This is a genomic window from Pseudomonas sp. GL-R-19, from assembly GCF_019956375.1.
Lineage (GTDB): Bacteria > Pseudomonadota > Gammaproteobacteria > Pseudomonadales > Pseudomonadaceae > Aquipseudomonas.
In genome coordinates, this window is the sequence record NZ_JAHBDJ010000013.1 from 1 (window position 1) to 55,954 (window position 55,954).

At 59.6% G+C, this 55,954-nt stretch carries 53 protein-coding genes, 2 pseudogenes and 1 riboswitch (1 of these 56 cut by a window edge); of the genes and pseudogenes, 41 read left to right on the forward strand and 14 right to left on the reverse strand.

The genetic code is table 11. The annotated features are described in order from the left end of the window. Nucleotides 1–267: 267 nt before the first annotated feature. Entirely contained in the window at nt 268–1,557 is a 1,290-nt protein-coding gene (gene gltA, locus KGA83_RS08320; protein ID WP_007977501.1) for a citrate synthase, read from the reverse strand. Nucleotides 1,558–1,920: 363 nt separating this feature from the next. Here gltA and sdhC point away from each other — a divergent pair, with 363 nt between their 5' ends. From sdhC to KGA83_RS08380, 12 genes and pseudogenes are all read left to right on the forward strand, one after another. Beyond that, nucleotides 1,921–2,295 (forward strand): succinate dehydrogenase, cytochrome b556 subunit, encoded by a 375-nt coding sequence (gene sdhC / locus KGA83_RS08325; RefSeq protein WP_033052382.1) that lies wholly within the window; start codon nt 1,921–1,923, stop codon nt 2,293–2,295. Beyond that, nucleotides 2,289–2,657 carry a succinate dehydrogenase, hydrophobic membrane anchor protein gene (sdhD, locus tag KGA83_RS08330; protein ID WP_095139417.1) on the forward strand — a complete coding sequence of 123 codons (369 nt, stop codon included), beginning with the start codon at nt 2,289–2,291 and terminating at the stop codon, nt 2,655–2,657. Before sdhC ends, sdhD begins: the two co-directional genes overlap by 7 nt. 3 nt (nt 2,658–2,660) lie before the next feature. Next, a complete protein-coding gene (sdhA, locus tag KGA83_RS08335) occupies nt 2,661–4,433 on the forward strand; it encodes a succinate dehydrogenase flavoprotein subunit (RefSeq protein WP_223529435.1) in 1,773 nt (590 codons plus the stop codon). 11 nt (nt 4,434–4,444) lie between these two features. Further along, nucleotides 4,445–5,149 (forward strand): succinate dehydrogenase iron-sulfur subunit, encoded by a 705-nt coding sequence (locus KGA83_RS08340; RefSeq protein WP_003223007.1) that lies wholly within the window; start codon nt 4,445–4,447, stop codon nt 5,147–5,149. A 261-nt stretch (nt 5,150–5,410) separates the two neighbouring features. Then, nucleotides 5,411–8,242: a 2-oxoglutarate dehydrogenase E1 component gene (locus tag KGA83_RS08345; RefSeq protein ID WP_108219936.1), complete on the forward strand. Its 2,832-nt coding sequence runs from the start codon at nt 5,411–5,413 to the stop codon at nt 8,240–8,242. Nucleotides 8,243–8,284: 42 nt separating this feature from the next. Further along, nucleotides 8,285–9,499 carry a 2-oxoglutarate dehydrogenase complex dihydrolipoyllysine-residue succinyltransferase gene (odhB, locus tag KGA83_RS08350; protein ID WP_108219937.1) on the forward strand — a complete coding sequence of 405 codons (1,215 nt, stop codon included), beginning with the start codon at nt 8,285–8,287 and terminating at the stop codon, nt 9,497–9,499. A gap of 110 nt (nt 9,500–9,609) precedes the next feature. After that, entirely contained in the window at nt 9,610–11,046 is a 1,437-nt protein-coding gene (lpdA, locus tag KGA83_RS08355; RefSeq protein WP_108219938.1) for a dihydrolipoyl dehydrogenase, read from the forward strand. A 196-nt stretch (nt 11,047–11,242) separates the two neighbouring features. Next, nucleotides 11,243–12,409 (forward strand): ADP-forming succinate--CoA ligase subunit beta, encoded by a 1,167-nt coding sequence (gene sucC / locus KGA83_RS08360; RefSeq protein ID WP_007919879.1) that lies wholly within the window; start codon nt 11,243–11,245, stop codon nt 12,407–12,409. Then, nucleotides 12,409–13,290 carry a succinate--CoA ligase subunit alpha gene (gene sucD / locus KGA83_RS08365; protein ID WP_003223019.1) on the forward strand — a complete coding sequence of 294 codons (882 nt, stop codon included), beginning with the start codon at nt 12,409–12,411 and terminating at the stop codon, nt 13,288–13,290. Before sucC ends, sucD begins: the two co-directional genes overlap by 1 nt. A gap of 374 nt (nt 13,291–13,664) precedes the next feature. Further along, nucleotides 13,665–14,978 (forward strand): branched-chain amino acid transport system II carrier protein, encoded by a 1,314-nt coding sequence (gene brnQ / locus KGA83_RS08370; protein WP_108219051.1) that lies wholly within the window; start codon nt 13,665–13,667, stop codon nt 14,976–14,978. Nucleotides 14,979–15,247: 269 nt separating this feature from the next. After that, on the forward strand, nt 15,248–15,985 hold the full coding sequence (locus KGA83_RS08375) for a DUF599 domain-containing protein (RefSeq protein ID WP_108219050.1): 738 nt from the start codon (nt 15,248–15,250) through the stop codon (nt 15,983–15,985). Nucleotides 15,986–16,003: 18 nt separating this feature from the next. Then, a pseudogene (locus tag KGA83_RS08380) lies at nt 16,004–16,120 on the forward strand (MAPEG family protein); the annotation flags it as partial. Nucleotides 16,121–16,187: 67 nt separating this feature from the next. Here the strand turns inward: KGA83_RS08380 and KGA83_RS08385 are convergent. Continuing rightward, the gene (locus KGA83_RS08385; protein ID WP_108219049.1) at nt 16,188–16,451 is read right to left on the reverse strand and encodes a hypothetical protein; all 264 of its coding nucleotides are present in this window, start codon (nt 16,449–16,451) and stop codon (nt 16,188–16,190) included. A gap of 158 nt (nt 16,452–16,609) precedes the next feature. Between KGA83_RS08385 and KGA83_RS08390 the strand changes: the two genes are divergently transcribed. From KGA83_RS08390 to KGA83_RS08405, 4 genes are all read left to right on the forward strand, one after another. Then, a complete protein-coding gene (locus tag KGA83_RS08390) occupies nt 16,610–17,086 on the forward strand; it encodes a PaaI family thioesterase (protein ID WP_223529437.1) in 477 nt (158 codons plus the stop codon). After that, entirely contained in the window at nt 17,083–17,535 is a 453-nt protein-coding gene (locus KGA83_RS08395; protein ID WP_223529438.1) for a PaaI family thioesterase, read from the forward strand. Before KGA83_RS08390 ends, KGA83_RS08395 begins: the two co-directional genes overlap by 4 nt. An 81-nt stretch (nt 17,536–17,616) precedes the next feature. After that, nucleotides 17,617–19,521 carry a molecular chaperone HtpG gene (gene htpG, locus KGA83_RS08400; protein ID WP_223529439.1) on the forward strand — a complete coding sequence of 635 codons (1,905 nt, stop codon included), beginning with the start codon at nt 17,617–17,619 and terminating at the stop codon, nt 19,519–19,521. Nucleotides 19,522–19,587: 66 nt separating this feature from the next. After that, a complete protein-coding gene (locus KGA83_RS08405; protein ID WP_223529440.1) occupies nt 19,588–20,316 on the forward strand; it encodes a dienelactone hydrolase family protein in 729 nt (242 codons plus the stop codon). A 133-nt stretch (nt 20,317–20,449) separates the two neighbouring features. Here KGA83_RS08405 and KGA83_RS08410 read toward each other — a convergent pair whose 3' ends face one another. The 5 genes from KGA83_RS08410 to purM form a co-directional block, all read right to left on the reverse strand. Continuing rightward, nucleotides 20,450–21,310, reverse strand: a complete 861-nt coding sequence (locus tag KGA83_RS08410) for a pirin family protein (RefSeq protein WP_218431252.1) — start codon at nt 21,308–21,310, stop codon at nt 20,450–20,452. Between the two features lie 62 nt (nt 21,311–21,372). After that, nucleotides 21,373–21,789: an OsmC family protein gene (locus KGA83_RS08415; RefSeq protein ID WP_223529441.1), complete on the reverse strand. Its 417-nt coding sequence runs from the start codon at nt 21,787–21,789 to the stop codon at nt 21,373–21,375. Nucleotides 21,790–22,004: 215 nt separating this feature from the next. Beyond that, a complete protein-coding gene (locus tag KGA83_RS08420; RefSeq protein WP_223529443.1) occupies nt 22,005–22,718 on the reverse strand; it encodes a DUF3108 domain-containing protein in 714 nt (237 codons plus the stop codon). A gap of 8 nt (nt 22,719–22,726) precedes the next feature. After that, nucleotides 22,727–23,377 (reverse strand): phosphoribosylglycinamide formyltransferase, encoded by a 651-nt coding sequence (gene purN / locus KGA83_RS08425; RefSeq protein WP_108219041.1) that lies wholly within the window; start codon nt 23,375–23,377, stop codon nt 22,727–22,729. Further along, the gene (purM, locus tag KGA83_RS08430; protein ID WP_108219040.1) at nt 23,377–24,435 is read right to left on the reverse strand and encodes a phosphoribosylformylglycinamidine cyclo-ligase; all 1,059 of its coding nucleotides are present in this window, start codon (nt 24,433–24,435) and stop codon (nt 23,377–23,379) included. The genes purN and purM overlap by 1 nt, the downstream gene beginning before the upstream one ends. A 386-nt stretch (nt 24,436–24,821) precedes the next feature. On the opposite strand from purM, the gene KGA83_RS08435 reads away from it, so the two are divergent. The 7 genes from KGA83_RS08435 (at nt 24,822) to KGA83_RS08465 (ending at nt 30,990) form a co-directional block, all read left to right on the forward strand. Continuing rightward, nucleotides 24,822–25,874, forward strand: coding sequence for a DUF2066 domain-containing protein (locus KGA83_RS08435; RefSeq protein WP_223529445.1), 1,053 nt, complete (start codon nt 24,822–24,824; stop codon nt 25,872–25,874). Nucleotides 25,875–25,910: 36 nt separating this feature from the next. Then, on the forward strand, nt 25,911–26,984 hold the full coding sequence (locus KGA83_RS08440; protein ID WP_223529447.1) for an AI-2E family transporter: 1,074 nt from the start codon (nt 25,911–25,913) through the stop codon (nt 26,982–26,984). 230 nt (nt 26,985–27,214) lie between these two features. Continuing rightward, nucleotides 27,215–27,919 (forward strand): DnaA regulatory inactivator Hda, encoded by a 705-nt coding sequence (gene hda / locus KGA83_RS08445; protein WP_007898944.1) that lies wholly within the window; start codon nt 27,215–27,217, stop codon nt 27,917–27,919. 224 nt (nt 27,920–28,143) lie between these two features. Next, nucleotides 28,144–28,776 carry a C40 family peptidase gene (locus KGA83_RS08450; RefSeq protein WP_108219037.1) on the forward strand — a complete coding sequence of 211 codons (633 nt, stop codon included), beginning with the start codon at nt 28,144–28,146 and terminating at the stop codon, nt 28,774–28,776. 165 nt (nt 28,777–28,941) lie between these two features. After that, on the forward strand, nt 28,942–29,478 hold the full coding sequence (locus KGA83_RS08455; RefSeq protein ID WP_108219036.1) for a C40 family peptidase: 537 nt from the start codon (nt 28,942–28,944) through the stop codon (nt 29,476–29,478). A gap of 18 nt (nt 29,479–29,496) precedes the next feature. Beyond that, nucleotides 29,497–30,159 (forward strand): class I SAM-dependent methyltransferase, encoded by a 663-nt coding sequence (locus KGA83_RS08460; RefSeq protein ID WP_108219035.1) that lies wholly within the window; start codon nt 29,497–29,499, stop codon nt 30,157–30,159. A gap of 210 nt (nt 30,160–30,369) precedes the next feature. Beyond that, nucleotides 30,370–30,990: a DUF1120 domain-containing protein gene (locus tag KGA83_RS08465; RefSeq protein WP_108219034.1), complete on the forward strand. Its 621-nt coding sequence runs from the start codon at nt 30,370–30,372 to the stop codon at nt 30,988–30,990. A 116-nt stretch (nt 30,991–31,106) separates the two neighbouring features. On the opposite strand, the pseudogene KGA83_RS08470 reads toward KGA83_RS08465, so the two are convergent. After that, nucleotides 31,107–31,208, reverse strand: a pseudogene (locus tag KGA83_RS08470) (hypothetical protein); the annotation flags it as partial. Between the two features lie 146 nt (nt 31,209–31,354). Next, nucleotides 31,355–31,939, reverse strand: coding sequence for a hypothetical protein (locus KGA83_RS08475; RefSeq protein WP_223529448.1), 585 nt, complete (start codon nt 31,937–31,939; stop codon nt 31,355–31,357). A gap of 153 nt (nt 31,940–32,092) precedes the next feature. Then, a riboswitch (cobalamin riboswitch) is annotated at nt 32,093–32,336 on the forward strand. 81 nt (nt 32,337–32,417) lie between these two features. On the opposite strand from KGA83_RS08475, the gene cobO reads away from it, so the two are divergent. From cobO to KGA83_RS08540, 14 genes are all read left to right on the forward strand, one after another. Beyond that, on the forward strand, nt 32,418–33,029 hold the full coding sequence (gene cobO, locus KGA83_RS08480) for a cob(I)yrinic acid a,c-diamide adenosyltransferase (RefSeq protein WP_108219032.1): 612 nt from the start codon (nt 32,418–32,420) through the stop codon (nt 33,027–33,029). Then, nucleotides 33,026–34,423: a cobyrinate a,c-diamide synthase gene (locus tag KGA83_RS08485; protein ID WP_223529449.1), complete on the forward strand. Its 1,398-nt coding sequence runs from the start codon at nt 33,026–33,028 to the stop codon at nt 34,421–34,423. Before cobO ends, KGA83_RS08485 begins: the two co-directional genes overlap by 4 nt. Next, entirely contained in the window at nt 34,420–35,070 is a 651-nt protein-coding gene (bluB, locus tag KGA83_RS08490) for a 5,6-dimethylbenzimidazole synthase (RefSeq protein WP_108219030.1), read from the forward strand. Before KGA83_RS08485 ends, bluB begins: the two co-directional genes overlap by 4 nt. Next, a complete protein-coding gene (cbiB, locus tag KGA83_RS08495; RefSeq protein ID WP_108219029.1) occupies nt 35,067–35,975 on the forward strand; it encodes an adenosylcobinamide-phosphate synthase CbiB in 909 nt (302 codons plus the stop codon). The genes bluB and cbiB overlap by 4 nt, the downstream gene beginning before the upstream one ends. Continuing rightward, nucleotides 35,968–36,960 carry a threonine-phosphate decarboxylase CobD gene (gene cobD / locus KGA83_RS08500; protein WP_223529450.1) on the forward strand — a complete coding sequence of 331 codons (993 nt, stop codon included), beginning with the start codon at nt 35,968–35,970 and terminating at the stop codon, nt 36,958–36,960. Before cbiB ends, cobD begins: the two co-directional genes overlap by 8 nt. After that, nucleotides 36,957–38,408 (forward strand): cobyric acid synthase, encoded by a 1,452-nt coding sequence (locus KGA83_RS08505; RefSeq protein WP_223529452.1) that lies wholly within the window; start codon nt 36,957–36,959, stop codon nt 38,406–38,408. Before cobD ends, KGA83_RS08505 begins: the two co-directional genes overlap by 4 nt. A gap of 121 nt (nt 38,409–38,529) precedes the next feature. Further along, nucleotides 38,530–39,051: a bifunctional adenosylcobinamide kinase/adenosylcobinamide-phosphate guanylyltransferase gene (gene cobU, locus KGA83_RS08510; protein WP_108219026.1), complete on the forward strand. Its 522-nt coding sequence runs from the start codon at nt 38,530–38,532 to the stop codon at nt 39,049–39,051. Continuing rightward, the gene (cobT, locus tag KGA83_RS08515; RefSeq protein ID WP_108219025.1) at nt 39,048–40,103 is read left to right on the forward strand and encodes a nicotinate-nucleotide--dimethylbenzimidazole phosphoribosyltransferase; all 1,056 of its coding nucleotides are present in this window, start codon (nt 39,048–39,050) and stop codon (nt 40,101–40,103) included. Before cobU ends, cobT begins: the two co-directional genes overlap by 4 nt. Beyond that, entirely contained in the window at nt 40,100–40,675 is a 576-nt protein-coding gene (gene cobC, locus KGA83_RS08520; RefSeq protein ID WP_108219024.1) for an alpha-ribazole phosphatase family protein, read from the forward strand. Before cobT ends, cobC begins: the two co-directional genes overlap by 4 nt. Nucleotides 40,676–40,677: 2 nt before the next feature. After that, nucleotides 40,678–41,409: an adenosylcobinamide-GDP ribazoletransferase gene (locus KGA83_RS08525; protein WP_223529453.1), complete on the forward strand. Its 732-nt coding sequence runs from the start codon at nt 40,678–40,680 to the stop codon at nt 41,407–41,409. A gap of 203 nt (nt 41,410–41,612) precedes the next feature. Further along, entirely contained in the window at nt 41,613–42,017 is a 405-nt protein-coding gene (locus KGA83_RS08530; RefSeq protein ID WP_108219022.1) for a MarR family winged helix-turn-helix transcriptional regulator, read from the forward strand. A 52-nt stretch (nt 42,018–42,069) separates the two neighbouring features. Next, entirely contained in the window at nt 42,070–43,278 is a 1,209-nt protein-coding gene (locus KGA83_RS08535) for an MFS transporter (protein WP_108219021.1), read from the forward strand. Beyond that, entirely contained in the window at nt 43,275–43,397 is a 123-nt protein-coding gene (locus KGA83_RS29815) for a hypothetical protein (protein ID WP_256594990.1), read from the forward strand. The genes KGA83_RS08535 and KGA83_RS29815 overlap by 4 nt, the downstream gene beginning before the upstream one ends. Nucleotides 43,398–43,452: 55 nt before the next feature. Continuing rightward, nucleotides 43,453–44,025: a glutathione peroxidase gene (locus KGA83_RS08540; protein WP_108219020.1), complete on the forward strand. Its 573-nt coding sequence runs from the start codon at nt 43,453–43,455 to the stop codon at nt 44,023–44,025. Nucleotides 44,026–44,192: 167 nt separating this feature from the next. Here the strand turns inward: KGA83_RS08540 and KGA83_RS08545 are convergent, their stop codons facing one another. The 3 genes from KGA83_RS08545 to KGA83_RS08555 all read right to left on the reverse strand — a co-directional run bounded on the left by KGA83_RS08545 (nt 44,193) and on the right by KGA83_RS08555 (nt 46,594). Further along, the gene (locus tag KGA83_RS08545; protein WP_108219019.1) at nt 44,193–45,464 is read right to left on the reverse strand and encodes an OmpP1/FadL family transporter; all 1,272 of its coding nucleotides are present in this window, start codon (nt 45,462–45,464) and stop codon (nt 44,193–44,195) included. Nucleotides 45,465–45,610: 146 nt separating this feature from the next. Beyond that, nucleotides 45,611–46,093 (reverse strand): hypothetical protein, encoded by a 483-nt coding sequence (locus KGA83_RS08550; protein WP_223529454.1) that lies wholly within the window; start codon nt 46,091–46,093, stop codon nt 45,611–45,613. Nucleotides 46,094–46,369: 276 nt separating this feature from the next. Continuing rightward, nucleotides 46,370–46,594, reverse strand: coding sequence for a hypothetical protein (locus KGA83_RS08555; RefSeq protein WP_007898912.1), 225 nt, complete (start codon nt 46,592–46,594; stop codon nt 46,370–46,372). 1,004 nt (nt 46,595–47,598) lie between these two features. Between KGA83_RS08555 and KGA83_RS08560 the strand changes: the two genes are divergently transcribed. Both KGA83_RS08560 and rmuC read left to right on the forward strand, forming a co-directional pair. Beyond that, nucleotides 47,599–47,922, forward strand: a complete 324-nt coding sequence (locus tag KGA83_RS08560; protein ID WP_108219018.1) for a hypothetical protein — start codon at nt 47,599–47,601, stop codon at nt 47,920–47,922. Between the two features lie 174 nt (nt 47,923–48,096). Beyond that, nucleotides 48,097–49,461 carry a DNA recombination protein RmuC gene (gene rmuC, locus KGA83_RS08565; protein ID WP_177413297.1) on the forward strand — a complete coding sequence of 455 codons (1,365 nt, stop codon included), beginning with the start codon at nt 48,097–48,099 and terminating at the stop codon, nt 49,459–49,461. A gap of 133 nt (nt 49,462–49,594) precedes the next feature. Here rmuC and KGA83_RS08570 read toward each other — a convergent pair whose 3' ends face one another. Together KGA83_RS08570 and KGA83_RS08575 are read right to left on the reverse strand one after the other, a co-directional pair. Next, entirely contained in the window at nt 49,595–53,065 is a 3,471-nt protein-coding gene (locus KGA83_RS08570) for a PAS domain-containing hybrid sensor histidine kinase/response regulator (RefSeq protein ID WP_223529455.1), read from the reverse strand. A 231-nt stretch (nt 53,066–53,296) separates the two neighbouring features. Continuing rightward, entirely contained in the window at nt 53,297–53,833 is a 537-nt protein-coding gene (locus KGA83_RS08575) for a TetR/AcrR family transcriptional regulator (protein WP_223529457.1), read from the reverse strand. Between the two features lie 148 nt (nt 53,834–53,981). Here KGA83_RS08575 and KGA83_RS08580 point away from each other — a divergent pair, with 148 nt between their 5' ends. Further along, a complete protein-coding gene (locus tag KGA83_RS08580; protein WP_223529458.1) occupies nt 53,982–55,172 on the forward strand; it encodes an MFS transporter in 1,191 nt (396 codons plus the stop codon). Between the two features lie 156 nt (nt 55,173–55,328). Further along, on the forward strand, nt 55,329–55,954 hold the 5' portion of the coding sequence (locus tag KGA83_RS08585; protein ID WP_223529459.1) for a TDT family transporter. The gene runs 526 nt beyond the window's last position; only the first 626 of its 1,152 coding nucleotides appear in the window; its start codon is at nt 55,329–55,331; its stop codon lies beyond the right edge, outside the window.

Consider the following 55,954-nt stretch of genomic DNA (forward strand, 5'->3'; position numbering starts at 1 on the left):
GTCATGACACTGGCCGGTGTCTTTTTTTCAAACCGCGCTAGAACTTCTGTCCACATCGTTTTCGTCACCCTGACTGGTTTTTAGGGGATTCTAAACGAAGACCTTGAAAGGGCTGGCCGTAAGGGCGGAACCAATAGCGGCCGTAACCGCAGAAACGGATATGTACACCATCAAAAAAACCGCACAAACAAAAACGGCCTCCTGCTCTTTATATAAGAAGCAGAGGCCGTTCCCGGTACAACTCAACACGCTACAGCAAGACAACTCTTACTTGCGGTCTTCCAGCTTGGTGATGTCACGCGACTCGTAGCCGGTGTACAGCTGGCGCGGACGGCCGATCTTGTACGGGCTGGAGAGCATTTCTTTCCAGTGGGAGATCCAGCCGACGGTCCGCGCCAGGGCGAAGATCACGGTGAACATGCTGGTTGGAATGCCGATAGCCTTTAGGATGATCCCCGAGTAGAAGTCGACGTTCGGGTACAGCGAGCGTTCGATGAAGTACGGGTCGGTCAGGGCGATCTCTTCCAGGCGCATGGCCAGTTCGAGTTGCGGATCGTTCTGGATGCCCAGTTCCTTCAACACTTCGTCGCAGGTCTGCTTCATGACGGTGGCGCGTGGGTCGCGGTTTTTGTAAACGCGGTGACCGAAGCCCATCAGTTTGAACGGATCGTTCTTGTCCTTGGCCTTGGCGATGAACTTGTCGATGTTCGAAACATCGCCGATTTCATCGAGCATGGTCAGTACGGCTTCGTTTGCACCGCCGTGGGCAGGGCCCCACAGCGCAGCGATGCCGGCGGCGATACAGGCGAACGGGTTGGCACCCGAAGAGCCCGCCAGGCGTACGGTGGAAGTCGACGCGTTCTGCTCGTGGTCGGCGTGGAGGATGAAGATCCGGTCCATGGCCTTGGCGAGTACCGGGCTGATCGGTTTGATCTCGCACGGGGTGTTGAACATCATGTGCAGGAAGTTTTCCGCATACGACAGGTCGTTACGCGGGTACATCATGGGTTGGCCCATGGAGTACTTGTAAACCATCGCTGCCAGGGTCGGCATCTTGGCAACCAGGCGGATCGCGGAGATTTCGCGATGCTGCGGGTTATTGATGTCCAGGGAGTCGTGGTAGAAGGCCGAGAGGGCGCCGACTACGCCGCACATGACGGCCATCGGGTGGGCGTCGCGACGGAAGCCGTTGAAGAAGGTCTTCAACTGCTCGTGGACCATGGTGTGGTTCTTTACGGTGCTGACGAACTGGGCCTTCTGTTCTGCGGTCGGCAGTTCGCCGTTGAGCAGCAGATAGCAGGTTTCCAGATAGTCCGACTTTTCAGCCAGCTGTTCGATCGGGTAGCCGCGGTGCAGCAGAATGCCATTGTCGCCGTCGATATAGGTGATCTTCGACTCGCACGAGGCGGTCGACATGAAGCCTGGGTCAAAGGTGAAACGGCCCGTGGCCGTCAGGCCCCGAACATCGATAACATCGGGACCAACGGTGCCGGTTAAAATGGGCAGCTCGACGGGGGCTGCGCCCTCGATGATCAACTGCGCTTTTTTGTCAGCCATGTGGCCTCCTATTTATGCTTGAAATCATCAGACAGACCCCCCACGCAGGGCCCGCACCACTATAGTGAGATAAATTCGAATGTCAATTTGCCTAAAGTCTTGCTCCAGAAGGCTTTAACCGGACTTTTTCCTCGAAATTGACTGCCATTTACGCCTTTTATGGCAGTTGCGCAATCAGCTGTTTGGGTTAGGTGTTTGCGTTGTCATTAGTAGCCTAACTGTCTATACTCGGCCACCGACCGCCAAGGGCTTTTGGGCCTGCTTTATTGGGGGTCGCATCCCTGGGTGGTGGTTACCTGACCAGTGCACTCCCCAACAACTTTGCCCTGATTGTTAGGGGCTCTTCAGTGTGAAAAAAAAGCCGTGAAAAGCCAACGACCTGTAAACCTAGACCTAAGGACCATCAAACTCCCCATCACCGGCGTTACGTCGTTTCTTCACCGTGTTTCCGGCATCATCCTCTTCCTGGGCCTTGGCTTCATGCTTTATGCATTGGGCAAATCCCTGGGTTCCGAGGAAGGTTTTGCCGACGTGAAGGCAACCTTGACCAGCCCGCTGGCCAAGTTCGTAGCATGGGGCCTCCTGTCCGCTCTTCTTTATCACCTGGTAGCCGGTGTGCGCCACTTGATTATGGATATGGGCATCGGTGAGACGCTGGAAGGCGGCCGCCTGGGCTCGAAAATTATCATCGCCGTTTCCGTGGTGCTGATCGTTCTGGCAGGAGTTTGGATATGGTAACCAGCGTTACGAACCTTTCGCGTTCCGGTCTTTATGACTGGATGGCGCAACGTGTGTCTGCGGTCGTTCTCGCGGCTTATTTCATCTTCCTGATCGGATACCTCGCGGTGAATCCGGGCATTGGCTATGAGCAATGGCACGGCCTGTTCGCTCACAACGGGATGCGTATCTTCAGTCTGCTGGCCCTGGTGGCCCTGGGCGCTCACGCCTGGGTCGGCATGTGGACCATCGCGACTGACTACCTGACGCCGATGGCGCTGGGCAAGTCCGCGACTGCAGTGCGTTTCCTTTTCCAGGCAGTATGCGGCGTCGCGATGTTCGCTTACTTCGTCTGGGGTGTGCAGATTCTCTGGGGTATCTGATTCATGGCTAACATTCCAACGATTTCTTTCGACGCCATCATTATTGGTGGTGGCGGTGCCGGCATGCGCGCGGCGCTGCAACTGGCACAGGGCGGTCACAAGACTGCTGTGATCACCAAGGTTTTTCCGACCCGTTCGCACACTGTATCCGCTCAAGGCGGCATCACCTGCGCGATCGCGTCTGCTGACCCGAACGATGACTGGCGCTGGCACATGTACGATACCGTCAAGGGTTCCGACTACATCGGTGACCAGGACGCTATCGAATATATGTGTCAGGAAGGCCCGGCTGCCGTTTACGAGCTGGACCACATGGGCATGCCATTCTCGCGTACCGAGCAAGGCCGTATCTATCAGCGTCCGTTCGGTGGCCAGTCCAAGGACTACGGTAAAGGCGGCCAGGCTGCGCGTACTTGCGCTGCTTCCGACCGTACCGGTCACGCACTGCTGCACACCCTTTATCAGGGCAACCTGAAAGCCGGTACCGTGTTCCTGAACGAGTACTACGCTGTCGATCTGGTGAAAAACCAGGATGGCGCTTTCGTCGGCGTGATCGCGATCTGCATCGAAACCGGCGAAACCACCTACATCCGTGCCAAGGCCACCGTACTGGCCACCGGCGGTGCAGGTCGTATCTACGCTTCGACCACCAATGCCCTGATCAACACCGGTGACGGCGTTGGCATGGCGCTGCGTGCCGGCGTACCGGTGCAAGACATCGAAATGTGGCAGTTCCACCCGACCGGCATCGCCGGCGCTGGTGTACTGGTTACCGAAGGTTGCCGTGGTGAAGGTGGATACCTGATCAACAAGCACGGCGAGCGTTTCATGGAGCGTTATGCTCCGAACGCCAAAGACCTTGCCGGTCGTGACGTTGTTGCCCGTTCGATGGTTAAGGAAATCATCGCCGGTAACGGTTGCGGTCCGAATGGCGACCACGTGATGCTCAAACTCGACCACTTGGGCGAGGAAGTGCTGCACAGCCGTCTGCCAGGCATCTGCGAGCTGTCGAAGACTTTTGCGCACGTTGACCCGGTTGTCGCTCCGGTTCCGGTTGTTCCGACCTGCCACTATATGATGGGCGGCGTTGCCACCAACATTCACGGCCAGGCGATGACCCAGAACGCCGAAGGCGTGGACGAGATCATTCCTGGTCTGTTCGCGGTAGGTGAAGTGGCTTGCGTATCGGTTCACGGTGCCAACCGTCTGGGCGGCAACTCGCTGCTCGACCTGGTGGTATTCGGCCGTGCTGCCGGCCTGCACCTGGAAAAGGCGCTGACCGACGGTATCGAATACGACGATGCTACTGACGCCGACATCCAGGCAGCCCTGTCGCGCCTGTCCGCTCTGAACGAGCGTACCGAAGGCGAAGACGTGGCTACCTTGCGTCGCGAGCTGCAAAACTGCATGCAGAACTACTTCGGTGTATTCCGTACCGGCGAATACATGCAGAAGGGTATCGCCCAGCTGGCTGATCTGCGCAAGCGCATCGCCAACGTGAAGATCAACGATAAGTCGCAGGCGTTCAACACTGCGCGTATCGAAGCTCTGGAGCTGCAGAACCTGCTGGAAGTGGCCGAAGCCACCGCCATCGCTGCAGAAGTACGTAAAGAGTCCCGTGGTGCTCACGCCCGTGAAGACTTCGAAGATCGTGACGACGAAAACTGGCTGTGCCACACCCTGTACTTCCCGGGTGACAAGCGCGTGACCAAGCGTGCCGTGAACTTCTCGCCGAAGACTGTTCCGACTTTTGAACCTAAGATTCGGACTTATTAAGGGTGGCCGCCATGTTGCAAGTCAGCGTTTATCGTTACAACCCTGATCAGGACGCCGCGCCGTTCATGCAGGAATTCCAGGTCGATACCGGTGGTAAAGACCTGATGGTGCTGGACGTGCTGGCCCTGATCAAAGAGCAGGACGAGGGTTTCTCCTATCGTCGCTCTTGCCGTGAAGGTGTTTGCGGTTCCGACGGCATGAACATCAACGGCAAAAACGGCCTGGCGTGCATCACGCCGCTGTCTGCTGTCGTAAAAGGTAACAAGTTGATCGTTCGTCCGCTGCCAGGTTTGCCGGTTATCCGTGACCTGGTCGTCGATATGAGCATCTTCTACAAGCAATACGAAAAGGTTAAGCCATACCTGCAGAACGACACGCCGGCTCCGGCCATCGAGCGTCTGCAGTCCCCTGAAGAACGTGAAAAGCTCGACGGTCTGTACGAGTGCATCCTGTGCGCCTGCTGCTCGACCTCTTGCCCGTCCTTCTGGTGGAACCCGGACAAGTTCCTGGGTCCAGCCGCTCTGCTGCAAGCGTACCGCTTCCTGGCAGACAGCCGTGACACCAAGACGTCCGAGCGTCTGGCTTCGCTGGATGACCCGTTCAGCGTATTCCGCTGCCGCGGGATCATGAACTGCGTCAACGTATGTCCGAAAGGCCTGAACCCGACTAAGGCCATCGGTCACATCCGTAACATGTTGCTCTCGAGCGGCGTGTGATTCAGCTGCTGTACCCGTAGGACCGCTGTACCCGTAGATGCTACGGCGCAGGCTTCAACCGGCGCCGTAGTTTTAACCTGAGCAGCAGCTTAAAAGGCTGCGGCTCTTATTTTGAAGAAATGAGACAAGCAGGGGCATCCGGGCTGGTACCCGGACTATCAGTGTGATCCTAGTGGCTTGTTTTGGTCGCTGCATTCGGACTTCTGCAAGTTTGCTCGGTGTCGACACCGATGGTGTTCCCCTAACCGAGGGTGACCAAGCATGCAAGAAAGCGTGATGCAGCGCATGTGGAACAGTGCCTACCTATCCGGTAGTAACGCTGCCTATGTGGAAGAGCTTTACGAGCTCTACCTGCACGACCCTAACGCTGTGCCAGAAGAGTGGCGCACCTACTTCCAGAAGTTGCCTGCTGACGGCAACTCTGCCACCGATGTTTCGCACTCGACAATTCGCGATCATTTCGTCTTGCTGGCAAAGAACCAGCGCCGCGCCCAACCGGTTTCCGCCGGCAGCGTGAGCAGTGAGCACGAAAAGAAGCAAGTTGAAGTGCTGCGATTGATCCAGGCCTACCGTATGCGTGGCCACCAGGCAGCCCAGCTTGACCCGCTGGGACTGTGGCAGCGTCCTGCACCTGCAGACCTGTCGATCAATCATTACGGCTTGACCAATGCCGATCTTGATACGACCTTCCGTGCCGGCGACCTGTTCATCGGCAAAGAGGAAACGAGCCTACGCGAAATTCACGAAGCGTTGCAGCAGACATATTGCCGCACCATCGGCGCTGAGTTCACGCACATCACCGATTCCGAGCAGCGCCAGTGGTTCCAGCAGCGTCTGGAAAGCGTGCGCGGTCGTCCGACGTACTCCGCCGACATCAAGAGCCACCTGCTCGAGCGAGTGACCGCCGGTGAAGGCCTGGAAAAATACCTGGGTACCAAATACCCGGGTACCAAGCGTTTCGGTCTGGAAGGCGGCGAAAGCCTGATTCCGATGCTCGACGAGCTGATCCAGCGTTCCGGTTCCTACGGCACCAAGGAAATCGTCATCGGCATGGCCCACCGTGGTCGTCTGAACGTGCTGGTCAACACCTTCGGCAAGAACCCGCGCGAGCTGTTCGACGAGTTCGAAGGCAAGAAGAAGGTCGAGCTGGGTTCCGGTGACGTCAAATACCACCAGGGCTTCTCGTCCAACGTGATGACCACCGGCGGTGAAGTTCACCTGGCCATGGCGTTCAACCCGTCCCACCTGGAAATCGTTTCCCCGGTGGTCGAGGGTTCGGTTCGCGCCCGTCAGGACCGTCGTAACGATCCGACCGGTGAGAAGGTTCTGCCGATCTCCATCCACGGTGACGCTGCATTCGCAGGTCAGGGCGTGGTCATGGAAACCTTCCAGATGTCGCAGACCCGCGGTTTCAAGACCGGCGGTACCGTGCACATCGTGATCAACAACCAGGTCGGTTTCACCATCAGCAACCCGCTGGACTCGCGTTCCACCGAGTACGCGACCGACGTTGCGAAAATGATCCAGGCACCGATCCTCCATGTGAATGGCGATGATCCGGAAGCCGTATTGTTCGTGACCCAGCTGGCCATCGACTACCGCATGCAGTTCAAGCGTGACGTGGTGATCGACCTGGTCTGCTACCGTCGTCGCGGCCACAACGAGGCCGACGAGCCAAGCGGCACCCAGCCGATCATGTATCAGCAGATCAGCAAACAGCGCACCACCCGTGAGCTGTATGCCGATCGTCTGACCCAGGGCGGTGTGCTGGACGCAGAGCGTGTTCAGGCGAAAGTCGACGAATACCGCAACGCACTGGACAACGGTCTGCACGTGGTGAAGAGCCTGGTCAAAGAGCCGAACAAAGAGTTGTTCGTGGATTGGCGTCCGTATCTGGGCCACGCCTGGACCGCACGTCACGACACTCGCTTCGACCTCAAGACCTTGCAGGAACTGTCTGCCAAGCTGCTGGAAATCCCGGAAGGCTTCGTGGTTCAGCGCCAGGTCGCGAAGATCTACGAAGATCGTCAGAAGATGCAAGCCGGCGGCCTGCCGATCAACTGGGGTTACGCCGAAACCATGGCGTACGCGACCCTGGCGTTCGAAGGTCACCCGATCCGCATGACCGGCCAGGACATCGGCCGCGGTACGTTCTCGCACCGTCATGCCGTGTTGCACAACCAGAAAGACGCGGGCACCTACATCCCGCTGCAGAACCTGTACAACGGCCAGCCACGTTTCGACCTGTACGATTCGTTCCTGTCCGAAGAAGCGGTACTGGCGTTCGAATACGGTTACTCGACCACCACGCCTGATGCGCTGGTGATCTGGGAAGCCCAGTTCGGCGACTTCGCCAACGGTGCCCAGGTGGTTATCGACCAGTTCATCACCAGTGGCGAGCACAAGTGGGGCCGTCTGTGCGGTCTGACCATGTTGCTGCCGCACGGTTATGAAGGTCAGGGGCCGGAGCACTCCTCGGCTCGTCTGGAGCGTTACCTGCAGCTGTGCGCCGAGCACAACATTCAGGTAGCCGTGCCGACTACGCCGGCACAGATCTATCACTTGCTGCGTCGTCAGGTTATTCGCCCTCTACGCAAGCCATTGATCGTTCTGACTCCGAAGTCTCTGCTGCGCCACAAGCTGGCCATCTCGACGCTGGAAGATCTGGCCGAAGGTTCGTTCCAGACCGTTATCCCGGAAATCGATGCCCTGGACCCGAAAAAGGTCGAGCGCGTTGTTCTGTGTAGCGGCAAGGTCTACTACGACCTGCTGGAAAAACGTCGTGCCGAAGGTCGTGACGACATCGCCGTCGTGCGTATCGAGCAGCTGTACCCATTCCCTGAGGACGACTTGAAAGAAGTCCTGGCGCCTTATACCAACGTCAAGCATGCCGTCTGGTGTCAGGAAGAGCCGATGAACCAGGGTGCCTGGTACTGCAGCCAACACCACATGCGTCGCAGCATCAGCAACCTCAACAAGTCTCTCGTACTCGAGTACGCGGGCCGCGAGGCTTCTGCTGCACCTGCATGCGGTTACGCATCGATGCACGCCGAACAGCAGGAACAACTGCTGCAAGACGCCTTTACTGTTTAACGCCTTCGCGCACCTGAAACCGAATTTAAGGAACCACAGACAATGGCTATCGAGATCAAAGCCCCCACTTTCCCGGAATCGGTTGCCGATGGCACCGTTGCCACCTGGCACAAAAAACCGGGCGACGCCGTCAAGCGTGACGAACTGATCGTCGACATCGAAACCGACAAGGTCGTGCTGGAAGTCCTTGCCACCGCTGACGGCGTGCTGGGCGCGATCATCAAGAACGAAGGCGACACTGTTCTGTCCGACGAAGTACTGGGCTCCATCGGCGAAGGCAGCGGCGCCGCCGCTCCAGCCGCGGCTGCTCCAGTGGCTGCCGCTGCTCCAGCTGCCGCCGAAGGCGAAGACGATCCTGTTGCTGCTCCAGCTGCCCGCAAGCTGGCTGAAGAGAGCGGCATCAACATCGCTTCCGTTGCCGGCACCGGCAAAGGCGGTCGCGTGACCAAGGAAGACGTGGTTGCAGCCGTTGCTGCCAAGAAAGCCGCTCCGGCTGCCGCGCCTGCCAAGGCTGCTGCACCTGCCGCTGCTGCTCCAGTGTTCGCTGCTGGCGAGCGCATCGAGAAGCGCGTACCGATGACCCGTGTGCGGGCCACCGTTGCCAAGCGTCTGGTTGAAGCTCAGTCGAACATGGCGATGCTGACCACGTTCAACGAAGTCGACATGACCGAAGTCATGGCCCTGCGTTCGAAGTACAAGGATCTGTTCGAGAAGTCCCACAACGGCGTACGCCTGGGCTTCATGTCGTTCTTCGTGAAAGCGGCCACCGAAGCACTGAAGCGCTTCCCGGCTGTCAACGCCTCGATCGACGGCGGCGACATCGTTTACCACGGCTACGCTGACGTCGGCGTTGCAGTTTCCAGCGATCGCGGCCTGGTTGTACCGGTTCTGCGTAACGCCGAACTGATGAGCCTGGCTGAAATCGAAGGCGGCATCGCCACCTTCGGCAAGAAAGCCCGCGACGGCAAACTGTCGATGGACGAAATGACCGGTGGTACTTTCACCATCACCAACGGTGGTACTTTCGGTTCGATGATGTCGACTCCGATCGTCAACCCGCCACAAGCCGCCATCCTGGGCATGCACAACATCATCCAGCGTCCTATGGCCATCAACGGTCAGGTCGTTATCCGTCCGATGATGTACCTCGCTCTGTCCTACGATCACCGTTTGATCGACGGCAAAGAAGCTGTGACCTTCCTGGTTACCATCAAGAACCTGCTGGAAGACCCGGCTCGTTTGCTGCTGGATATCTGATTTCGTTGCACGGGCCGCTCAGTGATGGACGGCCCTTCTGTAATGACCAGCTTCGTCCCACGACGGTCTCCAAAAGGGGCCGTCCGGTTTGATTCGAGAAGGAATGACACATGACTCAGAAATTCGACGTGGTAGTGATTGGCGCGGGCCCTGGCGGCTACGTGGCTGCCATTAAAGCAGCGCAACTGGGCCTCTCCACTGCCTGCATCGAGAAATACACCGACAAGGAAGGCAAACTGGCTCTGGGCGGTACTTGCCTGAACGTCGGCTGCATTCCATCCAAGGCCCTGCTGGACAGCTCGTGGAAATTCCACGAAGCCCAGGACGGTTTCGCGATCCACGGTATCAATCACGCTGGCGTGACCATGGACGTGCCAGCGATGGTCGGCCGTAAAGCCAACATCGTCAAAGGCCTGACCTCCGGCGTTGCGACCCTGTTCAAAGCCAACGGTGTGAGCTCCATCGAGGGTCACGGCAAGCTGCTGGCCGGCAAGAAAGTCGAAGTCACCAAGCCAGACGGCTCGGTAGAAATCATCGAAGCCGAAAACGTCATCCTGGCTCCAGGTTCGCGTCCGATCGACATTCCGCCAGCTCCGGTTGACCAGAATGTGATCGTCGACTCCACCGGCGCCCTGGAATTCCAATCCGTGCCTAAGCGTCTGGGCGTGATCGGCGCTGGCGTGATCGGTCTGGAACTGGGTTCGGTCTGGTCGCGTCTGGGTGCAGAAGTGACCGTCCTGGAAGCCCTGGACACCTTCCTGATGGCAGCGGATACCGCTGTTTCCAAGGAAGCGCTGAAAACCCTGACCAAGCAAGGTCTGGACATCAAGCTGGGCGCTCGCGTAACCGGTTCCAAAGTGAACGGCGACGAAGTCGTGGTGAACTACACCGATGCCAAGGGCGAGCAGAAAATCACTTTCGACAAGCTGATCGTAGCCGTTGGTCGCCGTCCGGTGACCACTGATCTGTTGGCTGCCGACTGCGGCGTGACCCTGGACGAGCGCGGTTTCGTGCACGTTGACGATCACTGCGCCACCACCGTACCGGGCGTTTACGCCATCGGTGACGTGGTTCGCGGCATGATGCTGGCGCACAAGGCGTCGGAAGAAGGCATCATGGTTGTCGAGCGCATCAAGGGTCACAAGGCCCAGATGAACTATGATTTGATCCCTTCGGTTATTTATACTCACCCGGAAATCGCGTGGGTCGGTAAAACCGAGCAGGCCTTGAAAGCTGAAGGCGTTGAAGTTAACGTCGGCACCTTCCCGTTCGCAGCTTCCGGCCGTGCCATGGCTGCCAACGACACCGGTGGTTTCGTCAAGGTCATCGCAGATGCCAAGACAGACCGCGTACTGGGCGTTCACGTGATTGGCCCAAGCGCTGCCGAACTGGTTCAGCAGGGCGCGATCGGTATGGAATTCGGCACCAGCGCTGAAGACCTGGGCATGATGGTTTTCTCCCATCCGACCCTGTCTGAAGCCTTGCACGAAGCAGCTTTGGCTGTGAATGGCGGCGCCATCCACATCGCCAACCGCAAGAAGCGTTAAGACAATAAGAAACCACGGCGGAATGGCCCGTCGTGAGCCTTGCATGCAAGACTCACCGCGGAATATCCGCTGGACGCAGTCTTGCATAGCTGCACCGGGTATCCGGAAAGGCTATGCAAGCAGCAGTCACAGGTGGTGCGGCACTTGAATGAGTGCAGCACCGAATGCGCAGTACCTAACGAAGACGGTAATAAGCATGAATCTTCACGAGTATCAGGGTAAGCAGCTGTTCGCTGAGTACGGCCTGCCAGTTTCCACCGGTTACGCGGTAGACACCCCGGAAGCAGCAGCAGAAGCTTGCGACAAAATCGGCGGCAGCGAGTGGGTTGTCAAAGCCCAGGTCCACGCCGGTGGTCGCGGTAAAGCGGGCGGCGTAAAGCTGGTTCGCAGCAAAGAAGATGCCAAGGCATTCGCACAGCAGTGGCTGGGCAAGCGTCTGGTGACTTACCAGACTGACGCCAATGGTCAGCCAGTCACCAAGATCCTGGTTGAATCGTGCACTGATATCGCTAAAGAGCTGTACCTGGGCGCTGTCGTTGACCGTTCGAGCCGTCGTATCGTGTTCATGGCTTCCACCGAAGGTGGCGTGGACATCGAGAAAATCGCTCACGACACTCCAGAAAAAATTCTGAAAGCCACTATCGATCCACTGGTTGGCGCTCAGCCATTCCAGGGTCGCGAGCTGGCATTCCAGTTGGGTCTGGAAGGCAAGCAGGTTGCTCAGTTCGCCAAGATCTTCGTAGGTCTGGCCAAGCTGTTCAAGGATCACGACCTGGCTCTGCTGGAAGTGAACCCGCTGGTGATCAAGGCTGACGGCGATCTGCACTGCCTGGACGCCAAGATCAACATCGACGCCAACGCCATGTACCGTCAGCCTAAGCTGAAGACTTTCCACGATCCGTCGCAAGACGATCCGCGCGAAGCGCACGCTGCCAAGTTCGAACTGAACTACGTAGCACTGGAAGGCAACATCGGTTGCATGGTCAACGGTGCTGGCCTGGCCATGGGTACCATGGACATCGTCAACCTGCATGGCGGCAAACCAGCCAACTTCCTCGACGTGGGCGGCGGTGCTACCAAGGAACGCGTTACCGAAGCGTTCAAGATCATCCTGTCCGACACTAACGTCGCTGCAGTACTGGTCAACATCTTCGGCGGCATCGTTCGTTGCGACATGATTGCCGAAGGCATCATCGGTGCAGTGAAAGAAGTCGGCGTGAAAATCCCGGTTGTTGTTCGCCTTGAAGGCAACAACGCTGAGCTGGGCGCTAAAGTACTGGCAGAAAGCGGTTTGAACATCATCGCTGCTACCAGCCTGACCGACGCTGCTCAACAAGTCGTTAAAGCTGCGGAGGGCAAATAATGAGCGTCCTGATCAATAAAGACACCAAAGTTATCTGCCAGGGTATTACCGGTTCGCAAGGTAGTTTCCACACCCAGCAAGCCATCGAATACGGCACCAAGATGGTCGGTGGCGTAACTCCAGGCAAAGGCGGCACCGAGCACCTGGGCCTGCCAGTGTTCAACACCGTTAAAGACGCTGTAGCTGCTACTGGCGCTACCGCCAGCGTGATCTACGTTCCGGCTCCTTTCTGCAAGGACTCGATCCTGGAAGCGGCTTTCGGCGGCATCAAGCTGATCGTCTGCATCACCGAAGGCATTCCTACCCTGGACATGCTGGACGCTAAAGTTAAGTGCGACGAGCTGGGTGTTACCCTGATCGGCCCTAACTGCCCAGGCGTGATCACTCCAGGCGAATGCAAGATCGGCATCATGCCAGGTCACATTCACTTGCCAGGCAAGGTCGGTATCGTTTCCCGTTCCGGCACCCTGACCTACGAAGCTGTGAAGCAGACTACTGACGCCGGTTTCGGTCAGTCGACTTGCGTCGGCATCGGTGGTGACCCGATCCCGGGTTCGAACTTCATCGACATCCTGAAGCTGTTCCAGGAAGACCCGAAGACCGAAGCGATCGTGATGATCGGTGAGATCGGCGGTTCGGCTGAAGAAGAAGCGGCTGCCTACATCAAGGCACACGTGACCAAGCCGGTTGTTTCCTACATCGCTGGTGTGACTGCTCCTCCGGGCAAGCGCATGGGCCATGCTGGCGCAATCATCTCTGGCGGCAAAGGCACTGCAGACGAGAAATTCGCTGCTCTGCAAGACGCAGGCGTTAAAACCGTGCGTTCGCTGGCAGACATCGGCAAGGCCCTGGCCGAGCTGACTGGCTGGGCTGTCAAGTAAGCCTCGTGCTTGACTGACGCTTCACCAGACAAAGGCCACCTTCGGGTGGCCTTTGTCATTCTTGAAGATCAAAAGATCGCAGCCTGCGGCAGCTCCTACAGAAGATCGCATTTCCCTGTAGGAGCTGCCGCAGGCTGCGATCTTTTGATCTTTTAATATGTAAACGCGACATGGAAATGTCGTGTATCGGATAGTTCGCCCTCAAACAGTGCGTTTATCGGCCAGATTCGTTAGTCTACGCGCCATTTTTGCGTCTGCGGCCCACAAGGCAGCAACGCGCTAAAAGGGTTGGTCTCATACGGACCGACAGCATTTCCCTCACCCATAGGGAAATCCCTCTCTAAATTCCGATTCAGTAGTGTGGTATTTCCTTAATGAAAGTGTTGAAAGGCCAGGACATCCTGGCACTTGGTTTTATGACGTTTGCCCTGTTCGTCGGGGCTGGCAACATCATCTTCCCGCCTATCGTCGGTTTGCAGTCCGGACCTAATGTCTGGATGGCGGCGCTGGGCTTTCTGGTCACCGCGGTCGGTCTGCCGGTGATCACCGTTGTTGCGCTGGCGAAAGTCGGTGGGGCAATGGATGCATTGAGTAGCCCGATCGGTAAAGTGGCTGGAGGCCTGTTGGCGGCTGCCTGCTATCTGGCCGTAGGACCACTGTTCGCGACGCCACGTACCGCCACGGTATCGTTCGAAGTCGGCCTGGCGCCGCTGACCGGCGAGAGCCCGCTGGCGTTGTTCCTGTACAGCTCGGTGTACTTCCTGCTGGTGTTCTTCATTTCGCTGTACCCGGGCCGTTTGCTGGATACGGTAGGGCGCTTCCTCGCGCCGCTGAAGATTATCGCCCTGGCCGTTCTCGGCATCGCAGCATTCGCCTTGCCGGCCGGTGACATTGGTCAAGCAACCCCTGAATACATGGCAGCGCCGTTTTCCCAAGGCTTCATCAATGGTTACCTGACCATGGATACCCTGGGCGCCCTGGTGTTCGGCATCGTCATCGTCAACGCCATCCGTTCCCGCGGTGTCGAGTCGCCCGCACTGATCACTCGTTACGCGATCATTGCCGGCCTGATTGCCGGTGTGGGTCTGGCGCTGGTTTACGTCAGCCTGTTCCGTCTCGGTTCGGGCAGTCATGAAGTGGCCGCTGGCGCTACCAATGGTGCGGCGGTATTGCATGCTTACGTGCAGCACACCTTCGGATCGCTAGGTAGTGGTTTCCTTGCCGTGCTGATCTCACTGGCGTGCCTGGTGACTGCGGTCGGCCTGACCTGTGCCTGCGCCGAGTACTTCAGCCAAGTGCTGCCACTGTCCTACAAGACGCTGGTCATCATCCTTGCTGCATTCTCCCTGCTGGTGTCCAACCTGGGCCTCACCAAGCTGATTGCGTTCTCGATCCCGGTACTGACCGCGATCTATCCGCCGTGCATCGTTCTGGTGGCGTTGAGCTTCTGCAAGGACTTCTGGCATGAGCAGGGTCGTATCCTCGGCCCGGTCATGCTGGTGTCGTTCATCTTCGGCCTGATCGACGCCCTCAAGGGTGCAGGCCTGGCGGACTGGATGCCGACGCAAATGGCCCACCTGCCGCTGAGCGAGCAGGGCCTGGCCTGGCTGGTGCCGTCGGTGATGACACTGGTGGTCGCAGTGGTTTGCGATCGCCTGCTGGGCAAGCGCGCCGAAGCCTTGGCTTAAGTCGCTTCACGGCCCGCCACAAGCGGGTTTTGAGCAGAAACAGAAATGCCCCGTATCAATCGATACGGGGCATTTTTTATGGGGTTGAGGCAGTGTCTTTTTTTCTGAGCTAACGTCGAAAGTCTGCCAAACCCATTGTAGGAGCAGCCGGTCGACGCTCGATTGCTCGCGAAGGTCGTGAACTATGGCACGTGATTTCTGGATAGGCGCGTTGCTCTCAGGTTCTTCGCGAGCAAGCTCGCTCCTACAAATACATCACAAGGACCTGCATGTCGTTCATCCAAGCCAACCTGATCCACATTCTTGCCGCTATCTGGTTCGTTATCTGCTGGGGCGGCTACACCCGCTATGCCACATGGAAGGGCCGTGATACGGCGTGCCTGGCCAGTGTTCTGCACCTTTATCGCGAAGACTGGATGCGCCGCATGCTGTTGCGCGACAACCGCATCGCCGATGCCAGCGTGATTGGCAATCTGGAGCGTAACGCTTCGTTCTTCGCCTCGAGTACGTTGATTATCCTGGCCGGTATTCTCACGGTGTTGGGGGCCTCGGAGCGGGCGGTATCGTTGCTGGCGGATATCCCGATGGTGCAGCAGGCTTCCCAGGGCATGTCGGAAATCAAGTTGCTGTGCCTGGCGCTGGTGTTCGTCTATGCGTTCTTCACGTTCAGCTGGTGCATGCGCCAGTACAACTTTGCAGCGATACTGGTGGGGTCGGCGCCGATGGTCGGTGAACGCCATGTGTCCGAGCAGGAGCGCAGGGCCTTTGCCGCCCGTGCAGCCCGTGTCATCTCCATGGCCGCCAACCAGTTCAACTTTGGCCTGCGCTCTTATTACTTCGGCATGACCATGCTGGCCTGGTTCGTTAGTCCATGGCTGTTCATGTTGATGAGTGCCGGTGTGGTCTTCGTATTGTATCGCCGCGAGTTTCACTCCGACGTTCTCGATGTGATGGTCTATACCCCTACAGAGGCGCCATCGTCCGAGGTGAATAAAGAAGCTGCCTGATTGGGCGTCCGCGCTGGCTATCCAGTGTGTTACTGGAGGGATCTGTCCCGGCAGCGCAGTCTGGTTTGGCTGGTGGGATTAATCTGTTTTTTGTTGTTGATGATTAGTCCGACTTTTCGCACGATTTTTCTCTAATCGCTTTTTTGCAGACAAAAGAAAACCCGCACTTGGCGGGTTTTCTTTCATCACACAAAAAAACGGATTAGTACTTAGGCGCTTGCGGAGCGGCTGGAGCGGCTGGAGCGGCCTCTTTTGGCGCTTCTGCGTTCGATTCAGTCTGATCTTTGGCGGCTTCGGCGTTTTCTTTCGCCGCGTCGTTCACTTTATCCTGAGCTTCGTTCATTTTCTGCTGGGCTTGCTCAGCATGTTGGTTAGCATCTTGAGCTTTGTCCTCGGATTTTTTATCGCAGGCAGCGAGACCGAGGGAAGCGGTCAACATCAAGGCAATAGCTAAAGTCTTACGCATGGGGTGTTTCTCCTGATGAAAAGCATCTACTGGCCTTAAGAACCCAAGTATCAGCGTTAAGTTCCTTAATTCTTTCAGATATATAAGTTTGTTCTAATGCGGAACTTTTACCCGGACCGCCACTGCACTGTACGGATTTAAACAAGGGTTTTTATCAAATGGCTGAAAATCCCGTTTTTGAGCGTGCGACGCGCTTTCTGTCGGCGCTGCGACATTGTCAGGTACTTGGACTAAGCGTTCACAGCGCGGGCAGGGAAGGGCTGACGATTGTGCTGCCGTACAGCCCGCAGATCGTCGGCAATCCTGAAACCTGCGTGATTCATGGCGGGGCGCTGACCTCGCTGATGGACACGGCCTGTGGCATGGCGACGCTCTGCGTACTCCCGGAGTTCGAGGTCTGCCCGACCCTCGACCTGCGTATCGACTACATGCACGCCGCCGAGCCGCATAAGGATGTGTACGGCTTTGCCCAATGCTATCGGGTCACCACTGACGTGATTTTTGCCCGTGGCTTCGCCTATCAGGATGAGCCCGGGCAACCCATTGCCCATGTGGTGGGCACTTTCATGCGCATGGGCAAGGGCATCAAAGGTACCAAGGGCTTTGGTGGCGTGGTTGCCGGAGGTGCGCAATGAGTGAATCTCTGAAGGACCCATTGCAAAAGGCCCACGAGCAGGGCGATTACGCCTCGCTGCTGGAGTTGATTCCCTATGCCCGGCTGATCGGCGTCGAATGTTCACGGGTGGGAGATGAGTTGCTGTTCAAGCTGCCAGCGAACAAGGACAACATTGGCAACCCTTTGTTGCCGGCGATTCATGGCGGTGTGATCGCCGGGTTCATGGAGTTGGCCGCGGCACTGCACCTGTTGGTGTTTACCGGAACGCCCGGGGTGCCGAAGATCATCGACTTCTCCCTGGATTACCTGCGTGCCGGGCAGTTTCGCGATACCTGGGCCCGATGCCAGGTTTGCCGCCAGGGCCGCCGGGTCGCCAACGTGGCGATTACCGCCTGGCAAAGCACTGAGGCCGAACCCATTGCCACGGCCCGCGCACATTTCAAACTCGAAGAGCCCTTGAAATCCTGAACTCAGCCCCAAACTCTGAGGACAACCCGCCGTCGACCCTCAAGGTCGCGGCTTAAGCCATCTGATTGGAGTTTGATAACCATGAGTGTGGAAACTCAAAAGGAAACCCTGGGCTTCCAGACCGAGGTGAAGCAACTGCTGCATCTCATGATCCATTCGCTGTATTCCAACAAGGAAATTTTCCTTCGCGAATTGATCTCGAACGCCTCTGACGCTGTCGACAAATTACGTTTCGAAGCCCTGGCCAAGCCAGAGCTGCTGGAAGGTGGCGCCGAACTGAAAATCCGCGTGAGCTTCGACAAGGACGCTAAAACCGTCACCCTCGAAGACAACGGTATCGGCATGAGCCGCGAAGACGCGATCACCCACCTGGGTACCATCGCCAAGTCCGGCACCGCCGATTTCATGAAGCACCTGACCGGCGACCAGAAGAAAGACTCGCACCTGATCGGCCAGTTCGGTGTCGGTTTCTACTCCGCATTCATCGTCGCTGACAAAGTCGATGTGTTCAGTCGTCGTGCCGGCAGCGCTGCCAGCGAAGGCGTGCACTGGTCGTCCAAGGGCGAAGGTGACTTCGAAGTTGCGACCATCGACAAGGCCGAACGCGGCACTCGCATCGTCCTGCACCTGAAATCCGGTGAAGACGAATTCGCCGATGGCTGGCGCCTGCGCAACATCATCAAGAAGTACTCGGACCACATTGCCTTGCCGATCGAACTGCCGAAAGAAGTGGCAGCCACCGAAGGCGAGGAGAAGCCAGCCGTTGAGTGGGAAACCGTCAACCGCGCCAGCGCCCTGTGGACCCGTCCGCGCACCGAGATCAAGGACGAGGAGTACCAGGAGTTCTACAAGCACATCGCTCACGACTTCGAAAACCCGCTGAGCTGGAGCCACAACAAGGTCGAAGGCAAGCTGGAATACAGCTCGCTGCTGTACGTGCCGGCCCGTGCGCCGTTCGACCTGTACCAGCGTGAGGCGCCGAAAGGCCTGAAGCTGTACGTGCAGCGTGTGTTCGTCATGGATCAGGCCGAGTCCTTCCTGCCACTGTACCTGCGCTTCATCAAAGGCGTGGTCGACTCTAACGACCTGTCGCTGAACGTGTCGCGGGAAATCCTGCAGAAAGACCCGATCATCGATTCCATGAAGTCGGCGCTGACCAAGCGCGTTCTGGACATGCTGGAAAAACTGGCGAAGAACGAGCCAGAGCAATACAAAGGCTTCTGGAAAAACTTCGGTCAGGTCATGAAAGAAGGCCCGGCAGAAGATTTCGCCAACAAGGAAAAAATCGCCGGCCTGCTGCGTTTCGCCTCGACCCTTGGTGACGATGGCGAGCAGGCTGTTGGCCTGGCCGAGTACCTGGCTCGCGCCAAGGAAGGCCAGGACAAGATTTACTACCTGACCGGCGAAACCTACGCGCAAGTCAAAAACAGCCCGCACCTGGAAGTCTTCCGCAAGAAAGGCATCGAAGTGTTGCTGTTGACCGACCGCATCGACGAGTGGCTGATGAGCTACCTCAACGACTTCGACGGCAAGAGCTTCGTCGACGTGGCGCGCGGTGACCTGGACCTGGGCAACCTGGACTCGGAAGAGGACAAGAAGGCTGCGCAAGAAGTCGCCAAGGCCAAAGAAGGTCTGGTTGAACGTCTGAAGACCGCGCTGGGCGAATCCGTTGCGGAAGTTCGGGTGTCTCATCGCCTGACCGACTCCCCGGCGATCCTGGCCATCGGCGAGCAGGACTTGGGCTTGCAGATGCGCCAGATTCTGGAAGCCAGCGGCCAGAAGGTTCCGGATTCGAAGCCGATCTTCGAATTCAACCCGGCTCACCCGCTGATCGAGAAGCTCGACAACGAGCAGAGTGACGAGCGCTTCGGCGACCTGTCGCACATCCTCTTCGATCAGGCGGCGCTGGCGGCCGGTGACAGCTTGAAAGATCCGGCGGCCTATGTGCGCCGTCTGAACAAGCTGTTGGTTGAGCTGTCGGCTTAACCAGGTTGCAGAAAACCCGCTTCGGCGGGTTTTTTCATTCTGGTATTCAAAAATCAGGAGTCAGAAATGAGCCAAATCACTGTACGTTCCGTTGCCTATCAGATTGACGGCCAGGCTTACGAAAGCCGTCTGGCCTTCGATGCCGACCATAAAGGCCCGCGCCCGGGTTTGTTGATGGCGCCGAACTGGATGGGCGTCAGCGCCGGTGCCGAGGAGATCGCCAAATCGGTGGCCTCCAAGGGTTATGTGGTACTGATCGCAGACCTTTATGGTCAATCGGTTCGTCCGACGAACAATGACGAGGCCGGCGCGGCCATGATGCCGTTGAAGAATGACCGCCCATTGCTGCGCAAGCGCATGCAGGTGGCGTTCGAGCAACTGCAGGGTCAGGCTGAAGTGGCTGTCGATACTTCGAAACTGGCCACTTTCGGTTTCTGCTTCGGCGGTTGCTGCGCCCTGGAGCTCGCCCGTACCGGCGCACCAGTGAAAGTGACGGTATCGTTCCACGGAACGCTGGACACACCGAATCCGGCCGATGCGAAAAACATCAAGGGTAAGGTCCTGGTGCTGCACGGTGCTTCCGATCCATTGGTGCCGAAAGAGCAGCTGCCGGCGTTCGAAGATGAAATGAACGCGGCCGGCGTGGACTGGCAGTTGCTGAGCTACGGCGGTGCGTTCCATTCGTTCACCGACCCGCACGCCAACGTGCCGGGCATGATGATGTATGACGCGAAGGTGGCTGCCCGAGCCTTCACGTCGATGCATAACTTGCTGGATGAAGTGTTCAAGGGCTGATGCTCTTTCAGACACTGACTGATCAGGTGACTGATTGGGCCTCTTCGCGAGCAGGCTCGCTCCCACATTGGAATGCTTTTCCCCTGTGGGAGCGAGCCTGCTCGCGAAGGCGGTTTCACGGGCAACTAAAATCTCAGGGCAATTCGATCCGCTCGCTTTCCCCCGGCACCGTCGGCCAATCCCCGGCCGCCCAGCGCCGGCGTGCTTCATCAATCGCCGCCGGATCGCTGGCGACAAAGTTCCAGTTGATCCGCCGTGGCCCGTCCAGCGCAGCACCGCCAAACAACACAGCGTGACTGTCGCTTTCAGCAAACAGGGTCATCTCTTCCCCGGCAGGCAGTACCACCAGCGAATGCGGCTCCAGCGGCTCGCCATCCAGTTGCACCTCGCCGCTCAGAACATACAGCGCACGTTCTTCATGCTCGGTGGGGATCAGTAATGTCGTCGCCGTTTGCAGGTGCAATTCCGCGTACAGCGTAGGAGAAAGCACTGGCACTGGTGATTCCAGGCAAAAGCCCGACCCGGCAATCATGCGGATCTTCACCCCCAGGTTTTCGCTGACCGGCAAAGTCGACGCCGGATGGTGACTGTAATGCCCCGGACCTTGCTCTTTGTCCTTGGGCGAAGCCAGCCAGATCTGCAGGCCGTGCATCGTGAAGCCGCTTTCTTTCAAGGCCTCAGGCGTGCGTTCGACGTGGGCGATGGCGCTGCCGGCCGTCATCCAGCTGACATCGCCAGTCCCGACCACTTGATCGGAACCGAGGCTGTCCTTGTGCTGGATCTGCCCCTGGAACAAATAGGTGAGGGTAGACAGGCCAATGTGCGGATGCTGGCGGATGTTCATGCCTTTGCCCGGCGGATAACGGGTTTCCAGCATGTGGTCGAAAAACACGAAGGGCCCGACGCTGCGGCACTTGGCCGATGGCAGCGGGCGAAGAATCGGCTGGCCCTCGACATCTTCGGTGCGGGGGCGGATCACGAGCGGAGTGTTCATGGTGCGTTCCAGGCTGAGCGGGTAATGCGTTCGAGCATAACCCGCTTGCGCAGCCCTTGCCGCTATTGGCTGAACGCGCCTTCGGACAAATGCGTTTCGATGCGCACTTCAGACGTGGTCATCAGCTTGTGGATCGGGCAGCGATCGGCCACGCGGTGCAGCTCTTCGCGCTGGGCGTCGGTGAGTACGCCTTTGAGGGTCAGTTTGACGTGTAGCGCGTATTGGCCTTTCTGTTCCAGGCTGTTGTCGCGCTTGACCTCCACGCCGACACCGGTCAGCGGGATGTTCTTCTTTTTGGCATACAGCTTCAGGGTCAGGGCCTTGCAGGCGCCTAGCGCGGCATCGAAATAATCGTGCGGTTCCGGCGCAGAGCCATCACCGCCGGCCGTGACGGGCACGTCGGCGAAGAGTTCGTGGTCATCGATATGTACGCTGTGGCGAAAACCTTCGGCAGAAACGGTGTTGACAGTAACGGTCATGGGAAACCTCGCAGGCGACAGGAAAACTCATTCGATCAAAAAAGACCTTGAGAGCATAGAGCCATCGCGCTTGTCGAGAGTTCCAATCTGTAGGAGCGAGCTTGCTCCGGGCGGCGCTCCGACGATGATCTCAATGGCACCGCGTGTATCCGCAAGGGCGAGTCATCGTTAAAGTCCATCGCGAGCAAGCTCGCTCCTACAGTTGTCGATCCGGATCAGCCGCCTTTGACTTCCTTGCCGTTGACCGTGCCGTTCAGGAGCATGATGTTGTACTCCTTGCCGTCAGTTTCGACTTGTTGCAGGCGGACCAGCAGGTAATCCCAATCCTTGGCGAACCACATCACGGTAATGCGTTTGTTCTGTGTCGGGTCGCGTACACGTTCAACCTTGATTGCATCGATCTTGCCGGCCTTGGTGTCGACCTTTTCCGGGCCCAGCACGCGGAAGTCATAGGTGTCGACTTCATCGCCGTCGACTACCTGATAGCTCATGCTTTTCTTGCCGGCAGCAACGTCCTGCTGCAAGGCCAGTTGGTAGGTGGATTTGTCGACCATGCCACGGTTCAACGCAACCTTTACCGGATCACCGCGATCGGTGCCGGTGATCATCTTGGTGTTCCAGTCGAAATCCAGATCCGATTTCTTGGCTTTGCCCAGACCGCCGCGTTCAAAGTGGTACGACACGGGAAGGAGCGTGTCCTTGTCCTGTGTCAGGGTGCTTTCCTCGGACAGGCTGGCGATCATCATCGATGCCTTGAAACTCAGTTTCCATTTGCCATCACTGGTTTTTTCGAGGTTGCGCTCGGCAGTGCCACTCATGGGCAGCTGTTTCCAGTCGGCGGTGTAGCTGGCGGAGAAAGGTTGAAGTTCTGCCGCCTGGGCGAAGGGCAAGGCGAGCAGAGCGCAAGCGAAGAGCAGGGCGCGACGCATAAAATCTCCTAGGTTCGAATCAAGTGGCCGCTGGCCGCGAGTAACTGTCCGTCCAGTAAAGCACCTTGTTCACCGAGTGATAAACGACCTTCAGCAAACCAGCGTACGGCCATCGGGTAGATCAGGTGTTCCTGAACATGGACTCGCTGCGCCAGACTCTGCGGCGAATCCTGTAACTCTACCGGTATTACAGCCTGTACGACCAGTGGTCCGCCATCGAGTTCCTCGGTGACGAAGTGCACGGAGCAGCCGTGCTCGGTGTCGCCGGCCTCCAGTGCGCGCTGATGAGTGTGTAACCCTTTGTATTTGGGTAGCAGCGAAGGATGGATATTGAGCAGGCGACCCTGATAGTGGCGTACGAAGCCTGCGCTGAGAATGCGCATGAATCCGGCCAGTACCACGAGTTCGGGGTTGAAGGCGTCGATCAGTTCGATCAGCGCGGCGTCGAAGGCCTCGCGACCTTCGAAAGCCTTGTGATCCAGGGTGCGGGTATCGATACCCGCGTCCCTGGCGCGTTGCAGGCCGTAGGCGTCGGCGCGGTTGGAAATCACCGCAGCGATGCGAACCGGGCTGTCGCCGGTCCGCGCGCTGTCGATCAAGGCCTGCAAGTTACTGCCGGTGCCGGACAACAGCACCACCACATCACAGGTTTTAGGCATTAGTGCGCCTTAAGGTTCTTCAGTTCGACCTGAGCCGCGCCTTCGGCAGCGGTGGCGATCTGGCCGATGACCCAAGGCTGCTCGCCCGCTTGACGCAGCACGTTCAGCGCGGTTTCAACGTGCTCTTGAGCAACGCAGATAACCATGCCCACGCCGCAGTTCAGCACGCGGTGCATTTCGTTTTCGTCAACGTTGCCTTTCTCTTGCAGCCAGTCGAACACGGCAGGACGGGTCCAGCTCGCGACGTCAACCACGGCTTGTGCGCCCTTTGGCAGAACGCGCGGGATGTTGTCCAGCAGGCCACCACCGGTGATGTGGGCCATGGCTTTGACCGCGCCGGTTTCCTTGATCAGCTTGAGCAGCGGCTTCACGTAGATGCGGGTCGGGGCCATCAGCAGGTCGGTCAGCGGCTTGCCGTCGAGCTGGGTGTTTTCGATGTCGGCGCCGGATACTTCGATGATCTTGCGGATCAGCGAGTAGCCGTTGGAGTGCGGGCCGGAAGACGGCAGGGCGAGCAGGGCATCGCCAGCAGCAACCTTGGAGCCGTCGATGATTTCGGATTTTTCCACGACGCCGACGCAGAAACCGGCCAGGTCGTAGTCTTCGCCTTCGTACATGCCCGGCATTTCAGCGGTTTCGCCGCCAACCAGCGAGCAGCCGGACAGTTCACAGCCAGCACCGATGCCGGTCACGACCTGGGTCGCGGTTTCGACGTTCAGTTTGCCAGTGGCGTAGTAGTCGAGGAAGAACAGCGGCTCGGCGCCGCACACCACCAGGTCGTTCACGCACATGGCAACCAGGTCGATGCCGATGCTGTCGTGCTTGTTCAGGTTCAGGGCCAGGCGCAGCTTGGTGCCAACGCCGTCAGTACCGGAAACCAGCACCGGCTGCTTGTAGCCGGCCGGGATTTCGCAGAGGGCGCCGAAACCGCCCAGGCCGCCCATGACTTCCGGGCGCGCAGTGCGCTTGGCGACGCTCTTGATGCGTTCGACCAATGCTTCGCCGGCGTCGATGTCTACACCGGCGTCTTTGTAGCTCAGGGAGGGTTGCTTGCTCATGATCCAGGCCTTTAGGGGGGGATTTCTGGGTAACGACCGAGTCCGTCGGGAACGCCGAAACTGCGTAGGCGAGAGCCATGCGCGCTATTCGGACACTACCCGGCTGTTGCCGGTCTGCGAAGGCGCGCGATTTTATCAGGCTTGAGCCGCAGCGGCCATCCTCAGGCCGACAGCAGGGCCATATCCGTTCAAAAAAAACCGTTAATGCGCGGTGTCGGTGGCATCCTGCATGGCTGTATAAGGTGTCGCGATTAACCGTCTATCGTTATGACAGTGCGAAAACTTACCCGGTACGTGTGAATGTTTTGCGTCGGGCAATGGTCACAGCCTTGCTCGATCGCTTTCACGCGGTCTGTTCCAGCCGCTCTTGTCGTCAGGAATCCTCCATGCGTTTTTGTAAATTCTTGCTTGTGAGTTGTTTGTCAGTGGTCAGCCTGGCCAGTCATGCCGAAACCGTCAAAGGCCTTTACCAGGTACGCGAGCCGGTGAATGGCCAATCGCCCGAGGAGCGCGACCAGGCGACTCAACGTGCGTTGGACACATTGATATTGCGCCTGACCGGCGACCCCAAGGCCGCTCAAAGTCCGGGGCTGGCAGCGATTCGCAAAGACCCGCAACAGATCATCAGCCAATACGGCTTTGATGCCGGGCCGCCGGAAGTCCTGAAAGTCGATTTCGATCCGGGCACCACCGAGCAGGCCTTGCGCCGCGCCGGCCTGGCGATGTGGGGGGCCAATCGGCCGTCGATCCTCGGCTGGTGGTTGAATGACTCCACCGAGGGTTCAAGTCTGGTGGGCGACGGTCAGGCCAGCGCGGCGCCATTGCGTCGGGCTGCTCAACACCGTGGTTTGCCATTGCGCTTGCCATTGGCAGACCTGAACGAACAGATCGTCGCGACCGCGCCGAATCTGGAAGGCGCAGATCCCGCGCCATTGAATGCCGCTTCGGAGCGCTACAACGCCGACGCCTTGCTCGCGGTACACGCCAAGGAGGAGGGCGGGCAGTGGCAAGCCAAGTGGCAATTGTGGCTGGGGGATAAAAAAGAGGCAGGCAGCGTGCAAGGCGCCGATCAGGCGGCCGTGGCCGATGCGGTGATGCTGGCGGTCAACGAGCGCCTGGCGCCGCGGTTTGTTGCCAGGGCCGGTGCTTCGAGTGAGCAATTGCTGGAGGTGCAAGGCATGAATCTTGAACACTACGCGTCCCTTGGGCGCTTGCTGGAGCCATTTGGCGGGCGTGTGCAAAGTGTCGACGGCGACCGGATTGTCTATAGGGTCAATGGCAGCGCCGATCAACTGCGTGCACAACTGTCGCTGGCGAGGCTGCAGGAAGCTCCAGCTGGTCAGGCCCCAGCCCCGGCAGTGCCGGTTCAACCTGCCGCCGGTGGTGCGGTGCCTGCCCCAGCGCCAGCCCCGACACCGCAGCTGCGTTTTCGCTGGTAGTTTTTCTTTCTTTATATAGAAGCAATGGAGTGGTTCATGGCCGATAGGCGGTGTTGGTTCTGGCTCGGTGGGGTGATCCTGCTTTGTGCGTTTGTCTGGTTGTTGCATCCGATCCTGACGCCGTTCCTGGTGGCGCTGCTGTTGGCCTACCTGTTCGACCCGCTGGTGGATCGGCTGGAGAAGGCAGGCTTGTCTCGAACCTGGGGTGTCGTGGCGGTGTTTACCCTGTTTACATTGATCTTTACCGCGCTGCTGTTGGTATTGGTGCCGCTGCTCGCCAGGCAGTTGTTTCGTTTGTATGAGCTGGCCCCGCAGATGCTCGACTGGCTACAACACACGGCGCTGCCCTGGGTGCAATCGAAGTTCGGCCTGTCGGAAGGTTTCTGGAAGTTCGACAAGTTGAAGGCAGCCATCAGCGAGCATATGAGTCAGACCACTGATATTGTCAGTGTCGTGTTGAGCCATGCCACGGCCTCGGGGCTGGCGTTGATCGGCTGGCTGGCGAATCTGGTGCTGATCCCGGTGGTGAGCTTCTATCTGTTGCGCGATTGGGACTTGATGATGTCCAGGATCCGCAGCCTGCTGCCTCGTGATCGTGAAGCGCGCGCGGTATCCCTGGCGGGTGAATGCCACGAAGTGCTCGGAGCCTTCGTTCGCGGACAGTTGCTGGTGATGGTGGCCTTGGGTGTGATCTACGCAGCGGGCCTGATGCTGGTCGGGCTGGAACTGGGCTTGTTGATTGGCCTGATTGCCGGTCTGGCGGCGATCGTGCCGTACATGGGGTTTATCATTGGCATTGGCGCGGCGCTGCTTGCGGGGTTGTTCCAGTTCAGTGGTGATCTTTACCCGATGCTCGGTATTGTCGCGGTGTTCATGGTCGGCCAGGCGCTGGAGGGTATGGTGCTGACGCCGTTACTTGTTGGTGACCGGATTGGCCTGCACCCGGTGGCGGTGATTTTCTCGATTCTGGCCGGTGGTGAGCTGTTTGGCTTTACCGGTGTGCTATTGGCATTGCCGGTCGCGGCGGTGATCATGGTGCTGGTGCGTCATGTGCATGATTTGTATAAGGATTCTGAGATCTACGGGAGTGTCGACGAGCCGGAGTCGTAAGGGGCGTCGATGGGTGATGGCGGGTTGCCCGGGTTCATGGCGGGTCAGCCTGCTTGCATCGCGCGACTGTCACATGCACCGCCAAAGAAACTGTCATAAAACCGATGCATTAACGCAAACCTTTGATTTTGCTTGTGGTCTGTCGCATTGTGCGACCCGGCTCACGGGTATAAACTTCGCAAACTTTACACAGAGGCCACTAACGGTTCCTTTGGAACTGTTCAGTCAGGATGAAACCGATTCAGCTGCCCCTAGGTGTGCGTCTGCGTGACGACGCCACCTTTATCAATTACTACCCAGGCGCCAATGCCGCTGCACTCGGCTATGTCGAGCGGCTGTGCGAAGCCGACGCCGGCTGGACCGAGAGCCTGATATACCTTTGGGGCAAGGATGGGGTAGGGCGGACGCATCTGTTGCAGGCCGCCTGCCTGCGCTTCGAGCAATTGGGGGAGCCTGCGGTCTATCTGCCGCTGGCCGAGCTGCTCGATCGCGGTATTGAAATTCTCGACAACCTTGAACAGTACGAACTGGTCTGTCTCGATGACCTGCAGGCGGTTGCCGGCAAGGCGGACTGGGAAGAGGCGCTGTTCCATCTGTTCAATCGCTTGCGCGACAGCGGCCGACGCTTGCTGATTGCCGCGTCGACATCCCCCCGTGAATTGCCGGTGAAGCTGGCGGATCTCAAGTCGCGCCTGACCCTGGCCTTGATCTTCCAGATGCGCCCGCTTTCCGATGAGGACAAATTGCGCGCCTTGCAATTGCGCGCATCTCGTCGCGGACTGCACCTGACAGACGAAGTCGGGCATTTCATTTTGACTCGCGGTACCCGCAGCATGAGTGCGCTGTTCGAGCTGCTCGAGCGTCTCGATCAGGCCTCCCTCCAGGCTCAGCGCAAGCTGACAATCCCGTTTTTGAAAGAAACCCTCGGCTGGTAAACCCGCTGAATCCGGGGCTTTTAGCCAGTTCGGCGAATTGCAGGCAGCACAAACCCCCCGCTTTTCTGCCCGGTTACAGGCTGCGCGTATGTTTAAAATGGGCTTAAGCGCTTAGATGTAAACGGGAAACGGATAAGTCACAAAAAGATCGATTGAATTTGCAAATGAGGATGATAGAGGGCATAGTCTCGGCTTCTTTACAACTATCAGCCACGGTCGTGCCCATGCTAAACCGCTTCGCACCCCTCGTGCCTCTCGCACTCGTCACCCTGTTGTTCGGTTGCGCTGCCCACACTCCGGTGTCTCAGCAAGAGCAACAACAGCATGTTCAAAACTCCGTTACTGCCCAGTCTTCCGCTCTCTTTCAGGAAGAGCTGGCTACCGAAAAAGAACTCGCAGACTTCGCTGGCGGCAAGTCCTACCAGCTTCCGGTTCTGGCCGACAGCATCCTCGAACGTGGCATGTCCCTGATCGGTACCCGTTACCGTTTCGGCGGTACTTCTGAAGCCGGCTTCGATTGCAGTGGTTTCATCGGTTACCTGTTTCGCGAAGAAGCGGGCATGAACCTGCCACGCTCCACCCGCGAAATGATCAACGTGGACGCTCCGCTGGTCTCGCGCAGCAAGCTTGAGCCGGGCGACCTGCTGTTCTTCGCAACCAATGGCCGTCGTGGCCGTGTCAGTCACGCCGGGATCTACCTGGGTGACAACCAGTTCATCCACTCCAGCAGCCGCCGCAGCGGTGGTGTGCGGATCGATAGCCTGGGCGACAGTTACTGGAACAAGAGCTTCATCGAAGCCAAGCGCGCCCTGGCGATGGCACCTAACGCGTCGCCAATCGTCACTGCACGTAAATAAGCGCACAGATTGTAAGGTAAACTTAAAGTCTTACTTGAAGTTTGCCATATAACCGCTAAAATCCTGATGTATGAATGATGGCAAACCGCCTGCGCCCCGCGCAGGCGGTTTTCTTTTCTGCACTCCCGGCAGAAAAAGCCGCAGCCAGATCAGGATGCTCTGCTTATGACGACGTCGGCCCGCCTCGCAATCATGTTCTTCGCAGCGCTGCTCAGTGCCTGCGCCAGCCGTACACCGCCACCTGCGCAGGTGGTTCGCGCTCCCATCGTATTCGGATCCCCGCAAGCTTTTTCGCCCGAGGCCGAAGACGTGCTGTTTCGCGCGCTCGGCCTGGTGGGCACGCCTTATCGTTGGGGTGGTAATACGCCGGATTCCGGATTTGATTGCAGCGGCCTGATCGGTTATGTGTATCGCGATGTCGCCGGTATTTCCTTGCCGCGCACCACTCGCGAAATGATCTCCATGCAAGCGGCGAATGTGGGCAAGGAAGGCCTGCAAACCGGTGACCTGATTTTCTTCGCCACCAATGGCGGTTCCCAGGTCAGTCATGCCGGCATCTACGTGGGAGAAGGGCGCTTCGTCCACGCACCGGCCACCGGCGGCACCGTGAAGCTCGACAGCTTGTCCAAGGCTTATTGGCAAAAGGCTTATCTGAGCGCCAAGCGTGTTCTGCAGCCTGAACATCTGGCGCGCAACCCGTAACGTCCGGAGCTGCTGATCATGACTGCTCGCACGCTTAATCTCGACGACGCCCTGTATCAATACCTGCTCGATGTCTCCCTGCGCGAAACGCCACTGCTCAAGCGCTTGCGCGATGAGACTCAGGCGCTGCCGATGGCACGTTGGCAGGTGGCTCCGGAGCAGGGGCAGTTTCTCGCTTTGCTGGTGAAACTGACGGGAGCCAGGCGCTTGCTCGAAGTCGGCACTTTCACCGGTTACAGCGCCCTGTGCATGGCATCGGCATTACCGGCTGACGGCTCGCTGACTTGCTGCGATATCCCTGGCGACTACAACGCCATCGCACGGCGCTATTGGCAGGAGGCGGGGCTAGCCGGACGGATTGACCTGCGCCTGGCCCCGGCGCTGGAAACCCTCGCCGAGCTTGAGCGACAAGGGCGGGGCGGGCAGTACGACCTGGTGTTCATCGATGCCGACAAGGCCAACTACCCGAGTTATCTGGAACACGCCCTGGGATTGCTGCGGGTCGGCGGGCTGGCGGTGTTCGATAATACTTTGTGGAGCGGGCGCGTGCTCGAGGCCAACCCCGAGAGCGCGGACACCCGGGCGATCCAGGCGCTCAATCGGGCCTTGAAAGACGATGCGCGGGTGGATTTGTCGTTGTTGCCGATCGGCGATGGTTTGACTCTGTGTCGTAAACGCTAGCTGTCCTGTTGAAATCGACCCCTCCTGCAACTCCCAATGATCAATGACTTGAATTCGATGTTGGCACCCAACGCGCCTTGAAACGAAGTGCGCAGCCTTTTCGTATTTGTTGCATTCCCTACCTTCTACCCTGTTCGCTAGATTGCGGTTATCCAGCAGTCCGGTCGTATTGGCTCGAGCTGCAATCACCCCAAATACGAAGAGCAATACATGAATAAGACACTGACCCTACTTGGCAGCGCATTCCTTCTTGCGGGAGCGTCTTGCGCTTTCGCTGCCTCCAGCACGGACCTGACGGTCACCGGCACCATCACGCCGGCTGCGTGCACGCCGAGCCTGTCGAACGGCGGTCTCGTGGACAACGGCAAGATCTCGGCAAAGGACCTCAATCCAACCCAGAATACTGTACTTGGCAAACACCCACTGCAATTGACCGTGGCTTGTGACGCATCGACTCAATTCGCGCTGAACCCGATCGATAACCGAGCTGGTACGGAATCATCCAGCGGTTGGTTTGGCCTTGGACTCACCAACGCGAACGAAAAACTCGGTTTTGTTTTCGTCGGTGTCAGAAACGCTTTGGCGGATGGGCAACCGGCGAGCGCGATCAGCTCCGAAGACGAAGGTCTGACCTGGCTATCAACCCGCTCGACGTCTCCCGGCATCCTTTTATCAGTAGGTTCCGCCTCCGACTCCAGTGCACCGATTGCGGTAAAAGACCTGACGATGGATTTTGAGGTTTATACCTTCATCGCCCCCGCCAACAACCTAACCCTGACCGACGAGGTGGACATGGACGGCTCGGCGACATTTGAAATGAAGTACCTGTAAGTTCCCAGCTCTAAGCCGCTCGTGGTGTCCATGCGAACAATGGTTCAGTGCTGTCTCTCGTCCCTTCGGAGCATTCACTGTTAGTTGCCGAACACCGCAACCTATTTTGCCGTTGATTATCTGGCAGCCGACACCCGCCACACCTTGTTCCCTGTGTCATCGGCCACCAACAGGTTACCCTGCCGGTCGATCACCACGCCCACCGGGCGACCCATGGAGTGGGAGATCCAGGTCTTCGGCAAAAGCGGCGAGCCCTGTGCAGAGCGCGATAACGAGAGCGAGCGGGGGCGTGCGCATGCTGGTCTTCCCTATGAATGCCTTGTTCTAATCATAGAGAAGCGTTGTCGTGCGATGGTTCAACGCCTCAGCCGCGAGCTTCCTTGAACAGCACCGCGATGCCGGGGTGATAGTTGCCGGCTTCGTTGCGCAATTTGCGATAGGCGTATGGGAAATACCAGGCGACCGCGCAGGTGTGCTCCTTTTGCAGGTCGTCGACCATGTCCTGGAGTTCTTCCGGCGTGGCGCCTTGCTGGGCTTTTTGCGGGGCGACGAACAGGCAGCCGAGTTTCAGGTCGCTGGCGTGGCTCACGCGCTTCGCATCGCTGGCGATGTCGAGCAGGGCCTGGCTCAGGTTGAGGCTGTTGACCCGTGGCCAGCGCTGGGTGGTCTGGATGTAGGCGCGGGTTTCGGGCGAGGCGAGGAACAGGTCGGCACGGCTGTTGCGTTCGCCTTCTTCGGTCTGCTTGCGGGTTGGCGTCTGTTGCAGCGTGACCATCTCGGCCATCCAGGCGGCGGCAGACAGCAGTCCGAGATTGGCCTTTTCGTCGTGCCAGTACGGTGTGTCGCCATCGCCGCGGACGGCGTTGTAGCGGTCGATGCATTCGAACCAGCGCTCGAGCACCGGGCGCAGGAATTCCAGCTTTGGATTGCTGATGATCATGCCTTGCATGGGCTCACCCTTGTTGTTGTGTTGTGAGGTTGTGGCTCTTTGATATCACTGCTGAGAGCGTGGCACAAGATTGACGTCAGTTTATTGATCGACGGCAGTTATTCGGCAAGTGGCCTCCCGGCTTTAATTGACGCTCCACCCCCAACCCTCTAACCTTCGCGGCTTGTTTCAGGTGCTCTGTGACGTGGGTCGACAGAGTGAAACAGGGAAGCCGGTGAGTGAGTTCTTCTGATGGTCGAAGGCCCGCAATTCCGGCGCTGCCCCCGCAACGGTAAATGAGTGAAAACTGTGTCTGATGCCACTGTGTCGATTCGATTCGATTCGATGCGGGAAGGCGCACAGTCTGGCCCCAGGTCACTCATGAGCCCGGAGACCGGCCTGATTCATCCAGCGGCATCACGGTGGGCGATGCCAGGCTTAGTTGCCTTCTATTCTTGTGCCTGCCCGCCGTTATTCCTGCCTCAACGGAGAGCTCCCCATGACTGATACCCCCGATCGTGACGAACGCCACCTGGCGCGCATGCAGCGCAAAAAAGCCGTGATCGACGAGCGCATCGCCAATGCCCCGAACGAATGTGGCCTGCTGCTGGTGCTGACCGGCAACGGCAAGGGCAAGAGCAGTTCGGCCTTCGGCATGCTCGCCCGCGCCATGGGCCACGGCATGCAATGCGGCGTGGTGCAATTCATCAAGGGCCGCAACAGCACCGGAGAGGAGCTGTTCTTCCGGCGCTTTCCCGAGCAGGTGCGCTTTCATGTGATGGGCGAAGGTTTTACCTGGGAAACCCAGGACCGCCAGCGCGACATCGCCGCCGCCGAAGCCGCCTGGGCGGTGTCGCAGCAACTGCTGCGCGATCCGTCCATCGGTCTGGTGGTGCTCGATGAGCTGAACATCGCCCTCAAGCACGGCTACCTCGATCTCGATCAGGTGCTCAGCGACTTGCAGGCCCGGCCGCCGATGCAACACGTGGTAGTCACCGGTCGTGCCGCCAAGCCGGAAATGATCGAGATGGCTGACACCGTCACCGAAATGGGCGTGATCAAACACGCCTTTCAAGCCGGGATCAAAGCGCAGAAAGGCGTCGAATTGTGAGTCAGCCTCGGCACTGCCCGGCGGTACTGATTGCCGCGCCGGCTTCCGGCCAGGGCAAGACCACCGTCACCGCGGCGCTGGCCCGACTGCATCGCAATCAGGGGCGCAAGGTCCGTGTGTTCAAGTGCGGCCCCGACTTTCTCGATCCGATGATCCTCGAGCGCGCCAGCGGTGCGCCGGTGTATCAACTGGACATGTGGATGGTTGGTGAGCAAGAAAGTCGCCGGCTATTGTGGGAAGCCGCCGCTGAAGCCGACCTGATCCTGATCGAAGGTGTCATGGGGCTGTTCGACGGTACGCCGTCGAGCGCCGATCTGGCGCGGCATTTCGGTGTACCGGTGCTGGGTGTGATCGATGGCACTGCCATGGCCCAGACCTTTGGCGCCCTGGCCTTGGGGCTGGCGCGTTATCAGCCGGACTTGCCATTCGCCGGCGTGCTGGCCAATCGCGTCGGCACGCTGCGCCACGCGCAACTGCTCGAAGGCAGCCTGACTGAAGGTTTGCGCTGGTACGGCGCGCTGTCCCGGGAAACCGGGATCGAACTGCCGAGCCGGCACCTGGGGCTGGTGCAGGCCAGTGAGCTGAACGATCTCGACCTGCGCCTCGATGCGGCCGCCGATGCCCTGGCCAGCAGTTGCGAGGTTGCACTGCCACCGGCGGTCGAGTTCGCCGCCCCTGATGTCATTGCAGCCGAACCGCTGCTGGCCGGTGTGCGCATTGCCGTCGCCCGTGATGAAGCCTTTGCGTTCACCTACGGCGCGAGCCTGGATTTGCTGCGGGCGATGGGCGCCGAGTTGTCGTTCTTCTCGCCGATCCGCGACCGTGCATTGCCGGAGGCCGACAGCCTGTATCTGCCGGGTGGTTACCCGGAGCTGCACCATGTCGCGCTGGCGCAAAACACTGCGATGCTCAATGCGATCCGCGCGCACCACCGGGCAGGCAAACCCTTGCTCGCCGAGTGTGGCGGCATGCTGTATCTGCTCGATTCCCTGACCGATGTCGAGGGCACTCGCGCCGAACTGGTTGGCTTGCTGGCCGGTGATGCGGTCATGCAAAAGCGTCTGGCCGCGCTGGCGTTGCAAGCGGTGGAACTGCCGGAAGGTTCGCTGCGCGGGCACACCTATCACCATTCGCTGACCACCACAGAGCTGGCGCCGATAGCCCGTGGCTTGAGCCCTAATGGCGGGCGCGGGGCAGAGGCGGTCTACCGTGAGGGGCGGATGACCGCTTCTTATGTGCATTTTTATTTCCCGTCGAACCCTTCGGCGATTGCCGCACTGTTTGCGCCGGACCTTGAAGCCGCCTTCGCTGCGATGCGGCGATCCGACAAGCCAGCTCCTACAATGGATCAGCTAGCCCCTGTAGGAGCTGGCTTGCCAGCGAAGCGGTCATGACGGACAACGCATTTTCCGAAGCCGAACGCGCAGCGGTCTATCGCGCCATCGCCGAACGCCGCGACATGCGCCACTTCAGCGGCGGCACCGTCGAGCCCGAATTGCTGCGGCGCCTGCTCGAGGCCGCACACCAGGCCCCCAGTGTCGGCCTGATGCAGCCCTGGCGCTTCATTCGCATCAGTGATCGCGCCTTGCGTGGGCAAATCCAGGCCCTGGTGGAAGAGGAGCGTATCCGCACCGCCGAAGCCCTCGGCGAGCGCAGCGACGAGTTCATGAAGCTCAAGGTGGAAGGCATCAACGATTGCGCCGAGGTACTGGTCGCCGCACTGATGGAGGACCGCGAGCAGCATATCTTCGGCCGCCGCACGCTGCCGGAAATGGACATGGCCTCGCTGTCCTGTGCGATCCAGAACCTGTGGCTGGCATCCCGCGCCGAAGGGCTGGGCATGGGCTGGGTGTCGCTGTTCGAACCGCAAGCCCTGGCCGATTTGTTGATGTTGCCACCTGGAGCCAAACCTCTGGCCGTGCTGTGCCTGGGGCCGGTGAAGGCGTTCTACCCGGCGCCGATGCTGGTGCTCGAAGGCTGGGCGCAGGCGCGTCCGCTACATGAATTGCTGTATGAAAATTATTGGGGAGTAAGTCAATGAGTGTGGCGTTGTTGAGTGTCGCCGCGGTTGCGCTGGATGCGCTGCTGGGCGAACCCAAACGCTGGCATCCGCTGGTGGCGTTCGGCCGTTTTGCCGACCGCATCGAGCAACGCTTCAACGGCGGCGGTCGCGGCTGGCGCAGTCATGGCGTCACCGCGTGGGTGATCGCCGTGTTGCCGCTGACGCTGTTGGTCACGGCATTGTCCTGGGCGCCTTATGTCGGCTGGATCGTCGAGATTCTCGCGCTCTATTGCGCCCTCGGCATGCGCAGCCTCGGTGAGCACGTCACGCCTGTGGCCAAGGCATTGCGCGGCGATGATCTTGATGAAGCGCGCAAACGCGTGAGTTATCTGGTCAGCCGTAAAACCAGTGATCTGGATAAAACCGAAGTCGCCCGTGCCGCCACCGAGTCGGTACTGGAAAACGGCAGCGACGCAGTGTTCGCCGCGTTGTTCTGGTTTGCCGTGGCGGGTGCGCCGGGCGTGGTGCTCTACCGCCTGAGCAATACGCTGGATGCGATGTGGGGTTATCGCAATGAGCGCTTCGAACGGTTCGGCTGGGCGGCGGCGAAGGTCGACGATGTGCTCAATTACATACCTGCGCGCCTGGTGGCACTGACTTACGCGCTGCTGGGCAAAACCCGGCTGGCGTTGAAATGCTGGCGCACCCAGGGCCCGACCTGGGACAGCCCGAATGCCGGCCCGGTGATGGCGGCAGGGGCGGGCGCCCTTGGTGTCGAGTTGGGCGGTGCGGCGATTTATCACGGCGAACTGCATCAGCGTCCGCAGTTGGGCGAAGGCGTACCGGCGGATGCCGACTCCATTGACCGGGGCTGGCAATTGGTCCAGCGCGGGGTATGGTTATGGCTGCTGATTCTCTGCCTGGGGGCCGAATTTTATGCTTGAGCACGGTGGGCGATTGCGCAAGGCGGCGCTCGAATACGGCATAGAGGAAGCCGACTGGCTGGACCTGTCGACGGGCCTTGCGCCCTGGCCGTTCCCGGTGCCGGATATTCCGCTGCGGGCCTGGGCCCGTTTGCCGGAAGCGGACGATGGTCTGGAGCAGGCCGCCTGTGATTACTACGGCACCTTGCAGGCATTGCCGGTGGCCGGCTCGCAAATGGCGATTCAACTGCTGCCGCGATTGCGTCGGGCGGGCAAGGTCGGCGTGCTGTCGCCGTGTTACGCCGAGCACGCTGAAGCGTGGCGTCGTAATGGCTACATCGTGCGTGAAGTGCTGGAACACGAAGTCGATTTCTTTATCGACAGTTTCGACGTACTGGTGGTGGTCAACCCGAATAACCCCACAGGCCTGAACCTGACGCCCAGTCGTCTGCTCGACTGGCACGCGCGGCTGGCCCAGCGCGGTGGCTGGCTGGTGGTGGATGAAGCGTTCATGGATAACACGCCGCATCTGAGCCTGGCTCCGTATGCCCATCAAGTCGGGTTGATCGTCTTGCGCTCCTTCGGCAAGTTTTTCGGCCTGGCCGGAGTGCGCCTGGGGTTTGTGTTGGCCGAGCGCAAGTTGCTCAAGTTGCTGGCCGAACAAGTGGGACCGTGGGCCGTGAGCGGGGCAACCCGGGTAGTGGGCCAGGCCTGCCTGCGCGATACCGAGGGGCAAGCGCGGCAGCGAGTGCGCGCCGATGAGGCCAGCGAGCGCCTTGCGTCGTTGTTGGCGCAACACGGCTTCGAGCCTCAGGGCGGTTGTGCGCTGTTCCAGTGGCTGATGACCGAGCGCGCCGAAGAACTGCAGGAATTCATGGCCCGGCGTGGCATTCTCCTGCGATTGTTCACGCACAACAGCAGCCTGCGATTCGGCTTGCCCGGTGACGAAATCGCCTGGGTACGTCTGGCGCGGGCGTTCGAAGATTTCGCCAAGGAAAACCAATGACCACGCTGATGGTGCAGGGCACCACATCGGACGCCGGTAAAAGCACGCTGGTGACCGCGCTGTGCCGTTGGGCCACGCGCCAAGGCGTCAGGGTGGTGCCGTTCAAGCCGCAGAACATGGCCCTCAACAGTGCGGTGACCGCCGACGGTGGCGAGATCGGCCGCGCCCAGGCGGTACAGGCCCAGGCCGCGAACCTTGAGCCGCACACCGACATGAACCCGGTGTTGCTCAAGCCCAACAGTGACACCGGTGCCCAGGTGATCATCCATGGCCGCGCCGTCACGACCATGAACGCCGTCGCCTATCACGACTACAAAACCATCGCCATGCAAGCGGTGCTGGCCTCCCACCAGCGCTTGAGCGCGGTGTATCCGCTGGTGATGGTCGAGGGCGCAGGCTCGCCGGCGGAAATCAATCTGCGGGCCGGCGATATTGCCAACATGGGCTTTGCCGAAGCGGTGGATTGCCCGGTGCTGCTGATCGCCGATATCAATCGCGGCGGGGTTTTCGCCCACCTGGTAGGCACCCTCGAACTGCTGTCGCCGAGCGAACAGGCGCGGGTCAAAGGCTTCGTCATCAATCGTTTTCGTGGCGACATCGCGTTGCTGCAACCCGGTCTCGACTGGCTCGAGGAGCGCACCGGCAAACCGGTGATCGGCGTGCTGCCGTACGTGATGGATCTGCACCTGGAGGCCGAGGACGGCATCGATCAACGCCAGGCCGATAAAGCTGAACAGGTGCTCAAGGTGGTGGTGCCGGTGCTGCCGCGCATCAGCAACCACACCGATTTCGATCCGCTGCGCCTGCATCCGCAAGTGGACCTGCAATTCATCGGCCCCGGCCAGGCGATTCCGCCTGCCGACCTGATCATTCTTCCTGGCTCGAAAAGTGTGCGTAGCGACCTCGCGTACCTGCGGGCCAATGGCTGGGACACCGCCATCGCCCGGCATCTGCGTTACGGCGGGAAACTGCTGGGAATTTGTGGCGGCCTGCAGATGCTCGGTGAGCAGGTGCATGACCCGCTGGGCCTCGAAGGTGCGCCGGGTTCCAGCGCCGGTTTGGGGCTGCTGGCGTTCGAAACGAAGCTCGAACAAGAGAAGCAGTTGCGCAATGTGCGGGGTCGTCTGGCACTGGAAGACGCGCCGGTGGCGGGTTATGAAATTCATGCCGGCGTGACCACCGGCCCGGCCCTGGAAAACGCCGCCGTGCAGCTGGATGACGGGCGCTGCGATGGTGCGCAAAGTGCGGACGGGCAGATATTCGGCACCTATCTGCACGGGTTGTTCGAATCGCCGGCGGCATGCAGTGCGCTGTTGCGCTGGGCGGGTTTGCAGGAGGTGCAGGCGGTGGATTATCACGCCTTGCGCGAGCGTGATATCGAACGGCTGGCGGATCTGGTGGAAAAGCATCTGGATACCGGGTTGTTGCGGGAACTCTGTGGGATTTGATGCGTTTTTGAGACCGCTATCGCGAGCAGGCTCGCTCCTACAGTTGACCGCGTTTCCATGTGGGAGCGGGCTTGCCCGCGATGAGGCCAGTCGCCTCCCCGAAGATTTTAAGGAATAAGCAATGCTCCAACTGATCCTCGGCGGCGCCCGCTCCGGCAAGAGTCGCCTGGCTGAAAAACTCGCCATCGACAGCGCGCTGGCCGTGACCTACATCGCCACCAGCCAGCCACTCGATGGAGAAATGAGCGAGCGGGTGGCCCATCATCGCGCCCGTCGTCCTGCCGAATGGGCATTGATCGAAGAGCCGGTGGAACTGGCCCGGGTGCTGCGCGAATCCGCCCGTGCCGACGGTTGCCTGTTGGTGGATTGCCTGACCCTATGGCTGACCAATCTGCTGATGCTCGACGATGCCGAGCGTTTGCAAGCCGAACGTGATGCCTTGCTGGACTGCCTGGCGTCGCTGCCGGGTGAAATCATTTTTGTCAGCAACGAGACTGGAATGGGTGTCGTGCCGCTGGGCGAATTGACTCGCCGCTATGTCGATGAAGCCGGTTGGCTGCATCAAGCTCTGGCTGCGCGCTGTCAGCGTGTCGTCCTGACCGTCGCCGGCCTGCCCCTGACTCTGAAAGGAACTGCGTTATGACTCAATCCTGGTGGCTGAACCCGTGCAAGCCGGTCGATACCCAAGCGATCGAACAGGCGCAGGCGCGGCAGCAGCAACTGACCAAACCGGCCGGCTCCCTCGGTCAACTGGAGTTGGTGGCGGTGCAACTGGCGGGTTTGCAGGGGCGGGTCAAACCGAGCCTGGAGCAGGTGTGGATCGCGATTTTTGCCGGTGATCATGGCGTCGTCGCCGAGGGTGTGTCGGCGTTTCCCCAGGAAGTCACCGGGCAGATGCTGCACAACTTCGTCAGTGGTGGTGCCGCGATCAGCGTACTGGCGCGGCAACTGGGCGCTTCCCTTGAGGTGGTGGACCTCGGCACGGTGACGCCGTCGCTGAACCTGCCGGGTGTGCGCCACCTGAACGTCGGCCCGGGTACGGCAAACTTTGTACAGGAACCGGCCATGACCCAGGCCCAGGGGCAACTCGCCTTGCAGGCCGGCCGTGACAGTGTGCAGCGGGCAATGGCTACCGGTGCGCAGTTGTTTATCGGTGGCGAAATGGGCATCGGCAACACCACCGCTGCCAGCGCCCTGGCGTGTGCGCTGCTCGATTGCCCGGTGGGCCATTTGACCGGGCCAGGCACCGGGCTCAACGCTGAAGGTGTCAGCCACAAAGCCCGGGTGATCGAACGCGCCTTGGCATTGCATGGCGCGCAGCGTGGCGATGCCTTGCAGACCCTGTTCAACCTCGGCGGTTTTGAGATCGCCGCGCTGGTCGGTGCTTATCTCGCCTGTGCCCAGGAGGGTGTCGCGGTGCTGGTGGACGGCTTCATTTGCAGTGTCGCGGCGCTGGTTGCGGTGCGCTTGAATCCTGAATGCCGTGAGTGGCTGTTGTTCGGTCATCGCGGCGCCGAGCCGGGGCATCGTCATGTGTTGGAGTCCCTGAACGCGCAGCCGCTGCTCGATCTTGGCCTGCGCCTGGGCGAAGGCAGTGGCGCGGCGTTGGCTGTGCCGCTGCTGCGTCTGGCTTGCGACCTGCACGGGCAGATGGCGACTTTCGCCGAAGCCGCCGTGGCAGATCGACCGGTATGACCTTGCGCGTGGATCTGTTGCGGCACGGTGAAACCGAACTCGGCGGTGGTCTGCGCGGCAGTATCGATGATGCGTTGACCGATTTGGGCTGGGCGCAGATGCGTGCCGCTGTAGTCGGGCAGGGGCCATGGGATCGGCTGGTCAGTTCACCCTTGCAGCGTTGTGCGCGGTTTGCCGAAGAGCTCGGTGTGCAATCGGGTGTGCCGGTGCACCTGGATAAAGACCTGCAAGAGTTGCATTTCGGCGCCTGGGAAGGGCAGAGCGCGGCGGCGTTGATGGAAACCGACGCGCAGGCGCTGGGTTTGTTCTGGGCCGATCCGTATTCGTTCACGCCGCCTCAGGGTGAGCCGGTAGCGGACTTTTCGGCGCGGGTGCTGGCGGCGTTGGAGCGGTTGCACGCGACCTGTGCCGGTGAGCGCATTTTGCTGATCAGCCATGGCGGTGTGATGCGCCTGTTGCTGGCACAGGCTCGCGGGCTGCCACGAGAGCAACTGCTCAACGTTGAGGTCGGGCATGGCGCACTGTTTTCGCTGACGCTGGAGTCTGCTGGCGTATTGAAGGAAGTGCTCTGACCATGCTGCCATTCTGGATCGCCCTGCAATTTCTCAGCAGCCTGCCGATTCGCCTGCCCGGCATGCCTGAGCCCCGGGAACTGGGGCGGTCGTTGCTGTTTTATCCGCTGGTGGGATTGCTCTTCGGCGTGATTCTGTGGGTAGTGAACTGGCTGCTGCTTGGAGCGCCGACGTTGCTGCACGCGGCGTTACTGTTGAGCGTGTGGGTACTGCTCAGCGGTGGGTTGCACCTGGATGGCCTGGCGGACAGTGCCGATGCCTGGCTCGGCGGTTTTGGCGACCGTGAGCGTACGCTGACCATCATGAAAGACCCGCGCAGCGGGCCGATCGCGGTGGTGACGCTGGTGCTGGTGCTGTTGCTCAAGTTCACCGCGCTGCTGGCGTTGATCGAGCAGCCGCATTCGCTGGCATTGATCATCGTGCCGTTGATAGGTCGCAGCGCATTGCTCGGCTTGTTCCTGAGCACGCCCTATGTGCGTGCCGGTGGCCTGGGCCAGGCATTGGCCGATTATCTTCCGCGTTCGGCGGGCAGACAGGTATTGGTGGTCAGTGCGCTGGCGTGTGTGTTGATCGCAGGCGTCAGCGGTGCGCTGGCGGTGGTGTTGGCAGTGCTGGGGTTTGTCTGGCTGCGCCAGGTGATGTTGCGGCGCCTGGGTGGAACGACGGGCGATACGGCAGGTGCAATGCTGGAGTTGCTGGAGGTAGGGGTGTTGGTTGGATTGGCATTAGCCTGAGCGCCGTAGTGGTGAATGTTCCGGCCTCTTCGCGAGCAGGCTCGCTCCCACAGGGTTTCAGTTTTGTTGACACAATAGTGGGCACACCGAAAATCTTTGTGGGAGCGAGCCTGCTCGCGAAAGCGATTTTCGGGACACCGCCTGATCACTGAACAAACTCCATGCCACTTGATTTAACCGACTCGCGGGTATATACACGCACCATGCTCGATTCCCAATGTTTATGCATCAACCTGCGTCGTGCCGCCCGCGGCGTCAGCAGGCATTACGACGGCGCTCTCGACGGCTTCGGGATCAACGTTGCGCAGTATTCTTTGCTGTGCAACCTGCAACGCCTGGATCAACCGAGCATCTCGACCCTGGCCGAGGCCATGGGCCTGGATCGCAGTACCTTGGGGCGTAACTTGCGGGTGCTGGAGGGTGATGGCCTGGTGACGCTGGTCGAGGGCGAGGACATGCGTAACCGCATCGTCCTGCTGACCGAGGCCGGGGCAGAGCGTCTGAAGGCTGCCTTGCCGGCCTGGGAAGCCGCTCAGCAACGTTTGATCGATCGCTTGGGCCCCGAGAAGCGCGAAACCTTACTCAAGCTGCTGGACGAACTGGCGTGATGCCGGTTTTTTCGATCATAAGCGGGTATATACCCGCAACCGGAGAACAACAATGACATCGATGTGGCGTACATGTGGTTGGGTTTTGTTGGGGAGTGCGCTGATCCTTGCGTTGTCTCTGGGGGTTCGACATGGCTTCGGGCTGTTTCTGGCACCCATGAGCGCCGAGTTCGGCTGGGGCCGTGAAGTCTTTGCCTTCGCCATCGCCTTGCAGAACCTGATCTGGGGCCTCGCTCAGCCATTCACCGGCGCGCTGGCCGACCGCTTCGGCGCGGCGAAAGTGGTGCTGATCGGTGGCGTCCTGTACGCAGCCGGGTTGATTTGCATGGGGCTCTCCGACTCGGCGGTGACCCTGTCCCTGAGTGCCGGCCTGCTGATCGGCATCGGACTGTCCGGTACGTCGTTCTCGGTGATTCTGGGTGTAGTCGGCCGCGCGGTGCCGCCGGAAAAACGCAGCATGGGCATGGGGATCGCCAGTGCTGCCGGTTCGTTCGGCCAGTTCGCGATGTTGCCCGGCACCCTCGGTTTGATCGGATGGCTTGGCTGGTCCGCGGCGCTGCTGGTGCTGGGCTTGCTGGTGGCGTTGATCGTGCCGCTGGTGAGTATGCTCAAGGACAAGCCGCTGCCCGTCCTGGGCCACGAACAGACCCTTGGCGAAGCACTGCGCGAAGCCTGCTCCCACTCCGGATTCTGGCTGCTGGCGTTCGGCTTTTTTGTGTGCGGGTTCCAGGTGGTGTTCATCGGTGTGCACTTGCCGGCCTATCTGGTGGATCAGCATCTTCCGGCGACGGTCGGCACCACGGTGCTGGCGCTGATCGGCCTGTTCAACATTTTCGGCACCTACACGGCAGGATGGCTTGGCGGGCGCATGTCCAAGCCGCGTTTGCTCACCGGTTTGTATTTGCTGCGGGCGGTGGTCATTGCGTTGTTCCTGTGGGCGCCGGTGACCACCACCACGGCCTATTTGTTCGGCATGGCCATGGGCTTTTTGTGGCTGTCGACGGTGCCGTTGACCAACGGTACGGTGGCGACCTTGTTTGGCGTGCGAAACCTGTCCATGCTCGGCGGGATTGTTTTCCTGTTTCACCAGCTCGGTTCGTTCCTGGGCGGCTGGCTGGGTGGCGTGGTGTATGACCGTACCGGCAGCTATGACTTGATCTGGCAGGTCGCGATTCTCCTGAGCCTGTTGGCCGCCGCCCTGAACTGGCCGGTGCGTGAACGGCCGGTGGTGCGCCTGCAAACACAAATGAGTGCAACATGAACAGTCTCTGGCCTCGTATCACGGTTTTCGCTGTCTGCGCCTTGCTGCTTGCCCTGACGTGGTGGGGCTGGCATCAGGGCGGGCTGGCGCTTTTGCAGTTGGGCATGGGGACTTGCTAGCGTGCGGCGAGGGCGAGTAACGTCGCTTTTGACGAGTTTTCAAGGATGCACCGACATGCTGATGCGCGCGATTGCAGTCCCCACGTTGCTGGCGACGTTTACCGGGCTGGCCTACGCGGCCGAGTGCCCGGAGCTATTGCAAGGATCACTGCAAAAGCTGCGCGCCAAGGAATCCGTCGACCTGTGCCAACGGTATGAAGGTAAGCCGCTGGTGGTGGTCAATACGGCGAGCTTCTGCGGTTTCGCCCCGCAGTTCAAAAGCCTTGAGGCGCTGAATCAGCGTTACAAAGGGCAGGGGCTGGAAGTACTGGGTGTTCCATCCAATGACTTCAAGCAGGAGTCATTGGACGGTGCCGAAACCGCCAGGGTTTGTTACGTCAACTATGGCGTGACTTTCACTATGACCGAGCCGCAGTCGGTACGTGGCGCCGACGCAACCCATCTGTTCAAGGTACTGGCCGAACAGAGCAGTGCGCCAAAATGGAATTTCTACAAATACGTGGTCGATCGCAAGGGTAAGGTGATTGCCAGCTTTTCCAGTCTGACCAAGCCCGATGATCCCGAGTTCATTGCAGCGGTGGAGCAAGCTCTGGCTTCGCAACCGCTCGTTTCGCCCCCTGACCTGTAGGGGCGAGCTTGCTCGCGAAAATCTCAAGGCGCCTCGTTCATCCAGTAAGCATGTGTCATCGTTCGCGTCCATCGCGAGCAGGCTCGCTCCCACAAAGCCCCGCCTCTGTGAAGAGAGCGGGGCTTTTTTGATTCCGATGGCGAGCGGTTCAGGCTCGCCGGGAATCATCAGAAGCGGTAGGTTGCACCGACACCGAAACCGTTGGCGCTGTTTTCGTACTTGGCGCTGTAACTGTCTACCTGGTTGGAGCGATCCACCTTGACAGCTTCTTCCTTCAGGTAGGAGTAGGCGACGTCGATGGTCAGATCATCGGTGACGTTGTAGCCGGCGCCAAGGCTGAAGATTGTGCGGTCACCTGTAGGAATACGTGGGGATCGGTCGGTATTGTTGGTAGGCGACTGGTCAAAGCTCAGGCCGGTGCGCAATACCCACTGCTTATTCAGCTGGTAGGAGGTACCGATGGCGTAGGCCCAGGTATCGTGCCAGTTCTGCTCTTCCGTAATGGTGCCGAACAGGGCCGGGGACAATGCACCGCCTTGTGCCGCCGTTACGCCGTCGTTGTTGACGGTGATGTCTTTCAAACGGCTCCAGCGAGTCCAGGTGGAACCTGCATAAAGGGTCCACGCATCCGTCAGCTGTTGTGTCACGGAGAAGTCGACAGATTCAGGTGTTTCGATTTTCAGCGAAGCATCGTATCGATTGCTTTTCAGGAAGGCGGAAGGTGAATTTGCGCCTGCGCTGATATCGGTATGACCTTCAATCTTGTATTTCACTTTCGAGTGATAGGTCAGGCCGACACGAGTGGTGTCTGTTGCCTGTACCAGGACCCCGAAGTTGTAGCCAAGAGCGACATCATCCCCTTTGATTTTGACGTGGGTATCGCCAAAAAGAGGTACATCCGACTCCAGAGTGCCGCCAATGCGGTTGATGGTCGGGCCGAAACCAATCGATACTTTGTCGTTAAAGGCGTAGCTGACGGTAGGCTGGAAGGTGACAACCTTGACTTCACTCTTGCTGCCGAAACCGGCACCCTGGAAGCCATTTTCATAGTCGGTAATCAGACCAAAAGGTGCGTAGACACCGAGGCCGAATGCCCAGTGATCATCAATCGGCTTGACGTAATAGCCCATCGGAACGGCTGTGAATGGCACCATGTCGCCTTTGTTGGTACCCGGGTGGGCGCCTTGGGCGTCTTTGATATCAGTCGAGGCATCGATAGCTGCGATCCCGCCAGTGACTTCCTGGCGCTTGATTCGCGACATGCCGGCAGGGTTGCCAAAAACAGTGCTTGCATCATCGGCAGATGAAGAGCGTCCCGCAAAACCAGTCCCCATTCCACTGATGCTCTGTTCGTTGAGGGCAAAGCCACTCGCGAAAATCTGGGTGGATGCCAAGGCAACGGCGAGGCTAATGGTGGTTTTGAGCATTACTTTTTTCATTATTAGAATTCCTGATGATCACCGGGGCGAAAATTACCAACATTTTCGTCCCGGCGCCATAGGCTGTATCGCTTGATTTAGAGCGGTTTTGTAGGACAATCCGACCAGAATCGCGACATGTTGCGCGATCTTTGGATCCAGATGTGTCAGCAGGCGACCTGATTCAGCGGTGAAACACAGGTTTGCCAGGCGCTGGTGAAATCACGCAGACGTCCCTGGGGCTGAAAGGTCTGGCGCCAAATTCTGGCCATACCCAACAAATCATCAGGGGCGGGGAGGGGGGTATTCTGTTCTTCCACCAGCAGCCAGGCGATGGCTGTGGCGTAACGCAGGTTGACGGTCAATTCGAGGTGCGGGCCACTCAGAAACGCATGCTGGCTGGCCAGGCCGCGGACCAGGCTTGCACGCTCCGGATCAAGGGCCAGGTAATGGTCCCAAAGGGCCTGGTGGCGGGGCTCGGCAATGCGGTACAGGCCGTGCCCACGGCGGTCATGCAGGGCGGAACCAAGGGCGGACTGGCCGGCGGCAATGCCCAGCAGCAGGGATTCGGCAGTAGCGCTATGACGTCCGAGGTAGATCAATGTCGGACGAATCACATAACGGCACAGTTCGCTGGCAGCGATACCCATAAAACCCTCGCGACCTGAATTGGACGGCGATACCTGAAGGGGGGGCTTGGCAGCAGTGAATCGGCTCAGGCTCGCCGCAAGCGGGTCAAGCCGCTTGAGTTGAAGTGTAGTGTCATATTCGCGCTGTAAAGGCCTGTTTTTAAAATATTTCCAGCGACCAGTTATAACCGTTATATCGGATCGTGCTTAGTCGTTGCGCGGGGGATGGGAAACATCGGGCAATAAAAAGCCCCGCTTTTCAGCAGGGCTTTTGAGGTTTTCAGCCTTTCTGGCGTCTCAGGCAACCAGTGCCTGGCGAGTACGCTCGATCACAGCCTGCAGCGGTTCTGCGCTGGAGTATTGATCCGGGTACAGGCGTTCGCTGTGACGAGCGATGCCGTGTTCGTTGACCAGAGTGAAGCTGAAGCAGCCTTTGCGAGCGGCCATGATCAGGCAGTTCATTGGAGCAAAAGCGTTGGTTAGGGTGCGGATGGCATCCTGAGTGTGGATTTGAGTGGACATAATTGGTGTTCCTACAAGCGACACGGATAAGAACCGTGCAAAGTTAAAACGTTCCAGTGACGACGACCACCATTGGTCGAACGAAGAACCCGACTGGAACAAAGCAGCCAGTTTGAAGCGCTGACAAGTTGGCGCGCTTGGGCTGGCAGGTAGGTACTTAGGAGGGCAGGCAACACATCGAGGGCAAAGGTTCTGGGCCCGGGGTGAAGATCCTGATCAATATGCAGGTTGGTTCGAGCAGAGTAAGCAGGCGGAGCAACACCCTTTGCTTTCGATTCAAAGGTTGTGTCGGCGCAAGATTTACCTGGAAACCATCGAGGTGGTCGATCCCGCTTGCTCGGTGGAGGCTTCCTTTGGGAAGGCTGACCGGGGGATTTGTTCGACCAGAATTGACTTTCAGCTTGGTACTAACGCCGCGGATAGTAACGGATTGAACTGGCCAAGGGAAGTGTGTTGGCAAAAATAATTTCCCGGCAGGTGCCGATCGGGCTGTTTTGCCTTGTAGCCAAGCGGGTGAAGCTGCTGTGCCTGCGATTGCTACGCCTTGTAGCAGAACAAAACCCGACCATCGGGCATCGACCTTGGTAGCAACGCAGCTGTCTAAACACCGGGTTTGCCAAGGCTTATCCCCAGGCATGACCAAAAAACGCGCCGAAAAAGTGCATCGATATAACCGTCGCAAAGGGACTTGTGCACATTAGTTGCGCACTCTGTCACCCCGCTGTCATCTCACGTTCAAGCGTAGTAGCTGCCTGTATCCAAAATTTAAGTCAATGAAAAACATCGCTTTTTTTTACTGGTGAAAAAATCGTCAGTTTGACCGCGAGCCCCATTCCACAGGGCTTTGAGCGGGTTCAGGAGCGGTTGTCCACTGAGTTATCCACAGCTTCTGTGGATTGTCCCGAGCGCTTGCTCTAGGACGGGCGTGCCGGGATATTTTCAGCTTTACCTGTAAGAAAAAGAGAGTAAAGTTGCGCGCCTTCCGATCTGCCCCACAGTGCTTTATGAAGTTTCGCTCAGCCTCTGTTTCCTCTTCCTCCACAGCACCTTCTGTTGCCCCTACCAAGCGCTTTTCCATGCGCGTGGCGGAGTGGCTGTTGGACAGTCCGCACCTGGGCGAAAACCGTAACGTCAAACACATCGCCGGACGTCTTCTCAAGCAACCGGCCCGTGAAGGCGTGGTGGCTGCACAAAGCCGTCTTGGCCAGTTGATGTGCCGCGAATGCGGGAATGCCCGGGACCGTCGGATCGGCCAGGACCTGCTGCGTCAGGCCGCTCGGGCAGGCGATCGCCGCGCTCAACAGGAACTGGGGCTGATCGAAGACTGAGCTGTCCAAGATCTGGCGCCTTGGTTAACCTTCAGGCTTTATCCGAATGCAGGAGTGGCTATGGCAATGGACTTGACCAGCGTATTGCTGGGGCTGGCAGGGGCAGCGTTGCCGTTGCTGGTATTGGCCTGGCAACTTCAGCGTCGGGCCAGCACCACGCAAGCCGATGTCGCGCTGCTGCAAGAACGCCTGGCCATGGCGCAACTGGCGCAGGACGGATTGAATGCTCAGATCGAGTCAATTCGCGATGAAGCGGCTGATCTGACCCAGGCCAACGCCGCCAAACAGGCGGATCTGGCGGCGCTGCGTCGTGAAGTCGAACTGCTGCAGATCGAGCGCGACGACGCCCGTGACGCCGCCCATGCGTGGAATATCGAACGCGCCGGCAAGGAAGCCGAATTGCGCCGTCTGGATGCCCAGGCCGCGTCGCTCAACGCCGAATTGCGCGAGCAACAGGACAGTCATCAGCAACGCCTCAACGACCTGCAAGGTTCGCGGGACGAGTTGCGCGCGCAGTTCGCCGAGCTGGCGGGGAAAATTTTCGATGAGCGCGAGCAGCGTTTTGCCGAAACCAGCCAGCAGCGCCTGGGGCAGTTGCTCGATCCTTTGAAGGAACGCATCCAGTCCTTCGAAAAGCGTGTCGAGGAAAGCTATCAGAACGAGGCGCGTGAGCGTTTCTCCCTGGCCAAGGAGCTGGAGCGCCTGCAACAGCTGAATTTGCGCTTGAGCGATGAAGCCACCAACCTGACCCGCGCCTTGAAAGGGCAGAAGACCCAGGGCAATTGGGGTGAACTGATTCTTGAGCGAGTGCTCGAGCATGCGGGGCTGGAGAAGGGCCGCGAGTACCAGACCCAGGTCAATCTCAAGGGACCGGACGGCGAGCGTTTCCAGCCGGATGTGATCATTTATCTGCCGGGCGACAAGCAGGTGGTGGTCGATTCCAAGGTCAGCCTGACGGCCTATCAGCAATACGTCGCGGCTGAGGACGAGGCCATCGGCCAGATCGCCATCAAGCAGCACGTGCTGTCGTTGCGCAATCACGTCAAAGGCCTGGCCGGCAAGGATTACAAGCGCCTCGATGGCTTGCACAGCCTGGATTTCGTGTTGCTCTTCGTGCCGATCGAGGCGGCGTTTTCTGCCGCGTTGCAGGCTGAGCCGACACTGTTTCAGGAGGCATTCGACCGCAACATCGTGATCGTCAGCCCCACCACGTTGTTGGCGACCCTGCGTGTCATCGACAGCCTGTGGAAACAGGAGCGTCAGAGCCAGAACGCCCGGGAGATCGCCGAGCGGGCCGGGTGGCTGTACGACAAGTTCGTGCTGTTCATTCAGGATCTGGACGAGGTCGGCAATCGCCTTCAGCAACTGGACAAGGCCTACAGCTCGGCACGCAACAAGCTGACAGAGGGGCGTGGCAACCTGGTCAGTCGCAGTGAACAGCTCAAGCTGCTGGGCGCACGGGCGAGCAAGAGCCTGCCGGCGGACTTGCTGGAACGGGCGATGACCGATGTGGATGGATTGGTCGAATTGCCGGAATAGCTGAAAAAGCTTCGCGAGCAGGCTCGCTCCCACAGGTGCCATGTTGTTCGCAGATGTTGTGAGTGATGCAAAACCACTGTGGGAGCGAGCCTGCTCGCGAAAGCACTGGAAGCATCACCGCACAACCCAGTGATTAGAGCGGCAAATACCGGCTCAACAACGCCCGCAATGCCGCCGGTTTCACCGGTTTGGCCAGATAGTCCAGCCCCGCGGCATGCACCTGGTCGACCGTTTCCGGCCGGCCATCGGCGCTGATCACCACCCCCGGAACCGGCTCGCCCATTTGCGTGCGCAACCAGGCCATCAAATCGGTTCCGGTCTCGCCATGATCGAGGTGGTAATCCACCAGCGCCAATTGCGGGCGCACGCCTTCGCCCAGCAGCGCTGCGCACTCCTCGCGATTGCGTGCGGTCCAGACCTGGCAACCCCAGCGGCTGAGCAGGCTGTTCATGCCGATCAGGATGCTGTCCTCGTTGTCGATGCACAGCACCTGCGCCCCATTGAGCAATTTGCCATTGAGCTCGGCGACTTTGACCGGTGCTGCGGTTTGCGCCCGGGCCAGCGGCACGTTGACGCTGAACACGCTGCCTCGCCCCGGCCAGGAGCGTACGCGCAAGGTATGACCGAGCACGCGACATAGCCCGTCGGCAATCGCCAGCCCCAGGCCGAGGCCTTTTTCGGCACGTGTCTGGTGGCTGTCGAGGCGCTTGAACTCTTCGAAAATCACCTGCTGTTTGTCTTCCGGAATACCCGGTCCACGGTCCCAGACTTCCAGGCTCAATCCTTCCTTGTGCCGACGAACCCCCAACAACACCGGCCCTTTGCCGTAGCGGAAAGCGTTGGTCAGGAAGTTCTGCAAAATCCGCCGCAGCAATTTGATGTCGCTGTCGACCCGCAACGTGCTTGCGCGAACCCGGAACTCCAGCCCTTGTTCCTGCGCCAGCACCTTGAACTCGGTACCGAGGGTGTCGAACAGTTCGTTGAGAGCGAACGGCTGGCGATTCGGGTTGATCTTGCCGTTCTCCAGGCGGGAAATGTCCAACAGGTCGCTGATCAAGTCCTCGGCCGAGCGCAGCGAGCTGTCCAGGTGCTCGACCAGTTTCTGCGCCTCGCCCGACAAACCATCGTTCTGGTGGGAGAGGGCGGCGGAGAACAGCCGCGCCGCATTCAACGGTTGCATCAAGTCATGGCTGACGGCCGCGAGGAAGCGGGTCTTCGACTGGTTGGCCGCCTCGGCGGTGCCCTTGGCTTCGGTCAGGGCGACGTTGAGCTGCGACAATTCGTGGGTTCGTTCGGTGACTCGTTGCTCCAGGCCTTCGTTGGCTTCGGTCAGCGCCTGCTCGGCTTCGCGGAACGCGGTGATGTCGGTGAAACTCATGACGAAGCCGCCGCCCGGCATCGGGTTACCGATCAGTTCGATCACCCGGCCGTTGGGGAACAGGCGCTCGGAGGTATGCGCGCGGCCCTGGCGCATCCAGTGCAGGCGGCGCGCGACGTGTACTTCGGCCTCGCCGGGGCCGCACAGTCCACGCTCGGCATTGTGACGGATGATGTCGGCAATCGGCCGGCCGACTCTGATCAGGCCATCCGGGTAGTTGAACAAATCCAGATAGCGACGGTTCCAGGCCACCAGTTTCAGCGACTGGTCGACCACGCTGATGCCCTGGGTGATGTTCTCGATGGCGCCTTGCAGCAAGGCACGGTTGAATTGCAGCACTTCCGAGGCTTCGTCGGCGATGCGCACGACGTCCTCCAGTTGCATCTCCCGCCCTTCAATGGCGGCTTTTACCACTGCGCGGGTCGAAGAAGCACCGAGCACACCGGCCAGCAAGCGTTCGGTATGGGCGATCCATTCACTGTCGGCGTTCTGGTTCGGGTTGAAGCCCTTGCCCTGGCGATAGGCAAAACGGATGAAGCTTTGCCGGGCGCGTTCTTCGCCGACGAAGCGCGCGGCCAATTGCAGCAGGTCGTCGATCTGCACTGAAAGCATCGAGCGTGCGCTGGGGCGGGCACTGATTTCCTGGCCGATGAAGCGGCCCGCCTGCCAGTGCTCGGAAACCCGGGTGCGTGACAGCACCGAGACCCAGGCGAACAGCGTGAAGTTGCCTGCCAGCGATAGCACCACGCCTTGGGTCAACGGAGTGATCGGCAGGTTCAGTGGATTACTGTGCAACCAGGCCAGGCCCGGGAATGTGCTCAGGGACAGACCGAGGCTATTGGCAGCAATCGGCAGGATCAGGGTGTAGAACCACAGGAAGGTGCCTGCGGCGAGGCCGGCGAACACGCCGCGACGGTTGGCCTGTTTCCAGTACAGCGCACCGAGCATGGCGGGGGCCAATTGGGTCACGGCGGCGAAGGCGATCTGGCCGATTGTCGCCAGGCTGGCGGTCGAGCCCAGCAGGCGATAACTGACGTAGGCCAACAGCAGAATGACCACGATGCTGACGCGGCGCACCGACAGCATCCACTGGCGGAACACTTCGAACGGGCGCTCGGCGTTGTTGCGCCGCAGCAGCCACGGCAACAGCATGTCGTTGGACACCATGGTCGACAGCGCCACGCTGGCCACGATCACCATACCGGTGGCCGCCGATGCGCCACCGATAAATGCCAACAGGGCCAGCGCCGGGTGCGCCTGGGCCAGGGGCAGGCTGATGACGAACGAGTCTGGCAACACCGAGCTGGGCAGCATCATCTGCCCGGCCAGTGCGATCGGCACGACAAACAATGCCGCGAGGGCGAGGTAGGCCGGGAATACCCACTTGGCCAGGCGCAGATCCTGGGGCTCGATGTTCTCGACAACGGTCACGTGAAACTGCCGCGGCAGGCAAATGATCGCCATCATCGCCACACCGGTCTGCACCACCATCGACGGCCAGTTGATGGTTTCCTTCCAGTACTGTTCCAGCCGCGGCGCAAGCATGGCCTGGTCGAACAGGTCGTCGAATCCGTCGTACAGGCCGTAGGTCACGAAGGCGCCGACGGCGAGAAACGCGAACAGCTTCACCAATGATTCGAAGGCAATGGCCAGCACCATGCCGCGGTGGTGCTCCGTGGCGTCGAGGTTGCGGGTGCCGAAGACGATGGTGAACAGCGCCAATACCAGCGACACGATCAGCGCGGTGTCCTGGGCGCGGGTGCCCATGGCGTCAGCGCCGGCGCCGATCAGCAGGTTCACGCCGAGCACGATGCCTTTGAGCTGCAGCGCGATGTAGGGCAACACGCCGACCAGGCAAATCAATGCCACCACTACCGCCAATGACTGGGATTTGCCATAGCGCGCAGCGATGAAGTCGGCGATGGAGGTGATGTTCTCCTGTTTGCTGATCATCACCATTTTTTGCAGGACCCACGGCGCGCCGACCAGCAACAGGATCGGTCCGAGGTAGATCGGCAGGAACGACCAGAGCTGTTCGGCGGCCTGGCCCACGGCGCCGAAGAAGGTCCAGCTGGTGCAATAGACCGCCAGCGACAGACTGTACACCCAGGCACGCACTCGCGGCGGCAAGGGCGCGCTGCGACGATCGCCATAGAAGGCGATGGCGAACATGATGGCCATATAGGCCAGGGCGACGGCGGCGATCAGCCCGGTGGACAGCGACATGGGGACTCCAGACAAAAGACTCCCGGGACTCCCGCCCGGACAGACAGTCTCGCACGACCGCCAGCGTTAGTCAGTGTCGACCAAGGTCGTGGCGTGGCGGGGTGTCGCAGGGAAGTTTGCAGTGTCTGGGCTGGCCTCTTCGCGAGCAGGTCGGATCGCCGCACCGTCGCTCCCACAGGGGGCGGCGGACACAGGGCAAATGTGGGAGCGAGCCTGCTCGCGAAGGGGGCTTCACTGATTCAATGCAATCTCAATCAATCGATGCAACTCTTCAACCTCCAGCGGCGCCTCGGCAAACAGGATGCGAAACACCGTCGGCGCGGCGATCAGATTGATCAGCCGATCGACACTGGGCTTGGGCTGATCCGGATAGCGATCCAGAATCGTCTGCAGTTGCCCGCCAATGATGGTCGCGCAATAACTCGGCTTCAGCGCTGCCTGCACGTCGTACAGCATGTTGCGGCCGGGTTCGGAGCTCATCTCGTCCAGGTACTGCTCGGCCCAGGCCCGCACGTCACCGTGAAGACTGCCGGTATTGGCCGGCTCGTTGTCGGGCTGCATGCGGGCGAGGGCGACGTCGGCCAGCAGAGCCGACACGTCGCCCCAGCGTCGATAGATGGTGGATGGCGTGACGCCCGCGCGCGCCGCAATTTGCGGCACCGTCACGCTGGCGCGGTCCTGCTCCTCAAGGAGTTGACGCACGGCCGAATGAATCGACTCTTGAACCCGGGCGCTGCGGCCGCCGGGGCGTAATGTAGGGGCTGTCATCTTGTGTTTCCTGTATTGCGCCGGGTCTTGCGGCTGGCATCCGGTCCTGAAAGCCATGCATCGGACCTTAACACAAAGAATTTGCTTTAAGAGGGATCCAGTAGCACACTCCGCAAAAGCAAAAAATTAGCTTTTGTGGAGTGTGTCCATGCCCGATTCTCCTTCAAATCGTGCCAGCCTGTGGTTTCTGGCAATAACCTTACTCAGTTTTCTGGCGGCTTCCACCGCGCCGACGCCGCTGTATCACCTGTATCAGGAGCAGATGCAGTTTTCGCCAGCGACCCTGGCCCTGATTTTTGCCGTGTACGCCCTCAGCCTGTTGGCAGCGTTGCTGACGGTCGGCTCGCTGTCGGATTACCTGGGGCGCAAGCCGGTGATTTTTACGGCGGTGCTGCTGAACATCCTGGCGATGTTGCTGTTTATATACGCCGACAGTGTCCCGTGGCTGATCAGTGCCCGGGTCCTGCAAGGGTTTGCCACCGGCATGGCGACTGCCGTGTTGAGTGCAACCTTGCTGGACACCGATCGCCAGCAAGGCCCGCTGGTCAATAGTGTCGCGCCCTTGCTCGGCATGGCTCTGGGGGGAATGGGCTGCGGTTTGCTGGCCGAGTTTGCGCCGGCGCCGTTGCACCTGACCTATTGGCTGCTACTTGCTCTGTTCGCGATGCAGGCCGTCTTTGTCTGGCGTTTGCCGGAGAGCGTCACGCGCCAGTCCGGGGCTTGGGCATCATTGCGACCCACCCTGCATGTGCCGGTCCAGGCGCGCGCGACGTTATGGCGGGTGTTGCCGATCAACACGGCGACTTGGGCGCTCGGCGGTTTTTACGCGTCGCTGGCACCTTCATTGGTGCGCACGGCGACGGGTTCGACCTCGAACCTGATTGGCGGGGCGACCGTCGCCGCACTGACGGTGACCGGTGCCCTGATGATTTACACCTTGCGCAATCAGGCGGCGACCAAGGCGCTGCAGCTGGGCGCCAGTTCGTTGCCGGTGGGAGTCGCCCTGATTCTACTGGGCGTGCACAGTGCCAGTTTGCCGCTGTTTTTCCTCGGCACGCTGGTCGCCGGTTGTGGCTTCGGCGCCGGTTTCCTCGGGGCGGTGCGCAGTCTGGTGCCACTGGCCTTGCCCCATGAGCGCGCCGGGTTGATGTCAGCGTATTACGTGCTGAGTTATCTGGCGTTCTGCCTGCCGGCGCTGCTGGCCGGGAACCTGGCGCGGACCTTTGGTCTGGTGGCAACCACCGATGGTTATGGTGCAGTGCTGATGGTGCTGGCCCTCAGTGCAATGGTGGGTTTACTGCGATCACGTTCGGCCAGGGTCTGCGAGGCCAACCGGTAAAATTGAGTTAGCCTTGGCACCCACTCAGCTCACTCGAAGGGTCGTGGCTGAAGCTATATAAGCAATATCGATAAGATATAGAGGTATTACCCGTTATATAGATATTCGATTCAGATCTAACATGGGCTCTACCTCACAAGAGGACAGGAGTTCGCCATGACATGCGCCAATAGCGTCAAACCCGGAATCAAACCGTTCAGTCGCTTGCAGCACCCCCGCGAGGTGATTCGCCAGTTCACCCCCAACTGGTTCGCGGCCACCATGGGCACCGGGGTGCTGGCATTGGCGTTGGCGCAATTGCCGGTCGCCATGCCTGCCTTGCACGCCTTTGCCGAAGCTCTCTGGCTGTTCAATATCGCCCTGTTTCTGCTGTTTACGGCGGTATACACGGCGCGTTGGGTGCTGTTTTTTGACGAAGCACGACGGATCTTCGGCCACTCCACGGTTTCGATGTTTTTCGGCACCATCCCCATGGGCCTGGCAACCATCATCAATGGCTTCCTGGTGTTTGGCCTGCCGCGCTGGGGCGAAGGGGTGATTCACCTCGCCGAGGTGCTGTGGTGGCTGGATGTGGCGATGTCGCTGGCCTGCGGGGTGCTGATTCCCTACATGATGTTCACTCGTCAGGAGCACAGCATCGACCAGATGACCGCTGTCTGGTTGTTGCCGGTGGTTGCGGCAGAAGTGGCGGCCTCCAGTGGGGGCCTGTTGGCGCCGCATCTGGCCGACGCGCATTCGCAACTGGTGGTGCTGGTGACCAGCTACGTGCTCTGGGCCTTTTC

Excerpts from the sequence above, each read along its gene's own strand:
- gltA (WP_007977501.1), bottom strand. The coding sequence starts at position 1,557 with ATGGCTGACAAAAAAGCGCAGTTGATCATCGAGGGCGCAGCCCCCGTC.
- sdhD (WP_095139417.1), top strand. The coding sequence starts at position 2,289 with ATGGTAACCAGCGTTACGAACCTTTCGCGTTCCGGTCTTTATGACTGG.
- sdhA (WP_223529435.1), top strand. The coding sequence starts at position 2,661 with ATGGCTAACATTCCAACGATTTCTTTCGACGCCATCATTATTGGTGGT.
- KGA83_RS08340 (WP_003223007.1), top strand. The coding sequence starts at position 4,445 with ATGTTGCAAGTCAGCGTTTATCGTTACAACCCTGATCAGGACGCCGCG.
- KGA83_RS08345 (WP_108219936.1), top strand. The coding sequence starts at position 5,411 with ATGCAAGAAAGCGTGATGCAGCGCATGTGGAACAGTGCCTACCTATCC.
- odhB (WP_108219937.1), top strand. The coding sequence starts at position 8,285 with ATGGCTATCGAGATCAAAGCCCCCACTTTCCCGGAATCGGTTGCCGAT.
- lpdA (WP_108219938.1), top strand. The coding sequence starts at position 9,610 with ATGACTCAGAAATTCGACGTGGTAGTGATTGGCGCGGGCCCTGGCGGC.
- sucC (WP_007919879.1), top strand. The coding sequence starts at position 11,243 with ATGAATCTTCACGAGTATCAGGGTAAGCAGCTGTTCGCTGAGTACGGC.
- sucD (WP_003223019.1), top strand. The coding sequence starts at position 12,409 with ATGAGCGTCCTGATCAATAAAGACACCAAAGTTATCTGCCAGGGTATT.
- brnQ (WP_108219051.1), top strand. The coding sequence starts at position 13,665 with ATGAAAGTGTTGAAAGGCCAGGACATCCTGGCACTTGGTTTTATGACG.
- KGA83_RS08375 (WP_108219050.1), top strand. The coding sequence starts at position 15,248 with ATGTCGTTCATCCAAGCCAACCTGATCCACATTCTTGCCGCTATCTGG.
- KGA83_RS08385 (WP_108219049.1), bottom strand. The coding sequence starts at position 16,451 with ATGCGTAAGACTTTAGCTATTGCCTTGATGTTGACCGCTTCCCTCGGT.
- KGA83_RS08390 (WP_223529437.1), top strand. The coding sequence starts at position 16,610 with ATGGCTGAAAATCCCGTTTTTGAGCGTGCGACGCGCTTTCTGTCGGCG.
- KGA83_RS08395 (WP_223529438.1), top strand. The coding sequence starts at position 17,083 with ATGAGTGAATCTCTGAAGGACCCATTGCAAAAGGCCCACGAGCAGGGC.
- htpG (WP_223529439.1), top strand. The coding sequence starts at position 17,617 with ATGAGTGTGGAAACTCAAAAGGAAACCCTGGGCTTCCAGACCGAGGTG.
- KGA83_RS08405 (WP_223529440.1), top strand. The coding sequence starts at position 19,588 with ATGAGCCAAATCACTGTACGTTCCGTTGCCTATCAGATTGACGGCCAG.
- KGA83_RS08410 (WP_218431252.1), bottom strand. The coding sequence starts at position 21,310 with ATGAACACTCCGCTCGTGATCCGCCCCCGCACCGAAGATGTCGAGGGC.
- KGA83_RS08415 (WP_223529441.1), bottom strand. The coding sequence starts at position 21,789 with ATGACCGTTACTGTCAACACCGTTTCTGCCGAAGGTTTTCGCCACAGC.
- KGA83_RS08420 (WP_223529443.1), bottom strand. The coding sequence starts at position 22,718 with ATGCGTCGCGCCCTGCTCTTCGCTTGCGCTCTGCTCGCCTTGCCCTTC.
- purN (WP_108219041.1), bottom strand. The coding sequence starts at position 23,377 with ATGCCTAAAACCTGTGATGTGGTGGTGCTGTTGTCCGGCACCGGCAGT.
- purM (WP_108219040.1), bottom strand. The coding sequence starts at position 24,435 with ATGAGCAAGCAACCCTCCCTGAGCTACAAAGACGCCGGTGTAGACATC.
- KGA83_RS08435 (WP_223529445.1), top strand. The coding sequence starts at position 24,822 with ATGCGTTTTTGTAAATTCTTGCTTGTGAGTTGTTTGTCAGTGGTCAGC.
- KGA83_RS08440 (WP_223529447.1), top strand. The coding sequence starts at position 25,911 with ATGGCCGATAGGCGGTGTTGGTTCTGGCTCGGTGGGGTGATCCTGCTT.
- hda (WP_007898944.1), top strand. The coding sequence starts at position 27,215 with ATGAAACCGATTCAGCTGCCCCTAGGTGTGCGTCTGCGTGACGACGCC.
- KGA83_RS08450 (WP_108219037.1), top strand. The coding sequence starts at position 28,144 with ATGCTAAACCGCTTCGCACCCCTCGTGCCTCTCGCACTCGTCACCCTG.
- KGA83_RS08455 (WP_108219036.1), top strand. The coding sequence starts at position 28,942 with ATGACGACGTCGGCCCGCCTCGCAATCATGTTCTTCGCAGCGCTGCTC.
- KGA83_RS08460 (WP_108219035.1), top strand. The coding sequence starts at position 29,497 with ATGACTGCTCGCACGCTTAATCTCGACGACGCCCTGTATCAATACCTG.
- KGA83_RS08465 (WP_108219034.1), top strand. The coding sequence starts at position 30,370 with ATGAATAAGACACTGACCCTACTTGGCAGCGCATTCCTTCTTGCGGGA.
- KGA83_RS08475 (WP_223529448.1), bottom strand. The coding sequence starts at position 31,939 with ATGCAAGGCATGATCATCAGCAATCCAAAGCTGGAATTCCTGCGCCCG.
- cobO (WP_108219032.1), top strand. The coding sequence starts at position 32,418 with ATGACTGATACCCCCGATCGTGACGAACGCCACCTGGCGCGCATGCAG.
- bluB (WP_108219030.1), top strand. The coding sequence starts at position 34,420 with ATGACGGACAACGCATTTTCCGAAGCCGAACGCGCAGCGGTCTATCGC.
- cbiB (WP_108219029.1), top strand. The coding sequence starts at position 35,067 with ATGAGTGTGGCGTTGTTGAGTGTCGCCGCGGTTGCGCTGGATGCGCTG.
- cobD (WP_223529450.1), top strand. The coding sequence starts at position 35,968 with ATGCTTGAGCACGGTGGGCGATTGCGCAAGGCGGCGCTCGAATACGGC.
- KGA83_RS08505 (WP_223529452.1), top strand. The coding sequence starts at position 36,957 with ATGACCACGCTGATGGTGCAGGGCACCACATCGGACGCCGGTAAAAGC.
- cobU (WP_108219026.1), top strand. The coding sequence starts at position 38,530 with ATGCTCCAACTGATCCTCGGCGGCGCCCGCTCCGGCAAGAGTCGCCTG.
- cobT (WP_108219025.1), top strand. The coding sequence starts at position 39,048 with ATGACTCAATCCTGGTGGCTGAACCCGTGCAAGCCGGTCGATACCCAA.
- cobC (WP_108219024.1), top strand. The coding sequence starts at position 40,100 with ATGACCTTGCGCGTGGATCTGTTGCGGCACGGTGAAACCGAACTCGGC.
- KGA83_RS08525 (WP_223529453.1), top strand. The coding sequence starts at position 40,678 with ATGCTGCCATTCTGGATCGCCCTGCAATTTCTCAGCAGCCTGCCGATT.
- KGA83_RS08530 (WP_108219022.1), top strand. The coding sequence starts at position 41,613 with ATGCTCGATTCCCAATGTTTATGCATCAACCTGCGTCGTGCCGCCCGC.
- KGA83_RS08535 (WP_108219021.1), top strand. The coding sequence starts at position 42,070 with ATGACATCGATGTGGCGTACATGTGGTTGGGTTTTGTTGGGGAGTGCG.
- KGA83_RS29815 (WP_256594990.1), top strand. The coding sequence starts at position 43,275 with ATGAACAGTCTCTGGCCTCGTATCACGGTTTTCGCTGTCTGCGCCTTG.
- KGA83_RS08540 (WP_108219020.1), top strand. The coding sequence starts at position 43,453 with ATGCTGATGCGCGCGATTGCAGTCCCCACGTTGCTGGCGACGTTTACC.
- KGA83_RS08545 (WP_108219019.1), bottom strand. The coding sequence starts at position 45,464 with ATGAAAAAAGTAATGCTCAAAACCACCATTAGCCTCGCCGTTGCCTTG.
- KGA83_RS08550 (WP_223529454.1), bottom strand. The coding sequence starts at position 46,093 with ATGGGTATCGCTGCCAGCGAACTGTGCCGTTATGTGATTCGTCCGACA.
- KGA83_RS08555 (WP_007898912.1), bottom strand. The coding sequence starts at position 46,594 with ATGTCCACTCAAATCCACACTCAGGATGCCATCCGCACCCTAACCAAC.
- KGA83_RS08560 (WP_108219018.1), top strand. The coding sequence starts at position 47,599 with ATGAAGTTTCGCTCAGCCTCTGTTTCCTCTTCCTCCACAGCACCTTCT.
- KGA83_RS08570 (WP_223529455.1), bottom strand. The coding sequence starts at position 53,065 with ATGTCGCTGTCCACCGGGCTGATCGCCGCCGTCGCCCTGGCCTATATG.
- KGA83_RS08575 (WP_223529457.1), bottom strand. The coding sequence starts at position 53,833 with ATGACAGCCCCTACATTACGCCCCGGCGGCCGCAGCGCCCGGGTTCAA.
- KGA83_RS08580 (WP_223529458.1), top strand. The coding sequence starts at position 53,982 with ATGCCCGATTCTCCTTCAAATCGTGCCAGCCTGTGGTTTCTGGCAATA.